This is a genomic window from Bradyrhizobium sp. HKCCYLRH2047 (assembly GCF_051168175.1).
Taxonomy (GTDB): domain Bacteria; phylum Pseudomonadota; class Alphaproteobacteria; order Rhizobiales; family Xanthobacteraceae; genus Bradyrhizobium.
The window spans coordinates 56,344-109,552 of sequence record NZ_JBNPUM010000017.1 but is presented as its reverse complement, the minus strand read 5'-3'; the positions used below and the strand labels follow the sequence as shown (position 1 = coordinate 109,552).

Here is a 53,209-nt window from a genome sequence, read left to right as displayed (position 1 = left end):
CGCGCCGAGGACGGCAAGCCGCCGATGGCGGTCGGCGTCGATCTGCGCGGCGAGTCCTATGGTCTCCTGATCGACCAGATCGGCGAGGTGCTGCGGCTGCCCGAGGAGGGCCGGGAGGAGAACCCCGTCAACCTCGACCCGCGCATGGCGAAGCTTGCCGGCGGCGTGCACCGCCTCGACGGCCAGCTGATGGTCATTCTCGACGTCGATCGCGTGCTCGAACTCCTGCCGAAGGCAGCAATCGCCGCCTAGCCCGTCAACCGTCCCATAGGGGAGACAACAATGAAGAGCTGTCTGGTCGTGGATGACTCCAGCGTCGTGCGCAAGATCGCACGCCGTATCCTGGAGGAGCTGGGCTTTTCCGTCGTCGAGGCGGAGGATGGCGAGCGGGCGCTCGAGATCTGCACCAAGAGCCTGCCGGACGCCATTCTGCTCGACTGGAACATGCCCGTCATGGACGGTTATGATTTCCTCGGGCGCCTGCGCCGGCTGCCGGGCGGCGAAGGCCCGAAGGTGGTGTTCTGCACCACCGAGAATGACATCGATCACATCTCGCGCGCGCTCAACGCCGGCGCCAACGAATACATCATGAAGCCGTTCGACAAGGAAATCGTCGCCGCCAAATTCCAGGAAGTCGGTCTCATCCAGGCGCTGTCAGCCGAATCCGCCTGATCCCTTCGTCTGCCCAGAAGAGGCCGCCCGTGAACCAGCCCGATTATGAGTTCCTGCGCAAACTGCTTCGAGACAAATCGGGTCTCGATCTGTCTGCCGACAAGCAATATCTGATCGAGAGCCGCCTGCTTCCGCTCGCGCGCAAGGCCGGCCTGGCCAGCATCAGCGATCTCGTCCAGAAGCTGAAGGACGGGTCGAGCGCCTTGATCAGCCAGGTCGTCGAAGCGATGACGACCAACGAGACGTTCTTCTTCCGCGACAAGGTCCCGTTCGATCACTTTCGCGACGTGATCATGCCGGAGCTCCTCAAGGCGCGCGCCAACCGCAAGTCGATCCGGATCTGGTGCGCCGCTTGCTCGACCGGCCAGGAGCCGTATTCGCTGGCGATGTCGCTCAAGGAGATGGGATCTGCGCTCAGTGGATGGCGCATCGAGATCATCGCCACCGATCTCTCCCAGGAGGTGCTCGAGAAGTCCAAGGCGGGTCTCTACAGCCAGTTCGAGGTGCAGCGCGGGCTGCCGATCCAGCTTCTGGTCAAATATTTCAAGCAGGCGGGCGAACTCTGGCAGATCAATTCCGACGTGCGCGGCATGGTCCAGCATCGCCAGCTCAATCTGCTGCACGACTTCTCCCAGCTCGGCACGTTCGACGTCGTGTTCTGCCGCAACGTGCTGATCTATTTCGACCAGGACACCAAGATCAACATTTTCGGCCGGCTCGCCAAGTTGATGGAGCCGGACGGCTTCCTCGTTCTCGGCGCCGCGGAGACCGTCGTCGGCCTCACCGACGTGTTCAAGCCCCTTACGGACCGGCGTGGCCTGTATCGCCCGAGCGGGATCGTTTCCGCGGCGAAGGCGCCGGCTCCGGGAATGCCCAGGATCGCGGCCGCGGGCAACTAGATGTTTCGGCAGCCCAATAGAGCAGGACGCGAAGATGTCTGACGACAACAAAGGTACGGAGCGCGTCACCTTCAGCCGCGGCTACGATGTCTGCATCATGGGCATCGACGGGACCTGGCGCAGGGACTGCCAGCTCAACGCCATCTCGGACAACGACGCGGTGCTGACGGTCGAAGGATCGATCCAGGGATTGAACCTGAAGGAGTTCTTTCTGCTGCTGTCCTCGACGGGGCTCGCCTACCGCCGCTGCGAGCTGGTCCGGGTCAACGGCTCCGAGATGGACATCCAGTTCATCAAGGGAAAGAACAAGAAGAAGCGCGGCAACGCCTCCGCCGGCCAGGAAGCGACCGTCAACTAGTTCGCCTTCCGGCGGCACGGCGCATTGCTCGCCCGCTGCTTGAGAAGCTTCCGCGCGCGGAGCGACGAAGAGACGCGCCAGCCCGGGTCCTGCGCAAGTCCTAAGACGGGTGGCGGCTTTTCGGAGAGCCGCTTTACGTCGCCGCAGGGTCGGACGTGTATGACAATGACGTCGGTCAAATTTCCAGGGACGGCCAATGCCGGTCATGAGTTCGGAACTTGCATCCAGCCGGTCGGAGCGCGCCGATGATGGCGAGCGGCGCGCGCTGCAGCTCTTGGTCGTCGACGACGACGCCGCGCAGCGGACGCTGATCGCGCTGGCGGCCAAGCAGGCCGGCCACGCCGTGACGGTCGCGGCCACGTGCAGCGATGCGATCCGCGAGGTGCGCAACAAGCGCTTTGACTGCGTCACGCTCGATCTCATGCTCGAGGACGGCGACGGGACCGAGGTCCTCAAGGTCATCGCAGATACCCGCTTCGCCGGTTCCGTGATCGTGATCAGCGGCATGGACGCGGCCAAGCGAATTGAGGCCCGGCTGTTCGCGCGCTCGCTCGGAATCGACCTGCAGAGCCTGCCGAAGCCAGTCGATCTGGCGGCGCTGCGCATCTGCCTGGCCAATCTCGGCAAGACTGCGCTCGGCCTGCCCGTGGTTCACACCTGGGGCGGCGTCGCAGCCGAAAGTGTTGCCGCGAAGCATCGGTCCTGAGAGAGCCGCATCGGCGCAAGCCGCCGTCCGGAGTGCACAATCCTGTGCAACGTCCAAATCCCGCCGATCTCTGATCAAAACGAGGGCAAGGCCGGCTGACGCCTGTACGTCTTGTGTCAAATGCCGTGCAGATTTTCGTGGACAGAGAGCCGTGCACGCGTCTGGCGCCGAGCATGTCTGTTCGGCGTGGTGCACGTCGGCAACGCTGATGCGATCAGAGTTTGATGTCGATCATGATGCTGTCGGCGTTGATGTGTTTTGCAAGGCAGCATGCTGCTCGAGACGACTGCCTTGAGATCGTGTCCAGATCGTGGTCTCGTGAAGGCGATCACCGATCTGCAGCTACTACTTGTGGGTTAGGATCATAAACCGTACAAATACGGGTGCCCAAAGCACCCGACGAGTATGGTATCATAAGACGCGCTTTCATTGTTTCTTCTCCTTTGCAAGAGCAATCGCCCATGGCCGAACAAACAACTTCCCGCGGTGAGATTTTTGTCGTCGATGACGACCCAGCCGTGCGCGACACCCTCTCGATGGTCTTGTCGGCAGGTGGGTATGAAGTGATCTGTTTTGCGGACGGCGCCGCGCTCCTGGCGGTGGCGCGGAGCAGGACACCGGCCTGCATCCTGCTCGATGTGCACATCCCCGGAAAGTCCGGTCTCGACATTCTCAGGGAATTGCACGGCGAGGACTATCCGGCTCCGATCTTCATGATCTCAGGCCAGGGCGACATCCCGATGGCCGTGAATGCGATCAAGAACGGGGCGCTCGACTTCATCGAGAAGCCGTTCCGCGGCAGTGAGATCGTGGCCCGTCTGAACGAGGCGATTGGCGCGTTCGCGCGGCGGCAGAAGGAGAATGCCTCGCCGAAGATCGGCTCGCTGCATTTCCCCGGCCGCGAGCCGCTGACGCGGCGCGAGCGCGAGGTCCTGGAACAGTTCACGGCGGGGGCCTCGAACAAGGAGGCGGGGCGCACGCTGGGCATCAGCCCGCGCACGATCGAGGATCACCGCGCCAACATCATGAAGAAGCTCGGCGCGCGCAACGCGGCCGATCTGATCCGCATCGTGATGACGGCGTCGCGCGCCAATTGAGCCGATGGCCGGGCCGCCCGCACGTGGCCGCGCTCTGGAGCAGCGGCAATCGCAGGCGCAGGCCGCGTCGGTCAGGCCGCATTGGTCAAGCCTCGCTTTTCAAGCCTCGGTCGCGGCGAGCGCCTTGCGGATCATCCTGGCCAGCTCGGATTTGCGGTACGGTTTCGGCAACAGAAGAATTCCTTCGTCGAGCCGGCCGTGATGCACCACGGCATTCTCGGTATAGCCGGAGGTGAACAGGACCCGCTGCGTGGGACGAAGCCGCTGGATCTCGGATGCGAGCTGGCGGCCGTTCATCGTCCCCGGCATGATGATGTCGGTGAAGAGTAGATCGAACGGCTCTCCGGCATTGGTGATAGCCAGCGCTTCGGCGGCATTGGCCGCCTCCAGCGTCGCGTAGCCCAGCGCATGGAGCTGGGCGAGAACGTAGCCGCGCACCAGCCGGTCGTCCTCCACCACCAGGATTGTCTCCTGGCCGCCCTGGATCGCCGGCGCGGCGCCCGATGGCTGCGTGATCGCTTCTTCGCTGCCCGGCGGCAGGTACATCCGGATCGTGGTGCCGTGGCCCTCTTCGCTGTAGATCCTGATGTGGCCGGCCGATTGCTTCACGAAGCCGTACACCATCGACAATCCGAGCCCCGTCCCCTTGCCCGGCCCCTTCGAGGTGAAGAACGGATTGAACACCTTGTCGATGATGGCGGCGGGAATGCCGCTGCCACTGTCGCTCACCGCGATCATCGCGTAGCGACCGGGCCGCACGTCGTCGTAGAGACTTGCGTAGTTCTCGTCGAGGTCGGCCCAGCCGGTCTCCAGGATGAGCTTGCCGCCATTCAGCATCGCGTCGCGGGCATTGAGCGCGAGGTTGATGACTGCCGTGGCGAGCTGGTTCGGATCGACATGCGCCACGCAGGTCTCATCCTGGAAGACGGACTCGATCTCGATCTGCTCTCCGAGCGTCGGCCGCAGCAGCTTGGCCGTGTCGATCATCAGCGTGTTGACGTCGACCTCGCGCGGCTGCAGCGGCTGCCGGCGCGCAAAGGCGAGCAGATGCTGGGTGAGATCGGCCCCGCGCGCGGCGGCCTCGTCGATCATCCTGGTGATCGCGGCGAGCTGCGGCTCCTTGGCCACGGCCGCGGCGAGAATCTCGATCGTGCCGGTGATCACGGTGAGGATGTTGTTGAAGTCGTGTGCGATGCCGCCGGTGAGCTGGCCGATCGCCTCCATCTTCTCGGACTGCCGGATCCGTTCCTCGGTCGCGATCTTGTCGGTGAGGTCGCGGAAGAAGCCGTTCAGCACGACACCGTTGCGGGTCCTCAGCGCGGTCACGCTGAGCTCGGCCTTGAACTCGCGGCCGTCGCGCCGCTTCACCATGACCTCGCGTCGGCGGCCGCCCCCGAGTGCGCTCGCTTGTCCGGTCATCAGGATACGGCCGAGCGCGGCGCGCAGCTCCTCGCCGACATCCCCGACCGTGATGACGTCGAAGACGTCCTTGCCGATGATCTCGGCGCGCGACCAGCCGAAGATCTTCTCGGCCTGGGAGTTCCAGTTGAGAATGGCGCCGTTGTCGTCGACCTGGACGAAGGCATCGAGCGCGGTCTCGATGATGTTGCGGGCGAGCTGTTCGCTTTCCCGCAGCGTCTCCTGCGCCAGCCGGCTCTCGGTCATGTCGCGGCCGATGAAGAAGTGGCGCTGCACCGGCTCCGACCAGTTCGAGGTCCAAGACAGCGTCACCACGCGGCCGTCCTTGTGGACGTAGCGGCAGTCGGAGGTGCGCGCCCGAAGGCCGAGGCGCGAGGCGCGCAGCTCCTCGCGTGCTTTGAGCAGATCGTCCGAGTGGATGAAATCCGCGCCGCTGCGGCCGATCATCTCGGCTGGCGTATAGCCGAGAATCGTCTCCACGCTCGGTGAGACCTGAATCAGGATGCCATTGCGGTCGGTGATGAGGATCAGGTCCTGCGACGTCTCGAAGATGCGCCGCCGCTCCTCGGTCTGCTGGCGCAGCGCCAGCTCGGTCCGGCGGCTCTCGGTGACGTCGCGTGCGATCTTGGAGGCGCCGATGATCTGGCCCGTCGGTGATTTGATCGGCGAGACGCTGAGCGAGACCTGGACCAGCTCACCGTCCTTGCGGATCCGCACCGTCTCGAAATGCTGGATCCGCTCGCCGCGCGCCACGCGCACGAGGAAGTCCTGGGCCTCGGGCATGCGCTCGGGCGGCACGAGGAAATCGGCAAGGCGGCCCACGGCCTCCTCGGCGGAGTAGCCCAGCATGGCCTCGGCTGCCGGATTCCAGGCGGTGATGGTGCCGTCCAGCGACAGCGTCACGATCGCGTCGTTCGACGATTCCACCGCGGCACTGTAGAGCCGTTCGCGGGCGGCGAAATGGTCGCGCGCCGCTTCGGTCAGGTAATGCTCCTGGACCTCGCGCTCGAGCTCGGCGGTCTTGGTGCGAACCTCGTCCAGCACGCGGGCGAAGGCCCGCGCCAGCACGCCGGTCTCGCCGACCGCCTCGAGCGGGATATTCACCGTCTCGCCGCGCCCCACGCCCTCGACGGCCTGGGTGAGCTGGTTGATCGGCCGCGTCAGCGAGCGCGCGACCACGAAGGCGAGCGCGGCCGCGCACAGCATTGCGATCAGGCCGACCTCGATCGCCGTCTTGCGGATGGCGAGGGCGGGCGCCATGAAGGCGGTGTTCGGGATCGTCTCGATCACCGCCACCCATTCCTGTCCCGCGAGCAGCGCCGGCGCGAAGGCGACGCCGCCGGGACGATCGGCCTCGTCGTGCAGGATCTGCGCGAAACCCTCGGCGCTGCCGGTTGCGCCTGCGAGCGTCGGAAAATCGTCCTGCCATCGCGTCGATCGGCCGCGTTTCGAGGCGAATTCCCGGTCTGATTCGGGATGGAAGAGATAGTCGCCGCGGGCGTTCACGACATAGAGCTGTGCGCCCGGGCGGGCCGCCGTGCGCAGATGCGCGAACACCGGGCGCATGTCGAGATCGACCATCAGGATCGCGAACGGCTTGCCGTCCGCCCCGAACACCGGCGTGCCGACGCACAGCATCGGCACGCTTGTCTTGGGGTCCGTCGTGTTGCCGTCGAGAATGATCGGCGACAGCCGGATGCCGCCGGGCGGCAGGCTCAGCGTCTCCTTGATGTAGTTGCGCTCGCCGCGCGTGATCAGCTCGTTCTCCGGAACGATCCGCACCGTGTTGCCCGGCCCGAGCCGGTCGACCCGGATCAGCTCGCGATAATCGTTCTCGATCCCGACCAGGCGGATCATCGCGTAGGTCTGCTTGGCCTGCAGCTCGGCGAAGTAGCGCGTTGCGACCCGCTCGCGCCACGACTGCGCCGGCAGCCCTTCGCGGGGATCGGGAGCCCCCGTCTTCAGTGTGCGTATCAATGTTGCCAGATTCGGCGAGGCGCGATAGCCGTTGATGTCGTTGCGGGCGCTGCCGACATAGTTTTCGAGCTCGGTCGCCATCAGGCGCGAATGCGACTCGATTCGATCGAGCGCGCGCGGCAACAGCGCCCGCTCGAGGCTGCGATAGCCGAGCCAGCCGACGGCGAACACCGCGATCGCGACCAGCAGGATCATCGCGATCGCCAGCCGCGTCGTCAGCGTGAGGCGCCCGCCGAACCGCGAAGCCTCGCTCGCGCGCTGCGCGCTGCTGAGCAGCAGCCCTTCGGTTCGGCCGTCAGGATTTCGGAACAGCATCTTGGCCTGGCCGGGGTCGAGTAGCCCGATCGCCTGCCGATGCCAGGCATTCGGAAACCATCGTCAGGAGGGCTGCCGGTTTGAACGGTTTGGGCAACGCGGAAACCGCTCCGAGCTTGGTGGCCATGGTAAGATAGTCGGGCTCAGACATCGAGGCCGGGGTGTGGGAACGTCCCGAGGTCATGATGATCGGAACACCCGGCGTGTGCCTGAGGATCATGCGCATCGCCTCCAGCCCGTCCATGCCCGGCATGAAGATGTCCAGGATCACCAGGTCAAAGCTCTCGCTCTTGAAGCGGACGAGCGCCTTCTGGCCGTCGCCGGCGATGCCGACGACGTGACCGGCCCGTTCGAGCACGCGCTGAATTGTCAGCTGCATGAGCGGATCGTCGTCCACGACCAGAATCTTCGCCACGCTCCGCATCTCCCGATTGGCTGGCAGCAAGACCAACGGTCAGTTGTAAGGTTTTGCCCAATTCGCGGCGCGCCGCAAGCGTTTCGCCGGACAAGTCACATGCAGGATGGGACGCGGGCAGACACCGCTGTTCCGGACGCGCCAATCGGGAGACAATCCGGGCGCCTTGCGTTGCGGGAGCGAGGCGTGTGCTCGAACGGCGTTCTTGCCTGCATTTGAGGCATTCGCGCCGTGGTTGTAAGGCTGGAACGCTTCACATTCGATTAATCTGGGTGATGGACGATTTGCCAGGGCTCCTGTTTTGCTCGTATCGGCGTGCCACTAGCCGCTGAGATAGTCCGGCCAGCGGCCCCGAATGGTCGCGAGGTCGCTCAGCGTGCCGGTCAGGTGCTCGCGCAGATGCGTCTGCGCGTCGTCCGGGCGGCCCGCGGCGATCGCGTCGACGATCTGCTTGTGGTGGCGCAGGATCGTCTGCGCCTTGCCGGGGGACGGCAGATGCAGCCGGCGCAGCCGGTCGATGTGACCGCTGCGGCTCCGCACCAGGGTCCACAGCTCGTGCTTGTCCGCGGCGGTGTAGAGCCGCTCGTGGAATGCGTTGTCGACCACCGTGAATGACGCGAAGTCGCCGTCCCTGGCGAAGCGCCGCTGCTGGGCGATCAGCGCGTTCAGCTCGTCGATCGGGGCCGTCGCAGGCCGCAGCGCGAGCAGGCGCACGATCTCGAGCTCCAGCGCCTGGCGCAGGAACTGCGCCTGCTGCGCCCGACCAACATCGATGCGGCTGACCAGGGTCGCGTGCTGCGGGAACACGTCGACGAGGCCTTCTTCGGCGAGGCGCATCAGCGCGTCGCGGATCGGCGTCGAGCTGAGGCCGAACTCGGCCTGCAGCGCCGGCCGCGACAATGGTGCTCCCGGTGGCAGCGCCAGGGCGATGATCTGGTCGCGCAACCGCTCGAAGACCTGCGGTGCCGCGCGCCGGCTCGGATCGAGCCGTTCGGGCGGTAGAACCGCAGCAGGCGTCGCAGGCAATGCCATGGGGTCGGACGTCCGGCTCGAATGTCGCAGGGGGAGAACAGCCCTTGTCAGAGATGCACTAATGCATTAGTGCATCTCCCCGCCGGCCGTCAAGAAGGAGCCGGCACGCGAGGAGGGATGTCCCATGTTCGAGAAGTTCGCGCGCTCGGCCGCACGAGCCGCCGGCCTGCTGGCCGCGCTGCTGGTCGCGCCGGCCTGGAATGACGCCGCGCAGGCCCAGCAGAAGACCGAAATCTCGCTGTCGCGCCAGCCCGGCATCTTCTACATGCCGAGCCACATCATCGAGAAGAACAAGCTGATCGAGAAGCATGCTGCCGCGCTCGGCGTGCCCGGCGTCACCACCAAATGGCTGACCTTCTCCGGCGGCGGCGCGCAGACCGATGCGCTGCTGTCGGGCAGCGTCGACATCCTCAACACCGGCACCGGCAATCTGCTGCTGCTGTGGGATCGCACCCGCGGTGGCGTGAAGGGCATCGTCGCGACCTCGGCGCAGCCGATGACCCTGATCAGCCGCGATCCCAACATCAAGTCGATCAAGGATTTTGGCCCCAGCGACAAGATCGCGGTGCCGACCGTGAAGGTCTCGACCCAAGCCATCGTGCTGCAGATCGCGGCCGCCGAGGCGTTCGGCGCCGATCAGTGGAACAAGCTCGACGCCAACACCGTGCAGCTCGGTCACCCCGACGCCTATACGGCGCTATCGAATCCGCAGCACGAGGTGCACAATCATTTCTCGATCCCGCCCTACACGTTCCTCGAATTGAAGAACGTGCCCGGCGCGCATGTCGTGCTGAATTCGCCCGACGTGATGGGCGGGCCGCTCAGCCAGGCGCAGTTCTTCACCACGACGAAGTTCGCCGACGCCAATCCGAAGATCATCCAGGCGGTGCGCGACGCCACCAAGGAAGCGCAGGACCTGATCCGCAGCGACACCCGGACCGCGGTCGAGATCTACAAGGAGATCACCGGCGACAAGACCTCGGTCGAGGACCTGCTTGCCTGGCTCAAGGAGCCCGGCATGATGGAATGGAATCTGGAGCCGCAGGGCACGATGAAGTTCGCCGCCCATCTCGCCAAGATCGGCACCATCAAGACCCAGCCCAAGGCCTGGACCGACTATTATCTGCCGGTCGCGCATGATCTGAAGGGCAACTGATGTCCGCGCTGCTCGACGTCGATGGCGTCACCCTGCGCTACAAGACCTCCAGCGCGGTGATCACCGCGACGGAGCGGGTCGGCTTCTCCGTCGACCGCTCCGACCGCTTCGTGCTGCTGGGGCCGTCGGGATGCGGCAAGTCGACCTTGCTGAAGGCGGTCGGCGGCTACATCAAGCCGAGCGAAGGCCGGATGCGCATCAACGGCCGCGAGATCACCGGGCCCGGCGCCGACCGCATGATGATCTTCCAGGAGTTCGACCAGCTGCTGCCCTGGAAGACCGTGCTCGCCAACGTCATGTTTCCACTGCTGACGGCGCGACGCATGCCGCGCAAGGAGGCCGAGAGCCGCGCCCGCGCCTACATCGAAAAGGTCGGGCTGACGCGCGTCGTCGATGCCTATCCGCACACGCTGTCGGGCGGCATGAAGCAGCGCGTCGCAATTGCCAGGGGCATGGCGATGGAGCCGGACATCCTGCTGATGGACGAGCCGTTCGCGGCGCTCGATGCGCTGACGCGGCGGACCTGCCAGGACGAGCTGCTGCAGCTCTGGAATGAGACCAAGTTCACGGTGCTGTTCGTGACGCATTCGATCGCGGAGGCGATCAAGATCGGCAACCGCATCCTGCTGCTGTCGCCGCATCCCGGCCGGGTCAAGGCCGAGGTCATCGATGTCGACAAGGTCTCGGCCGAGGACGGCAGCGCGGCGCGCCTGGAGAAGCAGATCCATGATCTCTTGTTCTCCGAACCCGCAACGACGCATTGAGGACGGCGCCCATGGCTGAAGCCAAGATCATCCTGCGTGATACGTCGGCCGCGAGCGCCGCGCCTGCAGATGTTGCGCGCAAGCTCGGCGTGCTCGAGCTGCTGTGGAACGACGGCTTCGTGCGCAAGACCCTGATCATTGTCCTGCTCGCCGCGATCTGGCAGGCCTATGGCAGCTATCTCGACAATCCCCTGCTGTTCCCGACCTTCTCCGACACCATCGCGGCGCTGTGGGAGAAGGTCCGCGACGGCACCATTCCGATGCGCGTCTGGACCTCGCTGAAGGTGCTGTTCATGGGCTATGCCGCCGGCATCGTTCTCGCGGCGATCCTGACTGTGCTCGCGATCTCGACCCGCATCGGCACCGATTTCCTCGAGACGATCACGGCGATGTTCAATCCCTTGCCGGCGATCGCGCTGTTGCCGCTGGCCCTGATCTGGTTCGGGCTCGGCAGCGGCAGTCTCGTGTTCGTGCTGATCCATTCGGTGCTGTGGCCGGTCGCGCTCAACACCCATTCGGGCTTCAAGAGCGTGTCGAACACGCTGCGCATGGTCGGCCGCAACTATGGCCTCACCGGCTTCTCCTACGTGATCCGCATCCTGATCCCGGCGGCGTTCGGGGCCATCCTCACCGGCCTGAAGATCGGCTGGGCCTTTGCCTGGCGCACCCTGATTGCCGCGGAGCTGGTCTTCGGTGTCTCCTCTGGCCAGGGCGGTCTCGGCTGGTTCATCTTCGAGAACCGCAACCTGCTCGAAATCCCGGCGGTGTTCGCCGGCCTCCTGACCGTGATCCTGATCGGTCTCGTGGTCGAGAACCTGATCTTCCGGACCATCGAGCGCAAGACCGTCCTGACCTGGGGCACCCAATCATGACCGACCGCAAGCAACCCGATCAGCTGCGCAGCGCGCGCTGGTTCGCGCCCGACGATCTCCGCTCCTTCGGCCATCGCTCGCGCGTGATGCAGATGGGCTACGCCCAGGAGGAATGGAAGGGCCGTCCGGTCATCGCCATCGTCAACACCTGGTCGGATGCGCAGCCCTGTCACATGCACTTCAAGCAGCGCGTCGACGACGTCAAGCGCGGCGTGCTGATGGTCGGCGGCTTCCCGATCGAGCTGCCGGCGCTGTCGCTGTCGGAGTCGCTGTTGAAGCCGACCACGATGCTCTATCGCAACATGCTGGCGATGGATGTCGAGGAGCTCTTGCGCAGCCATCCCGTCGATGGCGTGGTACTGATGGGCGGCTGCGACAAGACCACGCCGGCGTTGCTGCTCGGCGCCACCAGCATGAACCTGCCGGCGATCTATCTTCCCGCGGGGCCGATGCTGCGCGGCAATTGGAAAGGCAAGACGCTCGGCTCCGGCTCCGACGCCTGGAAATACTGGGACGAGCGCCGCGCCGGCAAGCTGTCGGACGCCGACTGGAATGCGATGGAGGCGGGTATCGCCCGCAGCCACGGCACCTGCATGACCATGGGCACGGCGTCGACCATGACTGCGATCGCGGAAGCGATCGGCATGACCCTCCCGGGCGCCTCGTCGATCCCCGCCGCCGATGCCGAGCACATCCGGATGAGCTCGGAATGCGGCCGCCGCATCGTCGAGATGGTGTGGGAGGACCTGACGCCGTCGAAGATCCAGACCAAGGCCGCGTTCGAGAACGCGATCGCGGTGGCGATGGCAATGGGTTGCTCGACCAACGCCATCATCCATGTGATCGCGCAGGCGCGCCGCGCGGGTGCAGACATTGGCCTCGATGATTTCGAGGCCGCGAGCCGCAAGGTGCCGGTGCTCGCCAATGTGCGGCCGAGCGGCGACACCTATCTGATGGAGGACTTCTACTACGCCGGCGGCTTGCCGGGACTGATGAACCGGATGACGGAGCACCTCCATCTCGACTGCCTCACCGTCAACGGCCGTACGCTCGGTGACAACATCGCGGATGCCGGCGTCTACAACGACGACGTCATCCGTCCGCAGTCCAACCCGATCTACCGCGAGGGCGCACTCGCCGTGCTCAAGGGCAATCTTGCGCCGGACGGCTGCGTCATCAAGCCTTCGGCTTGCGAGCCACGCTTCCTCAAGCATTCCGGCCCGGCGCTGGTGTTCGACGACTATCCGTCGATGAAGAAGGCGATCGACGATCCCGATCTCGATGTTACCGCTGATCATGTGCTGATCCTGCGCAATGCCGGGCCGCAGGGCGGCCCGGGCATGCCGGAATGGGGCATGCTGCCGATCCCGACCAAGCTGGTGAAGCAGGGCGTCCGCGACATGGTGCGCCTGTCGGACGCTCGCATGAGCGGCACCAGCTACGGCGCCTGCATCCTGCACGTATCGCCGGAGTCCTATATCGGCGGTCCCCTGGCGCTGGTGCGCAACGGCGATCTCATCACGCTCGACGTCGCCGCCCGCACCATCAATCTCGACGTTCCCGAGGACGAGCTGGCCCGCCGCCGTGCCGAATGGCAGCCGCCCACGCCGCGCTTCGAGCGCGGCTATGGCTGGATGTTCGCCCGCCACATCAGGCAGGCCAATGATGGCTGCGACTTCGACTTCCTGGAAACCGGCTTCGGCGCGCCGGTGGGCGAGCCGGCTATTTATTAGTTAGCGATTGTCGTTCCTAGGCAGGCGAAGCCTGAGTCTGGAACTTCGAGATTGGGATTCGAGCCATCACCGCAGCAAAGGTGCGCTCCCTCCGCCCTTGTGGGGGAGGGCTGGGGAGGGGGGTAGCCCCAAGCGACACCATTGATGTGGACCCCCACCCCCACCCCTCCCCGCAAGGGGGAGGGAGCGCAGCGAGCAAGACCAAGACATGACCAGACTCAGCACCGCCACCCGCAACAAGCTCAAGACCGTCTCGACCGCGACCGTCGCCACCGCGCTGTTCAAGCGCGGCCTGCGAATCCAGTGCATCCAGAACGTCCATCCGCTCAGTCCGGAGCAGCCGACCATGGTCGGCGAGGCCTTCACGCTGCGCTACATCCCGGCGCGCGAGGATCTCAACACGATCGAGGTGTTTCGCGACCGCGGCCATCCGCAGCGCAAGGCCGTCGAGGATTGTCCGCCCGGCGCCGTGCTGGTGATGGACAGCCGCAAGGACGCGCGCGCTGCTTCGGCCGGCGCGATCCTGGTCAGCCGGCTGCAGCAGCGCGGCGTCGCCGGCGTCGTCACCGACGGCGGCTTCCGTGACGCCGCCGACATCGCCAGACTCGGCATCCCCGCCTTCCACCAGCGCCCGAGCGCGCCGACCAACCTCACCCTGCATCATGCCATCGAGATCAACGGCCCGATCGCCTGCGGCGACGCCCCGGTGTTTCCCGGCGACGTCATCCTCGGCGATTCCGACGGCGTCATCGTCATCCCAGCCCATCTCGCCGACGAGATCGCGGACGAGACGTTCGAGATGACCGCGTTCGAGGATTTCGTTGCCGAGGAAGTTGCCAAGGGCCGCTCGATCCTCGGCCTCTATCCGGCAACCGACCCGCAGACGCCCGCCGACTTCGCGGCATGGCGCGCGAAGAACAACAGGTAGCCGCTCCAAATTCCGGTGTCGTCCCTGCGAACGCAGGGACGACACCGTTGTTGTGGCGCGAGCGTACCACAAAGCGCCGAAAATGCCCGCCCATCCAGCGAGAGCTGCAAGCCTGACATGCGGCTGAATCGCCACGTGCGCTGTTGACCGGGCGCTCCGCGCTGGTCACGGTGGCCGGCCCTCATAGCCGCTCCGTGCCCCATGCTCTCCATCGCCTCCCTCTGGATTCCCTTCACCCTGGTCGCCGCCGCGGGTCAGGTCGCGCGCAACGCGATGCAGCGGTCGCTGACGGCGAAGCTCGGCACCTGGGGTGCGACCAATATCCGCTTCCTGTTCGGCTTTCCGTTCTCGCTGGTGTTCCTGACCGTGGTGCTGCTGGCCACCGGCGACCATCTGCCATGGCCGCCTGCTGTGTTCTGGCCGTGGCTGCTGCTCGGCGCGCTCAGCCAGATCATCGCCACCGGGCTGATGCTGCTGGCGATGACCGATCGCTCGTTCGTCGTCACCACCGCCTATCTGAAGACCGAGGCGATCCAGACCGCGATCTTCGGCTTCATCTTCCTCGGTGATCCGCTCTCGCTGCCGAAGCTGGTCGCCATCCTGATCGCTACCATCGGCGTCGTTATCACCGCGCTGCGTCCCGGTGGCGAGAAGGGCTTCGCAGAGTTGAAGCCGACGGTGACCGGACTGGTCGCAGCCGCCGCGTTCGCCTTGTCGGCCGTCGGCTTCCGCGGTGCCATCATCACCGTCGACGGCGTCTCCTTCGTCACGGCGGCGTCCTACACGCTGGTCTGGGGCCTGTTCGTGCAGACGGCGCTCCTCACCGTCTATCTGCTGGCGCGCGCCCCCGGCATCCTGCGCGGGATCCTGTCGCTGTGGCGGCCGTCGATGATGGCCGGCTTCGTCGGCGCCTTCGCGTCGCAATTCTGGTTCCTGGCGTTTGCGCTGACCGCGGCCGCCAATGTCCGCACGCTGGCGCTGATCGAGGTGCTGTTCGCGCAAGGCGTGTCGTACTACTCGTTCAAGCAGCCGGTTTCGCTGCGCGAGATCGGCGGCATCGCGCTGATCGTCGCCGGGGTGGCGCTGCTGATCGCGGTGTAGTCAACCCTTGAGCGCGATCAGCACGGCACCGGCCGCGATCAGCGCGATGCCGATCCAGCCCTGGGGACTCGGTCGCTCGCCGAGAAACACGGCCCCGAACAAGGCGACCAGCACGACGCTGAGCTTGTCGATCGGCGCGACCAGCGTCGCCGGCCCGAGCTTCAGGGCGCGGAAATAGCACAGCCACGAGGCGCCGGTGCCGAGCGCCGACAGCGTCAGGAAGAGCCAGCTCTTCATCGAGATCGGGCCGGGGCTCGTCAGCTGGCCGGTCGCGAACAGGATCAGCGCCAGCGTCACCAGCACGATCGCGGTGCGGATCAGCGTGGCGAGATCGGAGTTGAGACCCTCGACGCCAACCTTGGCGAAGATGGCGGTGAGGGCCGCGAACAGAGCCGAGAGGAGGGCCCAGAGCTGCCAGGAGGAGGAGAGGGGGAACATCTCATCTCTCGGAGGAAGGTCGCAGTTGAGGTCGAGACATTTCAACCGTCATTGCTTCGCGGCGCTCGCAATGCTGGAAAGATTGCCGAGATCGTGCGCGCATCACTGCCGGCTGCCGCCGAGTGACGAGCCCCGCCGGTCAATTCCGGTCGTCGGGCAGCACCGGGATCGGCGCGACCTCGATGCCTTCCTCGATCAGTTCGCGGGCCTCGTCGAGCGAAGCCTCGCCATAGATCGGCCGGTGCTCGGTCTCGCCGTAATGCATCTTGCGCGCCTCCGTCGGGAAACGCTCGCCGACATCGTCGGCGTTCTTGACGATGTGGTCGCGCAGCTCCTTGAGCTTGGCGCGCAGCTCGCGCTCCTGCGCCATCATCAGCGACGTCGATCCGGGCGGAATGACCTCCTGGGCGGGCGTCGGTACCGGAGCAGGCGCGGCAGGCACGGGCGCCGCGTCGCGGCCCTTCTTGCTGACGATGCGCGGCGCCATGATCGCCTTCTCGATCTTGGTCGAGCCGCAGGCCGGGCATTCCACCAGCTTGCGCTTCACCTGCGAATCGTAGGCCGAGGAGCTCTGGAACCAGCTTTCGAACGTGTGGTCACGCTCGCAGCGCAGCGCGTAGCGAATCATGCCGAGCCCCGCACCAGGTGCAGATAGTCCGGACCCGCGTTGGGGTCGGCGATGCCGAACCGGCGGCCGTGCTGCAGCGAAGGAATGGTCTGGCGCACGCTCTCGACCCGCGCGGGATCGATCCGCGCCATGATGACGCCGGGCTCGACGCCGCCCTCCGCGAGGATCTCACCCCAGGGATCGATGATCAGCGAATGCCCGAAGGTCTCGCGCTTGTTCTCGTGCACGCCGCATTGGGCGGCGGCGAACACGAAGCAGCCGGTCTCGATGGCCCGGGCGCGCAGCAGCGTGTGCCAGTGCGCCTCGCCGGTCTTGCGGGTGAACGCTGAGGGCACGCTGATGAACGAGGCGCCGCTCTCGGCCAGCGCGCGATACAGCGCCGGGAAGCGCACGTCGTAGCAGATCGTCAGCCCCAGACGGCCCCAGGGCAGATCCGAGATCACGGCCGTCTCGCCCGGCTGATAATTGGCGGACTCGCGATAGCTCTCGCCGCCCGGCAGGTCGATGTCGAACATGTGGATCTTGTCGTAGCTCGCCAGCACGTTGCCGTCGGGCCCGATCAGGAACGAGCGGTTCACGGCCTTGTCTGCCGAGAAGCGCAGCGCCAGCGATCCGATGTGCAGATGGATGCCCAGCTCCTTCGCGAGTGCCTGATAGGCCTTGAGCGAGGGATCGTCCGCCTCGCTCTTGAGCTGCTCGAACAGCGCCGTCCGGTTGAGCTGCATCATGTTGCTCACCTCCGGCGTCTGGACGTACTCCGCGCCCTGCGCCACCGCTTCCCGGATCAGCCTTGTGCCCTGCTCGAGGCTCGGCTCGGGCAGGAGCGAGGTGCGCATCTGCACCATGGCGGCGGTAAAGCTGCGGTCGTTGCTCATGATGTCGCCTTGTCTCCCGCCAGCATGGCGTCGAGCCTGCCCTCGCGATCGAGCGCATAGAGATCGTCGCAGCCGCCGACATGGGTGTGGCCGATGAAGATCTGCGGAAAGGTCGAGCCCGGGCCGACACGATCATACATCTTCTGCCGAATCGTCGGATCCCTGCCCGCGTCATGCTCGGTAAAGGGAACGTTCTTGCGGGTCAGGAGCGATTTGGCGGCCGTGCAGTAGCCGCACCCCGGACGGGTATAGATTTCGATCGCAGCGGTCATGTCGCGCTCAGCTGTTTCAGAACGACAGATTATATGGGAGCGCGGGGGGCATCGACAACCCGGGCGAAGACCAGCACGCCGACCTCGGCCGCCTTGGCGCGCAGCAGAGCGCGGGCGCAGGCATCCACCGTCGCGCCGGTGGTCAGTACGTCGTCGACGATCACGATGCGGCGCCCCTGCACGTCATGCAGGCGGTCTGAAGATACCTGGAATGCGCCCTGCACATTGCTGGCGCGCTGGGCGCGCGACAAGCCGACCTGCTGCTCGGTGGCGCGGACACGGCGCAGCGTATCGCCGCTCATTCGGACGCGGCTACAGCGGGCGACCACCCGGGCAAGGGCGCCGGACTGGTTATAGCGGCGGGAAAAGCCGCGCCGCCAATGCAGGGGCACGGGGACCACGAGGTCGGCTTCGGCCAGCAGCTCACGGCCGGCGCGGGCCATCCAGCGTCCCATGATCGGCGCCAGATCGGTGCGATCCTGATATTTCAGCTGATGCACCAGGGTGCGGGCGACCTCGTCATAGCGCACCGCCGCGCGGGCGCGGGCATAGGCCGGCGGCGCCGCGATCGCCTCCATCGACAACAGCTCCGGACCGGGATCGTAGACGAAGGGGATGCCGAGCTTGGGGCAATAAGGCCGCTCGATGAACGACAGCTTGCCCCAGCAGGCGGCACAGACGCCCTCGCCGTCGACCGGCTCGCGACAGGCGATGCACAGCGTGGGGAGCGCGACGTCGAGTGCGAGCTTCGCGACATGCGCGAGACCGCCGTGCAGCGCGCCTACGGCTGTACGAAGTCGTCCGACGCTGATTGGAGCAAACGTCACGCCCATGTGTTGAGGCTAGCGTCGCAACCCGCGCCGCTCAAGCGGCGCATTGCCCGGCCACCAGGATCGGCGTAACCAGCCCCGATGACCCAGCCCGTGACAGCTCCCATTCTGTTCGACCGTCCCCTGCTTGCGCAGCGGCAGCGGCGGGCTGCGGGCGCGCCCGAGACGTTCCTGCTGGAGCGCGTCGCCGAGGACATCGCGGACCGCCTCGCCGCGGTGAACCGGTCGTTCGATGCGGCCGCCGATATCTGGACGCCCGGCGCCGGTTTGGCGCCACATCTCACAGGCGGTGTTGCGCAACTGGCCCATCTGGCGGCGCCCGCCACGGCGGATGAGACGCTGCCGCTGGCGCCGCAATCGCTCGATCTGGCGCTGTCGGCGCTGGCGTTCCAATTCGTCAATGACCTGCCCGGCCTGCTGGTGCAGGTTCGCCGGGCCTTGCGCCCAGATGGTCTGCTGCTTGCGGCGATGATCGGCGGCGATACGCTGACCGAGCTCCGGCAATCCTTCGCGGCCGCCGAGGCCGAATGCGAGGGCGGTGTGTCGCCGCGTGTCGTCCCGTTCGCCGATCTGCGCGATGTCGGCGGGCTGTTGCAGCGTGCCGGCTTCGCGCTGCCGGTCACCGACGTCGACCGGGTCGTGGTGCGCTATGCCAGTGCGTTCGGCCTGATGCAGGATCTCCGCCGCATGGGCGCGACCAACAGTCTGGTCGAGCGCCGCCGCACGCCGCTGCGTCGTGCGACCTTGCTGCGAATGGCCGAAATCTATGCCGAGCGCTTCGCCGATCCCGACGGCCGCATCCGCGCCACTTTCGACATCATCTGGATCTCCGGCTGGGCGCCGCACGAAAGCCAGCAGAAGCCGCTGAAGCCGGGCTCGGCGACAGCGAGCCTGGAGGCCGCGGTGAAGCGGAGCCAGGGAGCCGGTGATCGCGAGTAAGCAGACTCGTCATCGCCGGGCTTGACCCGGCGATCCATCCTCTTCGAGAGTCTTCGGAAGAGGATGGATGCGCGGATCAAGTCCGCGCATGACGAGTGAGGTTGGGCGCCGTCCCAGCTACATCAATAAATCAATCAGATGCGGCAGCAGCGGAATGTCCGCGGGCGGCATCGGATAGTCGCGCAGCTTGTTCGGCCGCACCCAGGCCAGTTGCTGGCCCTCGCGCGCGGTGACCACGCCTTCCCAGCGCCGGCAGATGTAGAGCGGCATCAGCAGATGGAACGTCTCATAGGCGTGGCTGGCAAAGGTCAGCGGTGCGAGGCAGGCCTCGCGCACGGTGATGCCGAGCTCCTCGTCGAGTTCGCGGATCAGGCTCGCTTCGGGGCGCTCACCCGGCTCGAGCTTGCCGCCGGGAAACTCCCAGAGTCCCGCGAGCGTCTTGCCGGGCGGCCGCTGCGCCAGCAGCACACGATTGTCGGCGTCGACGAGCGCGCAGGCGACGACGAGCGTGAGTTTCAGGTCGGGCATGATCCGATCGGTTGCGAGAGGGATGCGCCGGTCCGAGAACCAGGCACGCTGTTGAGGGAATTTTAACCTAGGCCGTTTCGCGCCCCGTTTCCACGGTTGAAATAAGCCAACCTTAATGGCCGGCCGCGTATTTTCACGGGTGAACGCCGTGGCCTCCTCATGGTTTGTTAGGCATCATTCATGCGAATTCTATCCAGCCTGCTCGGCCGCCTGCGCCGCGACGTCAGCGGCAACGTCGCAGTGACGTTCGCGATCGTCTGCGTTCCGCTGATCACCGCGGTCGGCTGCGGCGTCGACTACAGCCGCGCCAACCAGATGCGCGCCAAGCTGCAGGCGGCTGTCGACGCTGCCTCGGTCGGCGCAGTGTCCCGCACCGCGCCGGCCTTCATCGCCGCGGGCACGATGACCTCGGACGGCGTGATTGCCGCCGGCAACGACGACGCGGCAAAGATCTTCAACGGCAACATGTCCGGCACGTCAGGCTATACGCTGACCAGCCTCACGCCGGAGGTGAAGAAGGCCGGCTCGGTGCTGACCGCCACCGTGTCGTTCTCGGCCACCGTGCCGATGATGTTCATGAACATCGTCGGGTTCAAGACCATGACCCTGCAGGGCTCGTCGACGGCCAAGGCTTCGATGCCGCGATACATCGATTTCTACCTGCTGCTCGACAATTCGCCGTCGATGGGCGTGGCGGCGACGCCGGCGGACGTGACCAAGATGGTCAATGCGACCTCCGACAAATGCGCCTTCGCCTGCCACGACTACAACGACGCCAACAACTACTACAACCTCGCCAAGACGCTCAACGTCACCACCCGGATCGACGTGCTGCGCAACGCCACCCAGCAGCTGATGGATACGGCGCAGCAGACGCAGACCTATACGAACCAGTTCCGCATGGCGATCTACGATTTCGGCGCAGCGTCGAAGACGATCGGATTGCGGGCGCTGTTTTCGCTGTCGTCGAGCCTGTCCAGCGCCAAGAGCGCCGCGGGTAACATCGACCTGATGGGGGTCTACGGCAATAACGACGCCTACACGGCCGACAAGGATACGCCGTTCACCTCGATATTCCCGGCCATCAACAACGAAATCTCGACGCCCGGCGACGGCACCACCGGCTCGCCGTTGAAATACCTGTTCTTCGTCTCCGACGGGGTCGCGGACGAGAGCAACGCGTCCTGCCTGAAGCCCAAGGCCAGCGGCAATCGCTGCCAGTCGCCGATCAATCCGGCGCTCTGCACCACGCTCAAGAACCGCGGCATCAAGATCGCGGTGCTCTACACGACCTATCTGCAGCTGCCGACCAACAGCTGGTACATGAGCTGGATCGATCCTTTCAACAAAGGACCGTTCGGTCCGTCGCCGAACAGCGAGATCGCGCAGAAGATGCAGGCCTGCGCCTCGGACGGATTCTATTTCGAGGTGTCGCCGACCCAGGGCATCGCCGAGGCGATGAAGGCGCTGTTCCAGAAGGCGGTCGCCGACGCACGGATCGCGAGCTGATCAACACGCCCCCCCCGGAAGCGCGCCGGCATTTGCGCGCTGCCTTGCCGCGGTCGGTTGCGGAATCAGGACCGGTAGTCGCCGTTGATCGCGACATACTCCTTGGTCAGGTCGCAGGTCAGCACACGGTCGCGGCCCTTGCCGAGGCCGAGCGCGACCTTGATCTGCACCTTCTGCGCCTTCATCGCCTCGGAGACTTCCGCCTCGTCATAGGACGGATCGCGCGCGCCCTTCGATGCGACGCGGATGCCGTTGAACGAGATCGAGAGCTTGTCGCGGTCGGCCGGCTCGCCGGCCTTGCCGACCGCCATCACCACGCGGCCCCAGTTGGCGTCCTCGCCGGCGATCGCGGTCTTCACCAGCGGCGAGTTGGCGATCGACATCGCGATCTTGCGCGCCGACGGCTTGCTCTTGGCGCCCTCGACGATGATCTCGACCAGCTTGCGGGCGCCCTCGCCGTCGCGCGCGACCTGCTCGGCGAGGTCGGCCAGCACGGCGTTGAACGCCTTGACGAATGCTTTGGCGCGCGGATCGCTGGCGCGGCTGATCTTCGGCGCGCCCTTCGCCGCGGCGGCGCCGGTGGCGAAGGCGAGCAGGGTGTCGGAGGTCGAGGTATCGCCGTCGATCGTCACCGCGTTGAAGGTGTCCTCGACGCCGGCCTTGAGCAGCGCCTGCAGTGCGGGGGCCGTGATCGGCGCATCAGTGAAGATGAACGACAGCATTGTCGCCATGTCTGGCGCGATCATGCCGGCGCCCTTGGCCATGCCGTTGATCGTCACCCTGGCCTTGCCGAGCTTCACGGTGGCGGTCGCCACCTTCGGGAAGGTGTCGGTGGTCATGATGGCGCGCGCCGCGCCCATCCAGTCCTCAGGCGCCGCGGTGCCGGCCAACCCTTCGAGCACGCCGTCGAATTTGGTCGCATCCAGCGGCTCGCCGATCACGCCGGTCGAGGCCAGGAAGATCTCGTCCTGCTTGCAGCCGACCGCCTTGGCGGCGATGGCCGCCGTCAGCGCCGTCGACTGCTTGCCGGTCTTGCCGGTGAAGGCGTTGGCGTTGCCGGAGTTCACCACCAGCGCGCGCGCCTTGCCGCCCTTCAGCTTGGCCCGGCACCATTCGACCGGCGCCGACGGGCATTTCGACAGCGTGAACACGCCGGCCACCGTGGTGCCGGGATCGAGCAGCGCCAGCAGCACGTCGGTGCGGTTCTTGTAGCGGATGCCGGCCGCCGCAGTCGCGAGCTTGACGCCGGCGAGCGCCGGCATGTCGGGGACATCGGTGGGGGCGAGCGGGGAGACGGCTGAGGACATCGGAGAGGCTTCCGGCAGGGATGAGCGGGAAGCGCTCTGTATCATCTCAGTCGGCGTTGTGGGAGTAGATGCGCTCCCAATACTCCGCTGTCATCCCCGCGAACGCGGGGATCCATAACCACAGGGCGTTGTTGTAAGGCTCGGTACTGGCCACGTGCCTGTTCCACAGATCACGCGGTAGGGGTCCCGGCGTTCGCCGGGACGACACCTTTTGTGACGCGACGGTGACGGCTCTCTTTTGAGATGGCGCCGTCGCGTCTCAAGCCAAGCGACGATGCCGCTTACTTCTTCGCAGGCTCGGCCGGCTTTGCATCTGCCGGCTTCGCGTCCGCCGGCTTGGCGGCGTCGGCGGCCGGCTTGTCCAGACGCTCGATCTTGGCGGCCTCGCGCAGCTTGCCGACGTAGTCGGCCTGCGCCTTGCGGGTGACGTAGGTCTCGATCTGGCCCTTGACCTGGTCGAACTCCGGCGGCTTGCGGCTGCGCTTTTCCTCGACCTTGATGACGTGCCAGCCGAACTGGGTCTTCACCGGATCGGAGATCTTGCCCGGCTCCAGCGAGAAGGCGACGTTGGCGAATTCCGGCACCATCTGCTCCTTGGTGAAGAAGCCGAGGTCGCCGCCGTCCGAGGCGCCGGGATCCTTGGACTTCTTCTTGGCGAGCTCGGCGAAATCGGCACCCTTGGCGAGCTCGGCCTTGACGGCCTTGGCCTCGTCCTCGGTCTCCACCAGAATGTGGCGGGCGTGGACCTCCTGTTCGCCGCCGATCTGCTTGGCGGCTTCCTCATAGACCTTCTTCATCGCGTCCGGCGTGGTCGCGGCCTTGCCCTCGGTGGCGAGCAGGCTGTCCATCAGCAGCCGGTTGCGGGTGAAGGCGAGGCGCTTCTTGAACTCCTCGGTGTCGGCGACCTTCTTGTCCTCGGCCGCCTTGGCGACCAGCTTCATGTCGATCAGGAACGACAGCACGTTCTCGTCCTTGGTCGCCGGATCCATCTGCGCGAGGCTCTGTCCGAGCTCCTCCTCGGCGAGCGTCACGTCGCTCTTGCGGATCTCGGCGCCGTTCACCTTGGCCAGCACCGGGTTGGCATCGTCGGCGGCGCGTGCGGGCGCGGCAAGCAGGGACAACGCGAGACTTCCGGCGAGAGCGGTGGCAAGGCCGAGGCGCAGGCCGGTTTTCGTAACCGGGAACGACGTGGTCATGGAAAATCCTTGTTGAGAAGAGGGGGCTCGAGGGGGAGGCCTCAGGGCGGCCGGGACACTCGCCCAATCGCCGGGCCTTGGCAACGCGAAAAGTCTGTCAATTTCGTGAAATCGGCGACATGTTGGCGGCGACGGCCCGCCGTCGGGCGCCGTTGACAACGTTCCCCCCCAGCCATATCTCTCCCCGGTCGCTTCAAGGGCGATAGCGCTTATTTTGCTGCGTTTTTGGCCGTTGAACCCTGGTTTGCCTGTCTCCCACTCATCTGGCGGACGCCGCCCGGCGCCGAAGGTCGAGGCTGGCGCGGGTGCTGCGGTGCATCACGTCGGGAACAGCAAACCCAAACCACGAGTTACGGCTGCTACGCAGACCCCATAGAGGCAGGATTTCAGCAATGATCGGCGCGCTCGCCCGCAAGCTATTCGGCTCCGCCAACGACCGTCGCGTCAAGGGCTACCAGTCCCGTGTCAACGCCATCAACGCGCTGGAGCCGGAGCTCGCCAAGCTGACCGACGAGCAGCTCAAGGCGCGCACCGAGGAGTTCAAGACGCAGATCGCCGACGGCAAGACCCTCGACGATATCCTGGTCCCGGCCTTCGCCACCGTCCGCGAGGCCTCCAAGCGCACCCTCGGCCAGCGCCATTTCGACGTCCAGCTGATCGGCGGCATGGTGCTGCACGAGGGCGACATCGCCGAGATGAAGACCGGCGAAGGCAAGACGCTGGTGGCGACACTGGCCGTCTACCTCAACGCGCTGGCCGGCAAGGGCGTCCACGTCGTGACGGTGAACGACTACCTCGCCCGCCGCGACGCCGGCTGGATGAGCCAGATCTACGGCTTCCTCGGCCTGACCACCGGCGTCATCGTGCACGGCCTCGACGATGCCGAGCGCAAGGCGGCCTATGCCTGCGACATCACCTACGGCACCAACAACGAATACGGCTTCGACTACCTGCGCGACAACATGAAGTACCGGCTGGAGGACATGGTCCAGCGCGGGCACTATTTCGCGATCGTCGACGAGGTGGACTCGATCCTGATCGACGAGGCGCGCACGCCGCTGATCATCTCCGGCCCGCTCGACGATCGCTCGGAGTTCTACAACACCATCGACACCTTCGTGCCGAAGCTCGACAAGACCGACTACGAGGTCGACGAGAAGCAGCGCACGGTGACGCTCACCGAAGCCGGCATGGAGAAGATCGAGACCCTGCTGCGCGACGCCGGCCAGCTTAAGGGCGACTCGCTCTACGACGTCGAGAACGTCTCCGTCGTCCATCACATCAACCAGGCGCTGCGCGCACACACGCTGTTCACCCGCGACAAGGACTACATCGTCCGCGACGGCGAGGTCGTGATCATCGACGAATTCACCGGCCGCATGATGCCGGGCCGGCGCTATTCGGAGGGCCTGCACCAGGCGCTCGAGGCCAAGGAGCACCAGCCGGTACAGCCCGAGAACCAGACGCTGGCCTCGATCACCTTCCAGAACTACTTCCGCATGTACGCCAAGCTCGCCGGCATGACCGGCACGGCCGCCACCGAGGCCGACGAGCTGTTCGACATCTACAAGCTCGAGGTGCTGGAGATCCCGACCAACCTGCCGGTCGCGCGTCTCGACGAGGATGACGAGGTCTATCGCACCCAGCAGGAGAAATACGCCGCGATCCTCGCCGAGATCGAGCGCGCGAATTCGCGCCTGCAGCCGGTGCTGGTCGGCACCGCCTCGATCGAGAAGTCCGAGGTGCTGGCCGCCTATCTCAAGCAGCACGGCTACAAGCAGATCGATTTCGGCAGCGAGCGCGCGCTCGACAAGCTCTATGCGGCGGCCCGCGCCGGCAAGCCGGCCAAGCTGTTCGCAGTGCTGAACGCGCGCTTCCACGAGCAGGAAGCCTATATCGTGGCGGAAGCCGGCGTGCCCGGCGCGATCACGATCGCGACCAACATGGCCGGCCGCGGCACCGACATCAAGCTCGGTGGCTCCTTGGAGATGCGCATCCAGCAGGAGACCGGTGGCATTACTGATGAGGCCGAGAAGGCCGCCAAGATCGAGCAGATCAAGGCCGACATCGCCCGCTTCCGCGAGATCGTGTTGAAGGCCGAGGAGACGGTCGAGATCGAGCCGGCCAAGGGCTCGAAGCCTGCCAAGACCGTGACCAAGCCGGGCGGCCTCTACATCATCGGTTCCGAGCGGCACGAATCCCGCCGCATCGACAACCAGTTGCGCGGCCGTTCAGGCCGCCAGGGCGACCCCGGCCGCTCCAAGTTCTTCCTGTCGCTGGAAGACGATTTGATGCGGATCTTCGGGTCCGACCGGCTCGACAGCATGCTGACCCGGCTCGGCCTGAAGGAAGGCGAAGCCATCATCCATCCCTGGATCAACAAGGCGCTGGAGAAGGCGCAGCAGAAGGTCGAGGCGCGCAACTTCGACATCCGCAAGAACCTCCTGAAGTTCGACAACGTCCAGAACGACCAGCGCAAGGTGATCTTCGACCAGCGCGTCGAGCTGATGCAGGACGAGAGCGTCGTCGAAACGATCACCGACATGCGCCATGCCTTCATCGACGATCTCGTCAGCAAGCACGTGCCCGAGCATGCCTATGCAGAGCAGTGGGACGTGGCCGGCCTGAAGGAGGAGCTGACGCGCGTGCTCGACCTCGACCTGCCGGTCGACGAATGGGCGAAGGAAGAGGGCATCGCCGACGAGGAGCTGCTCAAGCGCATCGAGACCCACGCCGACGAGCGCATGGCCGCCAAGGTTGCGCAATGGGGCCCCGACGTGATGCGCTACGTCGAGAAGACGATCCTCTTGCAGACGCTGGACCATCTCTGGCGCGAGCACCTGGTGATGCTCGATCATCTGCGCCAGGTCATCGGCTTGCGCGGCTACGGCCAGCGCGATCCGTTGCAGGAGTACAAGTCGGAAGCCTTCACGCTGTTCGAGGCCATGATCGCGCATCTGCGCGAGGCCGTCACCGCGCAGCTGATGCGGGTCGAGATCGTGCCGCCGGAGGAGCAGCAGCAGGTGCTGCCGCCGATGCAGGCGCACCACGCGGATCCCAACACCGGCGAGGACGAGATGGCCTTCGCCAACGTGTCGCTCGTGCCGTCGTCAGGTGCAGCCCCGGTCCCGGCCGAAGCGCGCAACCCGAACGACCCCGCCACCTGGGGCAAGATCGGCCGCAACGAGGATTGCCCGTGCGGCTCGGGCAAGAAGTACAAGCACTGCCACGGAAAGTACGCGTAGGCGCGGGTCTGCGCGCGGCAGTCTCTCCATTGTCGTTGCGAGCGAAGCGAAGCAATCCAGAGTCCCGTCCGCGACTCTGGATTGCTTCGCAGCGCTCGCAATGACGCTGTCGATCGAGCTGTGCGCCGAACCCACCGCCGTCATCCCGGCGAACGCCGGGATCCATAACCGCAGGCCGGCGTGCTTGGGCACACTGCTTGCTCCAGCATGCCGCCTCACACCTGCTGGCAGCATGGGACTGAGATCAGCGCACGGCGACGCGCGCGTGATGCTGTGCTTACGAGCGGCCGTGCTGCGTCCAGCCCGACGTCCACTTTCGGATGCGCGCGGCGGAGCGTTGCAGGTTGCCGGCCTTGAGCTCGCCGGAGCAGACGGCGGCGGTCAGCGCGCGATTGATCTCGCGGCCGACGTCGGAGGTCTGATCCGCGTCGCTCAATTTGGTGAACATGATGATATCCGCGCCCGCCTTGACCGCGTCGATGGCGGCGGCGGCCGGCGGCTTGGCATCGAGGATGGCTTTCATGGCGAGATCGTCCGTCATCACCACGCCGTCGTAGCCGAGGTCGCGGCGCAGCAGGCGATCGATCGCATGTCCGTCGCTCTGGGTGGCAACGCCGCCCCATCGCCGGGAATTCGCCAGATGTCCGACCATGATCGCCCCGGCGAGCCCTCGCCTCATCAGCCGCCGGTACGGCTTCAACTCTGCCGGTGACCAGGTGGTTGTGACGTCGGCAATGCCGGCGTGGCTGTCGGCGGTCGATGATCCATGCCCGGGAAAATGCTTGAGCACCGTCAGGATGCCTTTTTTTCGGTGCGCCTGGATGAACGCCGCCGCATAGCGCACGACGGCGTCGGAGTCGGCGCCATAGCTGCGTTGCCGCTGCCCGATGACCGGGTTCGACGGGTTGGTGTTGAGGTCCACCACCGGCGCGAGATTTATGTTGATGTGCAGCGTCGCGAGCTTCTCGGCGAGCGCGGTGTAAGCGCTTCGCGCCGCCGTGATGGAGCCGCGAGCGACCTCTGCGGCCGACGGTGTTTCCGCAAGGCCGACATTCGATCCGAGCCGCTCGACCGTACCTCCTTCATCGTCGATGGCGATGAACGGAGGAGACGCGCATTTGCATGATCGGATCCGGTCGATCATCGCGGTGAGATCGTCCGATGTTCCGACGTTGCGGCCGAGGATGACGACGCCGCCGATCAGCCCCTCCTCGAGATCGGACAGGACTTGCTGAAATCCCGGATCCGATGTCTTGGTCCCGAAGAAACCGGCCATGATCATCGGGCCGACCAGTTGCGCGGTTGCCGGTCTCTTGCTGCAGTCGGCAGCAAGGCCGGTCTGACCCGTCAGCGTCAGGAATGCGGCCGCCAGGGACCGTCGACCAAATCGTCGGAGCATGGCGATCCCCGCTTGGCGGCTGTTTCGGCGACTCAGGTTCACCGGTTCAGATCACGTCGCTGACCGCAGGACTCAGATCGTCGCCAGACCGCCGACCCTTGCCCCTTCCGCAATCGTCCGCGGCGCCGCGTTCAGCTGCTCGATCGCAAAGCCGGCCGCCTTCTTGTAGCCGGCCATGAACGCGTCGCGTTCGGCCGGCGGGATCACGTCATCGATATCGGTGAACGTCCCGCCACAACGCTCGTCCACCAGATTGAGCAGGCCGAACGGTCCGGCGCCGCGGTTGCGCAGGATGACCTGCGAAATCGGGCCGCACAGTTTCTCGTCATAGGCCGCGAGCGCGGCGGGCGTCACGCCATGCAGCAGCAGGCAGGCGCCGAGCACGCGCGCGTCCACGATCGCCTGGCTCGCGCCATTGGAGCCGGTCGGATACATCGCATGCGCGGCGTCGCCCATCAGCGCCACGGGGCCGTCGACCCAGGTCGAGACCGGATCGCGGTCGATCATCGGGTTCTCATAGGCGCCATCGGCGCCGGCGATCAGCGCGGGCACGTCGAGCCAGTCATAGGTCCAGCCGGCGAAATGATGCGCGAACTCAGCTACCGGCACCTGCCGGAACCAGCCGGTCTGCTTCCAGCCCTCGGTGTTGTCCATCGTCACTTCCGCGATCCAGTTGATCAGCGCCAGTCCGGTCTTCGGATCGGGATGCGAGATCGGATAGACCACGACGCGATGGCGGTGAGTACCCAGCCCGACGAAGGACGAGCCGGTGCGCATCGGCTTCGCCCAGGTGACGCCACGCCACATTACCGCGCCGCCCCAATGGATCGGTGGCTGCGTGGGGTGCATCTGCGCGCGCACCGCCGAATGAATGCCGTCGGCGCCGATCAGGAGCCGCCCGTGCTGCTCTGAGCGCGACCCATCGGCATACTCGATGCGTGCGGTCACGGAGCCGTCCGCATGCTTCTCATAGCCGCTGACGCGGCTGCCGAGCCGTACGCAATCAGCGCCAGCCCGCTGCACCAGCCGGCTGTACAGCAACATGTGCAGCTTGCCGCGATGCACCGCATATTGCGGCCAGTTGTACCCGGCGAGCAGCCCGCGCGGCTCGGAGTAGATGTCGTTGCCGTTCAGCCCGACCAGCGCCCATTCTTGCGCGGGCACGCCGACCTGATCGAGATCGTCAGCGCCGATGCCCAGATCATACAGCTCGCGCACCGCGTTGGGCTGCAAATTGATGCCGACGCCGAGCGGCCGCATCTCGCGCACGCTCTCATAGACGATGCAGGGCACGCCGATCTGCTGCAGGGTCAGCGCCGTCGCCAGGCCGCCGATGCCGCCGCCGGCGATGATGACAGGAAGATCGGTCATGGGCATGGTCCTGGGCATGGTCCGTCGCGCGTGAACTCGGGAAACAAGGTTCGAAGAACGGCCAAGGGGACGCGGGCGCGGCACTGCAGCGCGCGCGGATCGCCTCCCCTCGATCCACGGCCGGCATTGTCTGCCGGTCTGAAGGGAAAAGGCCTAGTTCAGAAGGCCGGCGGAGACAAGGGGAATGGGCAATCCGCGCCGCCGTGGTAGGCTGGTGCCATGCGACACTCATTTTTTTTCTGCCTTTGGGCGGCTCTCCTGCTGGCCGGCGTCGCGAGCCCGGCGCTGGCCTTCGATATCGAGGCTCACCGCGGCGGGCGCGGCCTTTTTCCGGAGAACACGCTGCAGGCCTTTGCAGCATCACTGCTCTGGCGTGTCGATACGCTCGAGCTCGACGTCGGCGTCACCCGCGACGGCGTCCTCGTGGTGTCGCACGAGCGGCGGCTCCATCCCGACCTCGCGCGTGACGCGGCCGGCAACTACGTCGCGCCGCCCGGACCGCTCTTGATCGAGTTGCCGTTGGCCGATGTGCAGTCCTACGATGTCAGTCAGATCCGTCCCGGCAGCGACTACGCCAAGCAGTTTCCGGAGCAGCAGGCCCCGTCCGGCACGAATCCTTCGGTACGGCGAATTCCGACGTTGAAGGAGGTCATCGACCTCGTGCGGCGAGCAGGCAACGAGCATGTGCGTCTCAACATCGAGACCAAGCTCGATCCTGCTTTTCCTGCGGAGGCGCCGGACCCGCAGCGGTTCGTGACTTTGCTGCTCGATCTGATCGATGCAGAGCAGTTCTCGGGCCGGGTCATGATCCAGTCGTTCGACTGGCGCACCCTGCAGCTGGTGCAGCAGCGCGCGCCCGCCATTCCAACCGTGTATCTGACGATACAGCACGGCAAGGCGCCGAACGTGTCGCTGACCCAGGCGACGCGCTGGACCGCAGGCTTTGACCCCGCCGATCACGGCGGCTCGCTGCCGCGGACGATTCACGCGGCGGGTGGCAAGGTGTGGTCGCCCTACTTCGCCGACATCACGCCGGAGCTGATCGGCGAAGCGCATGCGCTTGGGCTGAGCGTCGTGGTGTGGACCGTTAACAAGCCCGAGGACATGGCGCGGCTCATCGATGGCGGTGTCGACGGCATCATTTCAGATCGTCCGGATCTGTTGCGTTCCGTCGCCATGCAAAAAGGTCTGGTGAAGCTGCGTGGTATGCTGCATCTGCACTCCTCCGAACCGAAGCCGCCAGCCAAGTGATCGTGGCCAACGACCTTGCAGGGGCATTCCGCGGCAAGTCCTCTTGGCAATCGCGGAGCGCTTTGCCGGGAGGACTCGAATCCGGAATCGTGAGCTGAGAACGCGAAGACCATCTCGTCATTCCGGATTCGGCGCGACTGCGGGCGGTCGGCGAGATTGAGCCGCTCAGCTCAACCCATCACCACCTCATGCCGGATCACGAACGGCGCCAGCAGCGTGTGCACCTCGTTCGCGATCGCCTCGCGGCTCTCCGCCGGCACGTTGCGCAAGGTCACCATCGCGATGCTGCCGTGGCTGCCATGCGGGCCGACCTTCACGCTGCAATCGACGCCGCGATCCGTGAGCTGCTTCAGTACGCCTGTGAACACCCGCGTCGCGGCGTCCCAGCGCAGCTGCGGCTTGAACACCTTGCCCACACCCGTGACCGGCATCGGATCGATCGGGATGATCTGCACCGGCACCGCGGCACGCTCCGGCGTGCGGGCGCGCACCCAGTCCTCCAGCTCGCCCGGCTGCACGCTCGCGCCCGGCTTGAGCTGGACATAGCCGATCGGCAGTTCACCCGCGTAAGCGTCGGGCTGGCCGACCACCGCGGCGAAGCCGACGGCGGGATGCTGGAACAGGATCTCCTCGATCGGCGCCGGATCGATGTTGTGGCCGCCGCGGATCACGAGATCCTTGGCGCGGCCGGTGATCCACAGGAAGCCGTCGGCATCGAGCCGGCCGAGATCGCCGGAGTTCACCCAATGTCCCTGGACGAAGGCGCCCTTGTTGTGGACGTCGTCGAGATAGCCGGAGAACACGCCGGGCCCGGCCATGATGACGACTCCGATCTCATCCGGTGCGCAATCGCGCTCGTAACGGCCATCGGCGTCGAGCTTGACGATCCGCACCTTGGCGTAAGGCAGGGGCAGGCCGACCGAGCCGAGCCGGATCGGCTGGTCCGGATAGGCCATGGTGTGCACGCTCGCGGTCTCGGTCATGCCGTAGACTTCGATCACCGGCAGCTTGAGCTTGTCCATGATCGCCTGTCCGACCGCGACCGGAATCGCCGAGCCGCCGCCTGCGGCGTAGCGCAGGCTGGAGATGTCGGCATCGCCCTGCGGCACCGCGAGCGTCGCCGCCAGCACGGTCGGCACGCTCGACAGCGTCTCCGGCTTGAAGCGCTCGACCAGGCCCCAGATGTTGCGCACCGCGTTCGGATTGCGCCAGCCGGCGCCAGAGAGCACGACGAGGCAGCCGCCCGCCGACAGCGTCTGCAGCGCCTGGGTCAGCGATCCCCCGACATGAAACAGCGGCATGCCGAACAGCAGCGTGCCGCCGGGCCTGGCCTTCAGGATCAGGTTGACGCCCCAGGCCTGATAGACCTGATTGCCATGGCTGTGGCGCACCAGCTTCGGCGTGCCGGTGGTGCCGCCGGTGTGGAAATAGGCGGCGGTGTCGCTCGCCTTGATCTGCCGGCCGCTGACCAGATGATCGCTCGGCTGCGGCCCGATCAAATCGTTGAAGGCATGAATGCCGTTGGCAGGATCACCGCCGCCGCCATGCACCTGCACGATCGCCTTGAGGTGCTTGAGGCCGCCGCGCACCTTCTCCACCTTCTGCCAGATGTCGGTGCCGGGCAGGGGACCGAGCGCCACCAGCACCTTGGTCTTGGCGGCATCGAGAATCTCGGCGATCTGGTGCGGCTCAAGCAGCGGATTGACGGGGTTGGCGATGCCGGCCGCCTCGGCGCCGAACAGCGTCACGAACGCGTCCGGCACCAGAGGCAGCATGAAGCTGACGACGTCGTCAGGGCCGACGCCGAGCGCATGAAACATGTTCGCGGCCTGCGTCACCCTCGCGACGAAGTCGCGATAGGAGATCACGACCGGCGTATCGGCGGGATCGGCATTCTGCAGAAACTGGATCGCCGGCGCGTCCGGATTGGCAGACGCGCCGCATTTCAGCGCCTCATAGGTGCTCCGCGCGGCGATGCGTTCATCATACGGCGTCTGCTCGAAGGCGCGGATGTCAGCGGTGCTGGCGAATGTCGGATAGTCGCTGCCGATGGCGCGATCGAGCAGATGAATGCCCATGGCCTGTCCTCCCGGTGTCGTGTCCTCGTCCGGCCGATGCGGCCGGTGATCGCGCGCGGGCTCTGTGGCCCGTTTGTCGCGATCGCGAGAGGACAGGATGAGCGAGGATTCGTCTTGCGTCTATCCCGGTATGATTGGGGACTCCGGGAGAATTGTCGCAGCAACGCTGCGCTGCAGCGTTAGTTGGGGAGAAGCGCGCGCTGTCGCTCACCCGGATCGAGCCCCGCCATGCGCTGTGCGATACAGCGCCCTCTCCCACAAGGGGAGGCGGCGCATTAACGCGCACCGCGAATCGATCGTTCAAGCAGCGCCTCCTCAGCTCGCCGCGTCGATCAAATTTTCGAGCAGCCGCTTCAGCTCGCCGGTGGCCTTGTCGCCATAGTTCTCCAGGATGTGCGCTTCCTGGCTGGCCGCCAGCGAGTTCAGCCGCTTGCACAGCGCCTTGCCATGGTCGCTGATGAACATCAGCACCTTGCGGCGGTCGTGGGCGTCCTGGCGACGGTAGACCAGCGAGTCCGACACCATGCGGTCGATCATCTTGGTCAGGGTCGGGTGGTTCAGCAGCACCGCGTCGGCGAGGTCGCCCATCGAGTGTCCCTCGCCGTCCGAGAGCACCTTGAGGATGCGCCACTGCTCGACGGGCACGCCTTCCGTGCTGAGGCGCGATTCCAGCTGCCGGTTGATCTCCCGGTTGGCCTGCGCGAGCAGATAGGCGAGATGTTCGGTGAGGGGGGTGTTGGGATGGGGCGGTTTGGCCACGATGAACTTCGCTTGCGGTCCCGGCTTGAATGAATGTCCGGCAGTTGCTGCCCGATCTATATGCATCCCAATTCTTGAACATTCAACATTTTCGAATAGGATATTTGCCGAACGCGTGCTGATTTTGACGGCGTATGACCGCCGGCCCACTCTGGGCCAGACACGGTTGCGGCCAAGGAGTGGGTGTGCTCTCGACAGGATCCGTCACGGCCGGGCGTCTCGGTCTGCCGCCATCCCTGCTGTTCAGGAGCCCGCCCCGGCGGGCCGGCCTTCCCGCACTCGCCCCCTTCGATCCCGACCGTCTCCAGCGGCGCGGCTCCCGGAGCCGGCTGCGCATCGGCAACTTCCTCACCTTCTCCGGCTCGCCCGGCATCTGGGGGCCGGCCGCGACCAACAGCGCGCTGCTGGCCGTGTCCGAGATCAACCGCCGCGGCGGCATCCTCGGCCGCGAGATCGAATTGTCGTTCTACGATTCCGGCGGCCCGGTGGCGGAGGTGGCCGAGCGCGCCAGGGATGCCCTCGAATTCGACGATATCGACGTCGTGACGGGCTCGCATATCAGCGCGGTCAGGCTGGCGCTGCGCCGGCTCACCCGCGGCCGCATCCCCTATGTGTATACGCCGGTCTATGAAGGCGGCGAGCGCACGCCCGGCGTGATGGCGATCGGCGAGACGCCGCACAGCCAGACGCGCCCTGCCATCCACTGGCTGGCGGAGAACAAGCGCGCCCGGCGCTGGTACCTGATCGGCAGCGACTATGTCTGGCCGTGGCAGTCGCATCTTCAGACCAAGACCTACATCACCGAGGCCGGCGGCCAGGTGGTCGGCGAGGAGTTCGTGCCGGTCGGCGAGGATGATCACCAGGCGCATCTGGCGCGCATCCGCGCCGCCCGGCCCGATGTCGTGCTGGTCTCGCTGATCGGCACCGACAGCATCACCTTCAACCGCGCCTTCGGAGAATCGGGCCTCGCCGCGACCACGCTGCGTCTCGCCGGCGCGGTGGACGAAACGGTGCTGCTCGGCATCGGCGCCGACAACACCGAGAACCTGTATACCTCTTCCGGCTATTTCAGCTGCATCGGCTCCAAGGCCAATGACGCGTTCATGAGCCGCTACACCGCCATGTTTGGCGCCCAAGCGCCGCCGGTCGGATCGGTCGGCCAGTCGAACTACGAGGGCCTGCGCTTCCTGAAGGCCGCCGCCGAGCGCGCCGGCTCGCTGTCCCTGCGACCGCTCGCTGCCGCCGGCCGCAACATCGTCTATTCCGGCGCGCGCGGCGAGGTGACGATCCGGCAGGGCCGCGCCGGCATGGCGATGCATCTCGCCGCGGCCGACGGGCTCGATTTCAAGATCATCCGAACGTTCTGAGACGTCCGCCTGCTCAGGCAGCCGCAGCGCTCTTGGCAGGCGCGCGCGCCGGCGCTGTCGGCACGTCGCGGATCATCCGGCTGATCGCCTCCTGCGGCATCGGCTTGCCGAACAGGAAGCCCTGCACGCTGCTGCAGCCCTCCTCGCGCAGGAAGGCGAGGTGCTGCTCGGTCTCGACGCCCTCGGCCAGCACGGGGATGTTGAGGCTGCGCCCGAGCAGCAGGGTCGCCTTGACGATCGCCGCGGCGTGCACGCTGGTCTCGACCGACTGGATGAAGCTCTTGTCGACCTTGATCTTGTCGAACGGAAACACCTGCAAGGTCGACAGCGACGAGTAGCCGGTGCCGAAATCGTCCATCGCCACCGTGACGCCGATAGCCTTCAGCGCCTGCATTACCTGTAGCGCGTGCTGGCGGTCGGCGATGATGCCCGTTTCTGTCAGCTCGATCTCCAGCCGCTCCGGCGCCAATCCGGTCTCGCGCAGCACCTCGGCGACGCGCTTCGGCAGGTCGTGGTTGAGCTGCATTGGCGCGACGTTGACGGCGACCTTGAACGGCTGGCTCCAGCTCGCGGCGGTGGCGCAGGCGGTGCGCAGCACCCAGTCGCCGATGTCGACGATCAGCCCGGTTTGTTCGGCCATCGGAATGAAATCGTTCGGCGGCACGCGGCCCTTCACCGGGTGATTCCAGCGCAGCAGCGCCTCGAAGCCGATGATGCCGCCGCTCTGCGTGTCGTTCTGCACCTGGTAGTGCAGCTCGAACTCGTTGCGCACCAGCGCGCGCTTGAGGTCGATGGCGAGCTCGGCGCGGCGCCGGCTGGCCTCGTCCATCGACGGCTCATAGGTGCAGATCTTGCCCTGGCCGAGACTCTTGGCGCGGTACATCGCGAGGTCGGCGCGGGTGAGAAGCTCGTCGGCGGTGAGGCCGTGGTCGGGATGCAGCGCGATGCCGATGCTGCAGCCGACCGAGAGGTTGCGTTCCTCCCACTCGACAGGCGCCAGCACCAGCGTGCGCATCCGCTCGGCGAACTTCGCCGCCTCGGTGCGCGCGAAGATCTCGCTCTTGACGGCGACGAACTCGTCGCCGCCGATCCGCGCCAGGAACTCGCCGGGCTGCAGCGTCGATGCAATACGCTGCGCGATCATCGTCAGCACCGCATCGCCCGCGGCATGGCCGTGGGCGTCGTTGATGTCCTTGAAGCGGTCGAGGTCGATCGCGAGCACCACCAGGTGCGCCGTCTCGTCGCCGTCGGTCAGCAGCGGCGCCAGCCGATGGCCGAGGCCGTTGCGGTTGGGCAGGCCGGTCAGCGGATCCTGCAACGCGAGCTGCCGATAGCCTTCGACAGCCTCCTGCGCCGCCTGCAGATCGATCATATAGGCCGAGGCGGCCATCGCCATGATCAGGCCGATGCCGGTGACGATGCTGATCAGCATCACGCTGTCGGACAGCGATTGCACGGGGGTATCGATGCCGGCCATCGGCGCCAAGGTCAGCGCGGCCATGCCGGTGAAATGCAGGCTCAGGATCGCGAGCACCATCGCCAGCGAGCTGCCATATTTGCAGAACCGTGTGACGGGACGGGCGATGCGGTTGGCGGCGACGGTGCCGAAGCCCGTCGCCAGCACGACCGAGAGCCAGATCGCCGGCGCGTGCCAGGTTCGGATGCCGTCGAGATTGAGCGCGCCCATGCCGGTGTAATGCATCGCGGCGATGCCCAGCCCGAACACGGCGCCGCCGGCCTCGATCAGCGGGCCGCGCTGCGTTCGCGTGGTGATGAAGAAGCCCAGCCAGGAAAACACCACGGCGAGGCCGAGCGAAGCGAACGTGAGTCCCGCCTCGAACGAACGGTTGCCGGATGCGTCATAGCCGAGGATGGCGGCAAAATGCGTCGTCCAGACCGTGCCGCCGGCGACCAGCCCGGCCAGGAACAGCAGATGGAAGCGTCGCAGGCCAATGTTGCGGCGGACGCGCGCCAGCAGCCGCATCGACAGCAGGGAGCCGAGCACGCAGACCAGCAGCGCGGCGGCGACGTAGCGCAGATCATGATCGGCGGGCAGGCAGGACAGAATCGTCAACATCGGCAATTTACCTCACGCAGCCAGCTACGCTCCGCGGCGGGACGGGTTTTGGCGCGCGCGGAATCGCGGTTAGCGAAGCGTCAACGCGGGCAGCACCTCTGCCCGCGTTGAGTCATGCACGAGGTTGGACAGCCGATGATTAAGCCGCCGGCCGCCGGCGCTGGGTTTCGCCATGGAACCTGGGACATCGTGACGAAACTGCCAACGCCATGCACGACTCTTTGCGGAGCTGGAACACGCAGGACTATTTGCTGGCGACGTTGCCGGGCAGCGCGTAGGCCCGCACATAGTCGCCGAGCTTGGTGCCGAACGAGCCGTGGCCGCCATCGACGGTGACGACATACTGTTTGCCGCCGGCCTCGTAGGTCATCGGCGTCGACTGGCCGCCGGCCGGCAGCCGGTCCTGCCACAGCAGGCGGCCGTCCTTGACGTCGAAGGCGCGGATGTAGTCGTCCATGGTGCCGGTCAGGAAGGCGACGCCGCCCGCAGTGACCATCGGGCCGCCGAGCATCGGTACGCCCAGCTTGAACGGCAGCGGCAGCGGCGCCTGGTCGCGGATGGTGCCGACGCGGTGCTGCCAGACGATCGCGTTGGTCTTGAGGTCGATGGCGGCGAGACTGCCCCAGGGCGGCGCCATGCAGGGGATGCCGAGCGGCGACAGGAAGATGCCAAGCGAGACGCCGTAGGGCGTGCCGTACATCGGCTGCACGCCGAGCTCGGTGCCCGGCGGATGCGCGGCGTTGGGTTCGGCCGGATTGTCCTTGCCGCGCGGCACCAGCCGCGACACGAACGGGATCGACTGCGGATTGGCGATCGCGATCTTCTTCACGGGATCGATCGCGATGCCGCCCCACTCGAACATGCCGAAATCGCCGGGATAGACCAGGGTGCCCTGCTCGGACGGCGGCGTGAACGGACCTTCGTAACGAAGCCGCTTGAACATGATGCGGCACGCCAACTGATCGAACATCGTCGCGCCCCACATCTGCGCGCCCGAGAGCTCCTTTCGCGGCCGGAAGCTCAGTTCGGAGAAGGGTTGTGTCGGCGACAGCCGGTCGCCGGGCGCAGCGCCCTGCGGCACCGGCTTCTCCGGCGCGGGGACCAGCAGATGCCCGTCGCGGCGATCGAGCACGAAGATGTTGCCGGTCTTGGCCGGCACGTAGATCGCCGGCACCACGCCGTCCTTGCCGGGCATGTCGACCAGGCTCGGCTGCGACGGCATGTCCATGTCCCACAGATCATGATGCACATTCTGGAACGACCAGCGCAATTTTCCCGTGGCGATGTCCAGCGCCACCAGCGCCGAATCATAGCGCTCGTTGTCGGCCGAGCGGTTGCCGCCCCAGATGTCCGGCGAGCTCGAGCCAAGCGGGATGTAGACCAGGCCGAGCGCCTCGTCGGCCGCGCCGACGCTCCAGCCGTTCGGCGAGCCCGGCGTGAAGTGATGCGTGGCCGACGGCATCTCGTTGGGATCGGGATTGCCGGGATCGAACGCCCACAGCAGCTTGCCCGTGTAGACGTCGAAGCCGCGGATCGCGCCCGACGGCACCTTGTTGGAGTAGTTGTCGATCACGGCGCCGGCCATGATCACGACCTTGTCGGTGACGACCGGCGGCGAGGTGCCTTCGTAGAAGCCGAGCGTGGTGATCTCGTTGCCGGCCTTGAGATCGATCTGGCCGTGCTCGCCAAAGCCCTCGCATGGCTTGCCGCTGTCGGCGTCGAGCGCAAACAGCCTTCCGTCATTGGTCGGCAGGAAGATGCGCCTGGCGCATTCCGTCGGGGCCGCCGCGCCTGACACGTCGACCGCGCCCGGCTTGGTCTCGTGATAGGCCACGCCGCGGCAGGTCATGTGCTGGAAATTCTTGTGATGCTCGATCTTCGGATCGAACGTCCAGCGCTGCTTGCCGGTGGCGGCATCGAGCGCGAACACGATCTGATGCGGCGAGCAGGTGTAGAGCAGATCGCCGATCTTCAGCGGCGTGACCTCGTTGGTGAACTCGTCGGGATCGTCGGGCCCTTTGCGGTCGCCGGTGCGGAATTCCCAGGCGAGCTTGAGAGTCTTCACATTGTCGGGTGTGATCTGCTTCAGGCTCGAGAAGCGCGTGCCGAAATTGGTCGCGCCATAGGCGGTCCAGTCCGCCTGCGCCTCGGCTGGCGCGGTATCGGTGCCGGCCGTCGCCGCCGCGGTCCGCGGCAGCGCGCCATCGGCGCCGAAACGATCGCCGCGCAAGGAGGCGCCGAGCACGACCACGGCTACCGCAAGCACGGCCACGAGCCCCCAGCGCGCCGCGCGCATGTCGCCCACCAGATGCGCCGTGATGAATGGCAGCAGCAGCCAGACGCCGAGCGGCACCAGCACGTCGCCGCGCGGCGCCAGCGACCAGAAATCCAGCCCGACCTCCCAGATCGCCCAGATCATCGTGCCCAGCAGCAGCGCCGCATAGATCCACAGCGCCGCCGCATGCCGCCGCCACAGCAGCACCGCGACGACCAGCAGCGCGAGGCCTGCGACCAGGTAATACGGTGAGCCGCCGATCGCGGCGAGCCACGCCCCGCCGGCGAGCAGCGCGAGGCCCATCAGGCCGACAACGATCGCGGTGAAGGTGAGCAGCGGCGCGCGCTGCAGATGGCGGGCTGCGGCCATTGCGCGGCTCCAGGCTGATGATGACAGGCCGCGGCGCGACGCCGCAGCCGCGTCATGAACGGCGAGGAAGGGCGGAAGTTCCTGGCCGTGCAGGGCACGGGATGGGGCCGCCGCGCGGTCGCCGATCTCCCTCCCGGCACACGGCCTTTTGCGCGCCTTCCGTGGCCGGACCGGGTTGCCGCTCCGTGACGGAATTAATACGATCCCATGTCAGTCACATGAAAATTGGAGTGCCCGGATGCGTGCGCAGTCGCGAGCCCTGTCGAACCCGGTCGCCCTGTGGTGGGCGATGCTGACGCTCGTCAGCCTCGCCAACATCGTGTTCTGGTTCATCCTGTACCGCCAGCTCAACGGCGGCAGCAGTTCGGCGGGTCAGGCGTCCCAGACCGGTTCGATGCTGGCGCTGTCGGCGGCCTATGTGTTCGGCTGCGCCTTCCGCTCGGTGCTGCCGCGCGCCGACGTGCAGCGCATCTGCCTGGTCGACAGTTGGCTGTCGAGCGTGTTCGTCGGCCGCACCGTGGCGACCATCGCCGAGATCGCCTTCGCGGCACAGTGGGCCATCATCCTGGCGCAGCTCGGCGCCATCGCCGATGCCGAGACCGCGGTGAACATGGCTCGCATCATCGTGCCGCTGATCGTCGTCGCCGAGATCTGCTCCTGGTACGCCGTCGTCACCCGGAATTTCCTGTACAACGCGATCGAGAACTCGCTGTGGGCGGTGGCCTTCCTGTTCGTCGGCATCGGCCTCGGCCGGCTGCTGCCGGAGTTCGACGGCCTGGTGCGCGGCCTGCTGATCGCGGGCCTCGTCGGCATCGCCTGCTATCTCGCCTTCCTCGTCGTGATCGATGTCCCGATGTATGTGAAGCGCTGGCGCATCGAGCGCGCCGCCGGCACGCCGCTGCTGCATCCGCTCGCCGGCCTGCGCGACTCCGCCACGCGCTGGACCGTCACCCACGAGTTCGAGCACTGGAGGGAAGAGATCGCCTGGATGTCGCTGTATTTCAGCGCTGCCGTCTGGGGGTCGCTGGCGCTGTGCGCGCTCTCGGCGATGAATGATCACCTGCCGCGGGATCGCGCGCAGGCGACCGGCGCGCCACCGGCCATCGTCCAGCAGAGCGCCGATCGGTCCTGACGCGACACCCCGCCGTGAAGTCACGGCGGGATGTCCTGCTTGCCTCAGCCATGCATCGCGAAGTGATGCGAATCGTCCATCTGGACGATGTGGCTGTAGTCGGCGTGCGGCGCGTCGTGCACGGCCACCGGCGCGTGGTCGAAATTCGGCGGCACGATGCCGGTGTTGCCGGCGTGGCCATGGTCGCCGAAATTGTCGACGATGATCGGGTTGTGCGACGAGCCTTCGCCGTGCAGCGGACCGGAGCCGAATCCGGAGCCCAACCCCGAGCCTTGGCCGCCCTGGGCGTTGTCGCCCGCGTGCTGGATCGCCGAGGCGATCGAGTCCCAGAACCCGCCGTGGCTGCCGCCCTCGGACCCGCCATGGGCGACCGCGATGCCGTCACCGCGCAAGCCGTCCTGCGCCAGCTTGAAGATATCGCCGATCGCGGCGCCGAGATCGCCATGGCTGAGGTCGTTGACCAGCGAGCCCAGATCGTGGCCAATCGCGTCGAGCTGCTGCCCCAGCGAGTGGCTCAAATCGCCCGCGGTCTGCGCCAGCCCGTTGAGGCCTTCGCCGACGAAGTGGCCGACGCCATCGACGATTCCGGTGCCGACCGCATCGGCGCCGTGCGCGATGCCGGAGATCGCCTCGCCGATCGGTCCGCCGATCAGGTGGCCGGCCGCCGACGCCGTGTCGGTGACCACGCCGATGGCCCCGTCAGCCACCGCCACGCCGGCGTCGAAGCCGCCCTTCACCACCGCGCCTGCGGCGTCGAGCGCGTCCATGCCGACCTCGCCGGCCGTTCCGACGATGGTGCCGGCCATGTCGAGCGCGCCGTGGCCGACTGCGCCCGCTGCCTCCAGCCCGGCCTCGCCGAGGCCGACCGCGGTGTGCGCGAGGTCGCCGGCGACGTCGAGGGCGCCATGCGCCACGTCGCCACCGACCTTGAGCCCGCCGTCGACGATGTCGCCGCCGATATGCTTGACGTCGTTGATGACGCCGTCGAGGTCGCCATGCACCAGGTGGCCGACGCCGGACGCCACGTCGCTCACGACGTTGATCCCGGTGTGGAGGACGTCGCCGCCGACATGGACCACGGTCGACGCGACGTCGCCGACGGTGTGAAGCAGGCCGCCGCCGATCGCCTCGGCGCCATGCCCGATCGCGCCGAGCACGCCGCCGACGGTATGGATGGCCTCGCCGCCGAGCGCGCCGATCCCGTGCACCACGCTGCCCACGGCATGCGCGGCATCGCCGGCGACGTGCTCGACCGTGTTGACCACGGCACCCGCCGCGCCGCCGACTGCGCCCGCCACATCCTTCGCGACGTCCTTCACGTCATCGACTGCGGAACTGACGGCATCTCCGATATCATCCCAAAAGCTCATGACCTGCTCCTCTCGGTTGCGTCACCTCGCCTCGGGTGACGCGCCGTTTGTCGCAGATCGCGTCCGCGCGCTCCGTGCGCGACATCACGCAGGCTGAGAGGTGGCAGGGCTCCGGCGCGAAGCCTGTCGACAAGACCAGGCCATCCACGTCCTCGGGGGCCGCGGGGAGGGACATGCGTGGATGCCGGCGCAGGTCGCGCAACTCATTAGCAGGCGCTGATCGCGGTCATTCAGGGGAGCGTCGGTGTGATGCTCAGCGGCGGTTCAGGCGTGGCCGATCCAGCCATGCCAGGTCAGCGCGGTGAAGAACGGACGGGCATCGCGAAAGCCGCCGCCGCGCAGGATCGCCTCATCGTCCTCCGGACTGAGCATGTTGACGCTGGCATCGACGGTCGCGCGCATCGTCCTTGCCTGCTCGGGGTCCGTGCCCGACGCAACGGCATAGGCCGCGTAGCGATCCAGCCACAGAGCCCGCTCAGTCGGCTCCTTCGGCAGGCAGCTATGGGCGACCACGAACGGCGCGCCAGGGCGGAGCCGGTCGTGCACGGCGCGGACTGTCTGCAAACGCTCCGGCGTTGCCAGAAAATGCAGCGTCAGCAGGCATGTCGCCGCGTCGAACGGGCCGGCCGGCGCAGCGTCGATGGTGCCCTCGATCAGTTCGACCCGGCTGATCCGCGCGCCGAGCGTGCGTTCGGCGAGTCGCAGCATCTGCGGCGCCGGATCGACCCCGACGAAGGTCCAGGATGGGTGCGCTTCGGCCAACGCATTGAGCTCGAGCCCGCCGCCCGCGCCCAGCACGAGCACCCGCGCATGGTCGGGCGCCCGCTCGGCCAGCAGAACCGCCGTCATGCGGTGCAGCCCGTCGAGACCGGGCACGAAGCGCCGTGGACCATCGGTGTAGCGCGCGACGAATTCGGGATCGGAAAACGCGCGGATGAACTGCTGAGCGCCGTCGGCAATGTCAGCCGGCATGACAAATGTCTCCCTTGCGAGGTCGCTTGCGTCGTTCGAGGCGGTCGTGGAAATCAGCGCTCAGCGCCGCCAGCGTGATGGCACCGAGACGGGACAGCAGCAACGTCTCGGCGGCCCGGATGGAGGTGTCGAGCGCGGCATTGACCGCCTGCTCGACGAGACAGTTGGGATTGTCGCTCCGATGGCCGATCGCGAACAGCGACGGACGTCCGAGCGAATCGTAGACGTCACGCAGGGTGACGGCCGCCAGATCGCAGGCGAGCGTCCAGCCGCCGCCATGGCCTTTCTCGGAGCGCACATAGCCGCTGTCCCGGAGCCCCGCCATGATTCTGCGGATCACGACCGGGTTGGTCTGCATCATCGCTGCGAGCGCCTCGGAGGTGACCGGACCGTCGTGCTCCGCCATGTGGAGCAGGACATGGAGGATGCCGGACAACTGGCTGTTGGGTCTCATGTAACTTTTAATATGACATGATGCCCGGAACGTCAACCGGCCTGCCTTCGTGCGGCCTTGGGCGATGCTGTCGTGTCCGCCCGTCGGGCGACTCGGTCCTGCTGCTCGTCGCGAATGCGGGCGCCTTCATTCCCCCGATCCGCCGCAAAGTCTCTGGCGCGGAAAACCGGATTTCGCCTGCGCGTTCAGGCTGATTTGGGCTGTCCAGTCCCGTGAGCAAAAATATTCCGCTTCGCAATTTCGGAAATTCGTGATCTATTCATTCCATCCCGCCTCATCGACGAGGGGCGCTGCGCGGTCGTCACGAAGCGTGGAGTGCGGGATGTGATGGGCGGGCCGGTTTGCAGCGTGACTTGATCGCGCCGACGAACAACACCGGTCCGTACGGTCAAGTCGCGTGGTCCTGGCCTCCCGACGCTGAGGTCAAGCCGGCTGATGATGCCTCGTGCATCTCGCCGGTGATGGGGGCAAGACAGCCCGGTCCCCAGGGAGAGCGCGAAGCAGCCGTTCAAACCGTCGCGCAGGGAGGGCCGGATCGTCCGGCTGGACCTGTGGTTCCTGCCGCCTGCATTTTTTTCGCAGGCGGGCCACGGGCCTCAGTCGAGGTCCGGCCTTCCCTGCACCCTCGGTCTTGAAGAGGGTGAGATCGATGCATCACTCGGACGCCGAATGCGCCGCGAGAACAGAGACGCGCATCCCCAGATGCAGTTTGAGATCGTTGACCACGATGGCACCACGAACGCGGTGCTTCCCCTCCAGGGGAGGGTGGCGTCATGCGTTCGGATCGGCTCTTCCGAGCCGGCGGCGCCGACGTCCTACCTACTTGAATCCCGAAAACCGGCTGTCGAACGAGTTCGACTGCAGCACCGGGACGGCGCCGGAGACCAGCGCGGTCTGGGTCTGGGCGGGAGCCGAGGCGGTGGTGGCCGGCGCCTCGCTGGTCGCGGGCTTGAACGGCGGCCGCGCGGCAGCCTGCCGGGTCTCGGCGGGCTTGGCCGCGACCGGCTTCGGCGCTGGCTTGGTCTCGGCGGGCTTCGCCTCTGCGGTCTTGCTCGGCGCGGGCTTGGCTGTCGCTGTGCTCTCTGCCGCCGCATTGCCGCCGATCCCGACCTTGCGGGCGAGGCTCGACATGAAGCTCGGCTTCTCGGGCGCGCTGACGGCCGCCACGCGGGTCGACGGCGCGCTCACCGGCGCCTCCGCGGCACTGGCCGGCATCGCGACCTCGTCGGCGCCGGGCGCGCGCGGCGGGTTGACGTGACCGGGGATCGTGCCTGGCGCGGCCTGGAAGTTGGCGAGCGACAGGCCCGGCGCCTCGCCGGCGTCGGACAGGCCGGTGGAGGCTCCGGGCACGCGGCTGGCGAAGATCGGATTCATGCCGCCGTCGATGCCGGTGTTGAGCTTGGCGACCGGCGTGCCCTTGGCGACGAGCTTGGCATATTCCGCCTCGTCGGCCTGCTGCTTGTCGCGCACGGCGGCGGTGATCTCGTCGGGCACGACATAGGCCGGGCACTTGGCAGAGGCGTCGAACACCGGATCATGCGTCGCGCCCGGCGGCTTCTGGGCGTTGAAGACGTATTTCTTCTCGCAGAAGTCGACCTTCGGCTCCTGCCGCGTGACCTCGAAGGCGTCGTAGCCTTCCTTGATCATGCGCCAGAACGGCATGTTCGGATTGTTGCGGTGCCTCGCCATGTTCACCGGCGTCATCCGGAACGGATAGGCCTGGAACTGGAAGGCGCGCTGGCCGCCGAAGAACGACTCGCGCCCGAGCGCATAGATCTCGGCGATCTGCTCGTCGGTCATCGCGAAGCAGCCGCGCGAGGAGCAGTCGCCATGCACCATCAGCTGCGAGCCGGTGCGGCCGAGCGCCTTGTCGAACGCGTTCGGATAGCCGGTGTTGAACGACAGATAGTAGGCCGATTGCGGGTTCATCTGGCTCGGATTGATCGAGTAGAAGCCCTCCGGCGCCTGGCGGTCGCCCTCGCGCACTTTGGGTCCAAGATCGCCCGACCAGCGGCAGATCGGATAGGTCTTGAGCAGCGCGAACTTGCCCGAGCGGTCCTGCTTCCAGACCTCCAGCTCGGCCTCCTGCTTGAAGACGCGGACGAGGATCGGCGACTGCAGGTCCATGTCCTTCTCGCCCATCGCGGCGACGAGCTTCGGCGGCACCGGCTGGTTGGCCTTGGCGTTGGTGGCGAGTCCAACCTGATCGCTGTTGCAACCGGTCAGCAGCGCACCGGCGGCCAACGCCGCCGAGGTCAGGAGAACCCGGACGAAAGCGCGGTTGATCAAAGCAAAGCTCCCCGCAAACCCGGCATGCCGCAACACCCCAGTCTCATCTCACGCGATCGGCCCGAAAGCTGGATAAATCACGGGTCGACCCTGCGTCATGCCGCCAAACCATTGATTAAAATTGTAGCCTTTGACCCCAGGCCTCGCAACCCGCGCTCCGGCGATGCCACCTGGCCCCGGCCGCCTTGGTCAACAACTTCTAAACAGCAGACCCCGTCGGCGGGGCCGAAATGCGGCCAAACGGCTGGAAAGACTCACAAAACCGCGAGCGCCGAGGCCCGAGCGCAAGCCCGGTCAGCCGAGCTTGCGGCCGATCTCGATGAACTTCTGCCGGCGCTGCTTGCGGATGGCGTCGGCGTCGAGGCCCTTCAGCTCGTCGAGCGCCTGGGCGATCGCCTCGCCGGTCGCCGCGATCATGGCCGCGGGATCGCGGTGGGCGCCGCCGACCGGTTCTTTGAGGATGGTGTCGACCACGCCGAAGCGGAGCATGTCCTGGGCGGTGATCTTCATGCTGTTGGCGGCTTCCTGCGCCTTGGTGCCGTCGCGCCACAGGATCGAGGACGCGGCTTCCGGCGAGATCACGCTGTAGATCGCGTGCTCCAGCATCAGCACCCGGTTGGCGGTGGTCAGCGCGATCGCGCCGCCCGACATGCCTTCGCCGGTGATGATCGCGATGTTGGGGACGCCGAGCGCAAGGCAGGCGTCGGTCGAGCGCGCGATCGCTTCGGCCTGGCCGCGCTCCTCGGCGCCGATGCCGGGATAGGCGCCGGCGGAATCGACCAGCGACAAAACGGGGATGCCGAAGCGCTCGGCCATCTCCATCAGCCGGACCGCCTTGCGGTAGCCTTCGGGACGGGCCATGCCGAAATTGTGTTTGAGCCGGGACTCGGTAGTGGCGCCCTTTTCCTGGCCCATCACGCAGATCGGCTCGCCGCGGAAGCGGCCGAAGCCGCCGAGCAGAGCGGCGTCCTCGCCGAACTTGCGGTCGCCGGCGAGCGGGGTGAACTCGGTGATCAGCCCGCCCACGAAGTCGGTGAAGTGCGGCCGCTGCGGATGGCGGGCCACCATGGTCTTCTGCCACGGCGTGAGCGTGGCGTAGAGCTCGGCCAGCGCCTGGCCGGCCTTCTCCTCGATCCGGCTGACCTCCTCGCCGATATCGGTGCCGGAGGCGGCCATCGCCCGGAGTTCGTCGACCTTGGAATCGAGCTCGGCAACAGGCTTTTCGAAATCGAGGTAGCTGCGCATGGGATCCGGCATGGAAGAGCTGAAGGAAGAGCGCTGGGAGACGAAATCGGTTCGGCCTTCGGACCTGAAGCCGAACGACTTCAGGAGCTTAGGGTACGATCGGTGCCCAGCCTCCAGGCATCGCGCCGGGATCGCGGGCAGGATGGCGCTCTTTCGGGGCAGACGGGCGCGAAGTCAAGCCGGCCGGGCGTCACGCCGGCGGATTTGGTTTCGGGAAGGTGTGAAGCGAGGTCAGGTCTCGGCCAGCGGGTGCAGGTCGCGGACCAGGCTCTTGAGCCGCTCCTCGACCACGTGGGTGTAGATCTGGGTGGTCGAGATGTCGGTGTGGCCGAGCAGGGTCTGCACGATGCGCAGGTCGGCACCGTTGTGCAGCAGATGGCTGGCGAAGGCGTGGCGCAGCACGTGCGGCGACACCAGCCGGGCGGGCAGGCCGCTGGCCACCGCGAGTTCCTTGAGGTCGCGGGCGAAGTGCTGGCGGGTGAGGTGGCCGCTCTCGCCGAACGAGGGAAACAGCCATTTGCCGAATGTCGCACTGGCCTTCTTCTCAGGCTTCAGCGCATCCAGGGCGGCGAGATAGTCGGCCATCGCCTGGCGCGAGGCCTGGTTCAGCGGCACCAGCCGCTCCTTGTTGCCCTTGCCGCGCACCACGATCATGCGGGCGTCGTTGCGGGCCGCGGTGCGCGGCAGCGCCACCAGCTCGGAGACGCGCAGGCCGGTCGCGTACAGCACCTCGAGCAGGCAATACAGCCGCAGCGCGCGCAGCCGCTGCGCCGGCGAGGCCTCGCCGACCTCGGAGAGCTCCTTGGCCCTGGTCAGCATCCGGTCGACATCGCCGATCGACAGCACCTTGGGCAAGGAACGGCCGCGTTTCGGGCCGGACAGGATGGCGGCGGGATCGTCGCTGCGGATGCGCTCGCTCAGCAGGAAGCGGAACAGGTGCCGCATCGCCGACAGCCGCCGCGCCACGCTGGAGGACTTGAAGCCCCTGGTATCGAGGTCGGCGAGATAGTCGCGCAACGCCTGGGTGTCGGCCGTGGCGAAGCTGTTGGCCTTGCCGCCGAGAAATTCGGAGAGATCGGTGAGGTCGCGGCGATAGGCGTCCAGCGTGTTCTGACCGGCGCCCTGCTCGGCGGCCATCATGTCGAGGAACAGGCTCATCAGCCTGGCGTCGGAGGCCTTGACCTTCATGTCGTGAAATCCGCTGCGTCCGAGGCGATCGAATCACTACGAGGTATTCGCCGGGGCACATCGAGCGGTGACTGCAAATCTGGCCGATATCGCGGCGCCCGGCCACCTCAGAGAAGCGCAAAATGCTTAATCAATGCCGTGTGGCTTTTGAGTTCGCGCTCGCGTGCCGGATCATTTCTTCTGGAACTTGTCCGGCGGGATTGTCACCGTCATCTCCCGCGATTTGGGACTGACGAAATTCGCCAGCGCGTAGATCGCGCCATAGACCACGCCGACGATGACGGCGATCACGGTCAGGAAGCGGAACAGGCTGGGCATCGGGGTCGCGCGGGCCACCAGGGAAGGAATAGTTTCATCCAACATGTTCGCACCCGGCTGGCAAGTCCGGCGCTCTCCACCGTTCGTCCGGAGGTCGGTTCTGCTTGCTCCCTCATTCCGGGGCGGCGCGCGCAGCGCGGCGAGCCCGGAATCCATCACCGCGGGACGACGTCGTCGGCGAGATGCCAACAGCCAGCCTGCCTCACACAGCATCCTGTGGGTATGGGTTCCGGGCTCGCGCTGCGCGCGCCCCGGAACGACGTCCGCGGGGAGAACCGGTTGCGTGTCGCGGAACAGGATGCCTTTGAAAGCAGCAGGGGCTGGGTTAGAAGCCTTCATATGACCGACACGTCCCAACCCGCTGCAAGCCCAGCCGCTCCGGAGACCGCTATTCTCGCAGGCCTCGGCAAGCGGCTGATCGTGCTGGTCGGCATGATGGGTGTCGGCAAGTCGACCGTGGGCCGGCGGCTCGCGGCGCGGTTGCGGCTGCCCTTCGTCGATGCGGACACCGAGATCGAGACCGCGGCCGGCATGACCATACCGGAAATCTTCGAATCGCGTGGCGAGGACTATTTCCGCAACGGCGAGGCCCGGGTGATCGCCCGGCTGCTCGAAAACGGGCCCGGTGTGCTGGCAACCGGTGGCGGCGCCTTCATGCGCGAGGAGACGCGGCGGCGCATCCATGAGAAGGCGGTCTCTGTTTGGCTGAAGGCCGATGCCGACGTGATCATGCGCCGCGTCCGGCGGCGGGCCGACCGGCCGCTGCTGCAGACCGCCGATCCCGAAGGCACGGTCGCTCGCCTGCTCGTCGAGCGCGAGCCGGTCTACCAGCTTGCCGATCTCACGATCTGCTCGCGCGATGTGCCGCATGATCGCGTTGTCGAGGACTGCATTGAGGCGCTGCAGGCGTTCTTCTCGCCACCGGAGACCGAGGCGGGGCCGGCCGGACCGCAACCCGATCCAGTTCAACCCGATCCTCCGCACGCGATGGGCGCGCTCCGATGACAGCACCTCTGAAGCATTCCGATCCGATCATCGTCGACGTCGCGCTCGGCGAGCGCGCCTATGACATCGTCATCGGCCGCGGCGTGCTGGCTTCGCTCGGCCAGCGCATCGCGGCGCTGCGGCCGGGCGTGCGCACGGCCATCGTCACCGACCGTACCGTGGCCGCGCATTGGCTGAAGCCGACCGAGGCGATCCTGGCGGAGGCGGGCATCCCGGCGTCCACGATCGTGGTCGATGAGGGCGAGGGCTCCAAGACCTATGCCGGCCTGGAGAAGGTCAGCGAGGCGCTGATCGCTGCCAGGATCGAACGCAACGATCTGGTCGTCGCGCTCGGTGGCGGCGTGGTCGGCGATCTCGCCGGCTTCGCGGCCGCCATCCTGCGCCGCGGCGTCGATTTCGTGCAGGTGCCGACCTCGCTGCTGGCGCAGGTCGACAGCTCCGTCGGCGGCAAGACCGGCATCAATTCGCCGCAAGGCAAGAACCTGCTCGGCGCCTTCCATCAGCCGGTGCTGGTGATCGCCGACACCGCCGTGCTCGATACCCTGTCGCCGCGCCAGTTCCGCGCCGGCTATGCCGAGGTCGCCAAATACGGCCTGCTCGGCGATGCCAGCTTCTTCGCCTGGCTCGAGGCCAATCACGCCGACATCGTCAGAGGCGGCGCCGCGCGCGAGCACGCGGTCGCGACCTCGTGCCGCGCCAAGGCGGCGATCGTGGCCCGCGACGAGCGCGAGACTGGCGACCGCGCGCTGCTCAATCTCGGCCACACCTTCGGCCATGCGCTGGAGGCCGTCACCGGCTTCTCCGACCGCCTGTTCCACGGCGAGGGCGTTTCCGTCGGCATGGTGCTGGCGGCGCAGTTCTCGGCCGAGCTCGGCATGCTGCCGCCGGACGACGTCGTGCGCATCGAGCGTCACCTTGCTGCGGTCGGCCTGCCGACCCATCTGCAGGACATCGCCGGCTTTGCCCAGGAGGGGATCGGCGACGCCGACCGGCTCTTGGCCTTGATGGCGCAGGACAAGAAGGTCAAGCGCGGCAAGTTGACCTTCATCCTGATGGAAGCCATCGGCCGCGCCGTCATCGCGAACGACGTCGATCCGGCGCGGGTCCGCGACTTTCTCCAGGCCAAATTGCGCAGCAGAAGCTGATCCCGGGCTTTACGCCGTATTGAGCAGTGCCAACGGATCATCGGCTGCCTCCCTCCAGAGCGACATCGGCGTCATGGACTGGTTCACACTCTCCGTCGTCATTCTCCTCCTCGCCGCCTCCGCCTTCTTTGCGCTGAGCGAGACCGCGCTGACCGGCGCCTCTCGCGCCTCGATGCTGCGGCTGTCGAAGCAGGGCAATCGCGATGCCGACGTGGTGTCGAGCCTGTTCGACACGCGCGAACGGCTGATCGGCGCGCTGCTGCTCGGCAACAACATCGCCAATATCGGCGCCTCCGCGCTGGCGACCGGTATTTTCACCGCCTGGTTCGGTGAGGTCGGCGTGCTCTACGCGACCGGCGTGATGACCGCGCTGGTCGTGATCTTTGCCGAGGTGCTGCCGAAGACGATCGCGATCAACGCGCCGGATCGCGTCTCGCTCGCGGTCGCCAGGCCGATGCGGGCGGCGGTGATCGTGCTCGGTCCGGTGCTCGCCGTGATCGAAGCGATCGTGCGCGGGCTGATGCGGCTGATCGGCTTCAAGGTCGGGGCCAATCAGCCGATCCTGTCGCCGACCGAACGCCTGCGCGGCGCCGTCGATCTGTTGCATCATGAAGGCAAGGTCGAGAAGCAGGATCGCGACATGCTCGGCGGCCTGCTCGATCTGCGCGAATTGCAGGTGTCCGACGTCATGGTCCACCGCACCGAGATGGTGATGGTGAATGCGGACCTGCCGCAGGAAGAACTGGTGCGCGAGGTGCTCGCCACCGAATACACACGCATCCCGCTGTGGCGCGGCACGCCGGAGAACATCATCGGCGTGCTGCATGCGAAGGACCTGCTGCGTGCGATCCGCGCCGCCGAGGGCGACGTGTCGCACATCGACGTTGCTTCACTGGCGCTGCCGCCGTGGTTCGTACCCGAGATGCGGTCCGTGTCGGAACAGCTGAAGGCGTTCCGCCGGCGCAAGACGCATTTCGCGCTCGTGGTCGACGAGTATGGCGAGGTCGAAGGCATCGTCACGCTGGAGGATATTCTGGAGGAGATCGTCGGCGACATCTCCGACGAGCAGGATGTGCAGGTCGCGGGTGTGCGCGTGCAGCCGGACGGATCCGTCGTCGTCGATGGCTCAGTGCCGATCCGCGATCTCAATCGTGCGATGGACTGGACGCTGCCCGATGAGGAAGCAACGACAGTTGCCGGTCTCGTCATTCACGAGGCGCGTTCGATCCCCGAGCGCGGCCAGAGCTTCACGTTCCACGGCTTCCGGTTTCGCGTGCTGCGCCGGGAGCGCAATCGCATCACTGCGCTGCGCATCGTACCGGTGCCGCGCGGCGAAACCGAGGAGACGCGGCCGCGCCGTGCAGGCACGGCGTTCTAGCTAGAGCATGATCCGGAAAAGTGGAAGCCGGTTTTCCGAAGAGATCATGCTCAAACAAAGCGATGGGATCAAGCCTCGCCCGGCGCCTTCGCATGCAGCGCGAGCGCGTGCACCGAGCCGGCAAGTTCCGCTGCCAATGCGGCGTTGATCAGGCGGTGGCGATCGACACGGCTCTTGCCCGCGAAGGCCTGCGACACAATATACACGCGGAAATGGGTCTCACCGCTCGGCTGATGGCCCATATGGCCTTCATGCAGATGTGATTCGTCCTGAACATCGAGGCTTTCAGGCGTGAAAGCTTCGCGCAACTTTTTGATGATAGCATCTCGGGTCCGCATGGTCTCTGGAAATACGCATCAAATTATTTTTCGTCAATCGGCGGTCCCCGCCCGAGGTATTCGCAATGTCAAGACTTGAAGCTTTTCGCGTTGCGTAGTCAAAGTCCGCCATGCCGATCGATTCAAACAAATTCTTCGACTCCATCCGCATCAAGCCCAAGAAGGCGGCTGCGCGGCAGCCGGTGGTGCGCGAGGAGGCCCAGCCCTGTCAGTGGCCG

The 53,209-nt window shown here is 66.5% G+C and carries 47 protein-coding genes (1 of these 47 cut by a window edge); 22 read left to right on the top strand and 25 right to left on the bottom strand.

The genetic code is table 11. From position 1 onward, the window contains the following. The 6 genes from ACQR1D_RS29325 to ACQR1D_RS29300 form a co-directional block, all read left to right on the top strand. The coding region (locus tag ACQR1D_RS29325; protein WP_434840274.1) for a chemotaxis protein CheW at nucleotides 1-252 on the top strand (252 nt) is incomplete at its 5' end. Nucleotides 253-282: 30 nt separating this feature from the next. After that, nucleotides 283-672, top strand: coding sequence for a response regulator (locus ACQR1D_RS29320; RefSeq protein ID WP_315716971.1), 390 nt, complete (start codon nucleotides 283-285; stop codon nucleotides 670-672). Nucleotides 673-701: 29 nt separating this feature from the next. Further along, a complete protein-coding gene (locus tag ACQR1D_RS29315) occupies nucleotides 702-1,571 on the top strand; it encodes a CheR family methyltransferase (protein ID WP_315800633.1) in 870 nt (289 codons plus the stop codon). Between the two features lie 34 nt (nucleotides 1,572-1,605). Continuing rightward, complete coding sequence (locus tag ACQR1D_RS29310) at nucleotides 1,606-1,929, top strand: PilZ domain-containing protein (protein ID WP_315800632.1); 324 nt, start codon at nucleotides 1,606-1,608, stop codon at nucleotides 1,927-1,929. A gap of 196 nt (nucleotides 1,930-2,125) precedes the next feature. Next, nucleotides 2,126-2,635: a response regulator gene (locus ACQR1D_RS29305; protein ID WP_315800631.1), complete on the top strand. Its 510-nt coding sequence runs from the start codon at nucleotides 2,126-2,128 to the stop codon at nucleotides 2,633-2,635. 461 nt (nucleotides 2,636-3,096) lie between these two features. Next, nucleotides 3,097-3,732 carry a response regulator transcription factor gene (locus tag ACQR1D_RS29300; RefSeq protein WP_315717165.1) on the top strand — a complete coding sequence of 212 codons (636 nt, stop codon included), beginning with the start codon at nucleotides 3,097-3,099 and terminating at the stop codon, nucleotides 3,730-3,732. A gap of 99 nt (nucleotides 3,733-3,831) precedes the next feature. On the opposite strand, the gene ACQR1D_RS29295 is transcribed toward ACQR1D_RS29300, so the two are convergent. The 3 genes from ACQR1D_RS29295 to ACQR1D_RS29285 all read right to left on the bottom strand — a co-directional run bounded on the left by ACQR1D_RS29295 (nucleotide 3,832) and on the right by ACQR1D_RS29285 (nucleotide 8,890). Then, nucleotides 3,832-7,443, bottom strand: a complete 3,612-nt coding sequence (locus ACQR1D_RS29295) for a PAS domain S-box protein (RefSeq protein ID WP_434840275.1) — start codon at nucleotides 7,441-7,443, stop codon at nucleotides 3,832-3,834. Next, nucleotides 7,424-7,858 (bottom strand): response regulator, encoded by a 435-nt coding sequence (locus tag ACQR1D_RS29290; RefSeq protein ID WP_315800629.1) that lies wholly within the window; start codon nucleotides 7,856-7,858, stop codon nucleotides 7,424-7,426. Before ACQR1D_RS29290 ends, ACQR1D_RS29295 begins: the two co-directional genes overlap by 20 nt. 321 nt (nucleotides 7,859-8,179) lie before the next feature. Next, entirely contained in the window at nucleotides 8,180-8,890 is a 711-nt protein-coding gene (locus ACQR1D_RS29285; RefSeq protein ID WP_315800628.1) for a GntR family transcriptional regulator, read from the bottom strand. Nucleotides 8,891-9,014: 124 nt separating this feature from the next. On the opposite strand from ACQR1D_RS29285, the gene ACQR1D_RS29280 reads away from it, so the two are divergent. The 6 genes from ACQR1D_RS29280 to ACQR1D_RS29255 all read left to right on the top strand — a co-directional run bounded on the left by ACQR1D_RS29280 (nucleotide 9,015) and on the right by ACQR1D_RS29255 (nucleotide 15,444). Continuing rightward, the gene (locus ACQR1D_RS29280; RefSeq protein WP_316182883.1) at nucleotides 9,015-10,046 is read left to right on the top strand and encodes an ABC transporter substrate-binding protein; all 1,032 of its coding nucleotides are present in this window, start codon (nucleotides 9,015-9,017) and stop codon (nucleotides 10,044-10,046) included. Beyond that, nucleotides 10,046-10,810 (top strand): ABC transporter ATP-binding protein, encoded by a 765-nt coding sequence (locus tag ACQR1D_RS29275; protein ID WP_315800626.1) that lies wholly within the window; start codon nucleotides 10,046-10,048, stop codon nucleotides 10,808-10,810. Before ACQR1D_RS29280 ends, ACQR1D_RS29275 begins: the two co-directional genes overlap by 1 nt. An 11-nt stretch (nucleotides 10,811-10,821) precedes the next feature. Then, nucleotides 10,822-11,682 carry an ABC transporter permease gene (locus ACQR1D_RS29270; RefSeq protein WP_315800625.1) on the top strand — a complete coding sequence of 287 codons (861 nt, stop codon included), beginning with the start codon at nucleotides 10,822-10,824 and terminating at the stop codon, nucleotides 11,680-11,682. After that, entirely contained in the window at nucleotides 11,679-13,415 is a 1,737-nt protein-coding gene (araD, locus tag ACQR1D_RS29265; RefSeq protein WP_434840276.1) for an L-arabinonate dehydratase, read from the top strand. The genes ACQR1D_RS29270 and araD overlap by 4 nt, the downstream gene beginning before the upstream one ends. A 208-nt stretch (nucleotides 13,416-13,623) precedes the next feature. Then, nucleotides 13,624-14,343, top strand: a complete 720-nt coding sequence (locus tag ACQR1D_RS29260; protein WP_434840277.1) for a ribonuclease activity regulator RraA — start codon at nucleotides 13,624-13,626, stop codon at nucleotides 14,341-14,343. A gap of 201 nt (nucleotides 14,344-14,544) precedes the next feature. Further along, nucleotides 14,545-15,444 (top strand): EamA family transporter, encoded by a 900-nt coding sequence (locus ACQR1D_RS29255; RefSeq protein WP_315800622.1) that lies wholly within the window; start codon nucleotides 14,545-14,547, stop codon nucleotides 15,442-15,444. On the opposite strand, the gene ACQR1D_RS29250 is transcribed toward ACQR1D_RS29255, so the two are convergent. From ACQR1D_RS29250 to ACQR1D_RS29230, 5 genes are all read right to left on the bottom strand, one after another. Continuing rightward, nucleotides 15,445-15,882 carry an EamA family transporter gene (locus tag ACQR1D_RS29250; protein ID WP_316216851.1) on the bottom strand — a complete coding sequence of 146 codons (438 nt, stop codon included), beginning with the start codon at nucleotides 15,880-15,882 and terminating at the stop codon, nucleotides 15,445-15,447. A gap of 139 nt (nucleotides 15,883-16,021) precedes the next feature. Beyond that, complete coding sequence (locus tag ACQR1D_RS29245; RefSeq protein ID WP_316182887.1) at nucleotides 16,022-16,510, bottom strand: DUF1178 family protein; 489 nt, start codon at nucleotides 16,508-16,510, stop codon at nucleotides 16,022-16,024. Beyond that, on the bottom strand, nucleotides 16,507-17,385 hold the full coding sequence (locus tag ACQR1D_RS29240; RefSeq protein WP_316182888.1) for a carbon-nitrogen hydrolase family protein: 879 nt from the start codon (nucleotides 17,383-17,385) through the stop codon (nucleotides 16,507-16,509). The genes ACQR1D_RS29245 and ACQR1D_RS29240 overlap by 4 nt, the downstream gene beginning before the upstream one ends. Next, complete coding sequence (gene grxC / locus ACQR1D_RS29235; protein ID WP_434840278.1) at nucleotides 17,382-17,657, bottom strand: glutaredoxin 3; 276 nt, start codon at nucleotides 17,655-17,657, stop codon at nucleotides 17,382-17,384. Before grxC ends, ACQR1D_RS29240 begins: the two co-directional genes overlap by 4 nt. 29 nt (nucleotides 17,658-17,686) lie before the next feature. Then, nucleotides 17,687-18,490, bottom strand: a complete 804-nt coding sequence (locus ACQR1D_RS29230; protein WP_434840279.1) for a ComF family protein — start codon at nucleotides 18,488-18,490, stop codon at nucleotides 17,687-17,689. A gap of 78 nt (nucleotides 18,491-18,568) precedes the next feature. Between ACQR1D_RS29230 and ACQR1D_RS29225 the strand changes: the two genes are divergently transcribed. Then, complete coding sequence (locus ACQR1D_RS29225; protein ID WP_434840280.1) at nucleotides 18,569-19,426, top strand: methyltransferase domain-containing protein; 858 nt, start codon at nucleotides 18,569-18,571, stop codon at nucleotides 19,424-19,426. A gap of 117 nt (nucleotides 19,427-19,543) precedes the next feature. Here the strand turns inward: ACQR1D_RS29225 and ACQR1D_RS29220 are convergent, their stop codons facing one another. After that, nucleotides 19,544-19,954 carry a (deoxy)nucleoside triphosphate pyrophosphohydrolase gene (locus ACQR1D_RS29220; RefSeq protein WP_172184528.1) on the bottom strand — a complete coding sequence of 137 codons (411 nt, stop codon included), beginning with the start codon at nucleotides 19,952-19,954 and terminating at the stop codon, nucleotides 19,544-19,546. A gap of 180 nt (nucleotides 19,955-20,134) precedes the next feature. Between ACQR1D_RS29220 and ACQR1D_RS29215 the strand changes: the two genes are divergently transcribed. Beyond that, nucleotides 20,135-21,463, top strand: a complete 1,329-nt coding sequence (locus ACQR1D_RS29215) for a TadE/TadG family type IV pilus assembly protein (RefSeq protein ID WP_434840281.1) — start codon at nucleotides 20,135-20,137, stop codon at nucleotides 21,461-21,463. Between the two features lie 65 nt (nucleotides 21,464-21,528). Here ACQR1D_RS29215 and argJ read toward each other — a convergent pair whose 3' ends face one another. Then, a complete protein-coding gene (gene argJ / locus ACQR1D_RS29210) occupies nucleotides 21,529-22,770 on the bottom strand; it encodes a bifunctional glutamate N-acetyltransferase/amino-acid acetyltransferase ArgJ (RefSeq protein ID WP_434840282.1) in 1,242 nt (413 codons plus the stop codon). Nucleotides 22,771-23,051: 281 nt separating this feature from the next. Next, nucleotides 23,052-23,966 (bottom strand): peptidylprolyl isomerase, encoded by a 915-nt coding sequence (locus ACQR1D_RS29205; protein ID WP_316182895.1) that lies wholly within the window; start codon nucleotides 23,964-23,966, stop codon nucleotides 23,052-23,054. A gap of 392 nt (nucleotides 23,967-24,358) precedes the next feature. Between ACQR1D_RS29205 and secA the strand changes: the two genes are divergently transcribed. Next, complete coding sequence (secA, locus tag ACQR1D_RS29200) at nucleotides 24,359-27,211, top strand: preprotein translocase subunit SecA (RefSeq protein ID WP_434840283.1); 2,853 nt, start codon at nucleotides 24,359-24,361, stop codon at nucleotides 27,209-27,211. Between the two features lie 277 nt (nucleotides 27,212-27,488). Here the strand turns inward: secA and ACQR1D_RS29195 are convergent, their stop codons facing one another. Both ACQR1D_RS29195 and ACQR1D_RS29190 read right to left on the bottom strand, forming a co-directional pair. Continuing rightward, a complete protein-coding gene (locus ACQR1D_RS29195; protein ID WP_316182897.1) occupies nucleotides 27,489-28,610 on the bottom strand; it encodes a glycoside hydrolase family 3 N-terminal domain-containing protein in 1,122 nt (373 codons plus the stop codon). A gap of 72 nt (nucleotides 28,611-28,682) precedes the next feature. Next, the gene (locus ACQR1D_RS29190; RefSeq protein ID WP_316182898.1) at nucleotides 28,683-29,981 is read right to left on the bottom strand and encodes a flavin-dependent oxidoreductase; all 1,299 of its coding nucleotides are present in this window, start codon (nucleotides 29,979-29,981) and stop codon (nucleotides 28,683-28,685) included. Between the two features lie 219 nt (nucleotides 29,982-30,200). Here ACQR1D_RS29190 and ACQR1D_RS29185 point away from each other — a divergent pair, with 219 nt between their 5' ends. After that, the gene (locus ACQR1D_RS29185) at nucleotides 30,201-31,232 is read left to right on the top strand and encodes a glycerophosphodiester phosphodiesterase (protein WP_316182899.1); all 1,032 of its coding nucleotides are present in this window, start codon (nucleotides 30,201-30,203) and stop codon (nucleotides 31,230-31,232) included. A 170-nt stretch (nucleotides 31,233-31,402) separates the two neighbouring features. On the opposite strand, the gene ACQR1D_RS29180 is transcribed toward ACQR1D_RS29185, so the two are convergent. Together ACQR1D_RS29180 and ACQR1D_RS29175 are read right to left on the bottom strand one after the other, a co-directional pair. Beyond that, nucleotides 31,403-33,310: an acyl-CoA synthetase gene (locus tag ACQR1D_RS29180; protein ID WP_434894222.1), complete on the bottom strand. Its 1,908-nt coding sequence runs from the start codon at nucleotides 33,308-33,310 to the stop codon at nucleotides 31,403-31,405. Nucleotides 33,311-33,625: 315 nt separating this feature from the next. Continuing rightward, entirely contained in the window at nucleotides 33,626-34,069 is a 444-nt protein-coding gene (locus tag ACQR1D_RS29175) for a MarR family winged helix-turn-helix transcriptional regulator (protein ID WP_315735215.1), read from the bottom strand. A gap of 185 nt (nucleotides 34,070-34,254) precedes the next feature. Between ACQR1D_RS29175 and ACQR1D_RS29170 the strand changes: the two genes are divergently transcribed. Beyond that, the gene (locus tag ACQR1D_RS29170) at nucleotides 34,255-35,436 is read left to right on the top strand and encodes a substrate-binding domain-containing protein (protein WP_434885362.1); all 1,182 of its coding nucleotides are present in this window, start codon (nucleotides 34,255-34,257) and stop codon (nucleotides 35,434-35,436) included. A gap of 13 nt (nucleotides 35,437-35,449) precedes the next feature. Here the strand turns inward: ACQR1D_RS29170 and ACQR1D_RS29165 are convergent, their stop codons facing one another. Together ACQR1D_RS29165 and ACQR1D_RS29160 are read right to left on the bottom strand one after the other, a co-directional pair. After that, nucleotides 35,450-37,513 (bottom strand): putative bifunctional diguanylate cyclase/phosphodiesterase, encoded by a 2,064-nt coding sequence (locus ACQR1D_RS29165; RefSeq protein ID WP_434894223.1) that lies wholly within the window; start codon nucleotides 37,511-37,513, stop codon nucleotides 35,450-35,452. 244 nt (nucleotides 37,514-37,757) lie between these two features. After that, on the bottom strand, nucleotides 37,758-40,157 hold the full coding sequence (locus ACQR1D_RS29160; RefSeq protein ID WP_434894224.1) for a membrane-bound PQQ-dependent dehydrogenase, glucose/quinate/shikimate family: 2,400 nt from the start codon (nucleotides 40,155-40,157) through the stop codon (nucleotides 37,758-37,760). A 238-nt stretch (nucleotides 40,158-40,395) separates the two neighbouring features. On the opposite strand from ACQR1D_RS29160, the gene ACQR1D_RS29155 reads away from it, so the two are divergent. Then, entirely contained in the window at nucleotides 40,396-41,289 is an 894-nt protein-coding gene (locus ACQR1D_RS29155) for a hypothetical protein (protein ID WP_434894225.1), read from the top strand. A 44-nt stretch (nucleotides 41,290-41,333) separates the two neighbouring features. On the opposite strand, the gene ACQR1D_RS29150 is transcribed toward ACQR1D_RS29155, so the two are convergent. The 7 genes from ACQR1D_RS29150 to ACQR1D_RS29120 form a co-directional block, all read right to left on the bottom strand. After that, a complete protein-coding gene (locus ACQR1D_RS29150; RefSeq protein WP_434894226.1) occupies nucleotides 41,334-42,659 on the bottom strand; it encodes a hypothetical protein in 1,326 nt (441 codons plus the stop codon). 264 nt (nucleotides 42,660-42,923) lie between these two features. Next, entirely contained in the window at nucleotides 42,924-43,631 is a 708-nt protein-coding gene (locus ACQR1D_RS29145; RefSeq protein ID WP_434894227.1) for a class I SAM-dependent methyltransferase, read from the bottom strand. After that, nucleotides 43,621-44,085, bottom strand: coding sequence for an Rrf2 family transcriptional regulator (locus ACQR1D_RS29140; protein WP_316182906.1), 465 nt, complete (start codon nucleotides 44,083-44,085; stop codon nucleotides 43,621-43,623). The genes ACQR1D_RS29145 and ACQR1D_RS29140 overlap by 11 nt, the downstream gene beginning before the upstream one ends. Before the next feature lie 819 nt (nucleotides 44,086-44,904). Then, on the bottom strand, nucleotides 44,905-46,374 hold the full coding sequence (locus ACQR1D_RS29135; RefSeq protein WP_434846538.1) for a L,D-transpeptidase family protein: 1,470 nt from the start codon (nucleotides 46,372-46,374) through the stop codon (nucleotides 44,905-44,907). 294 nt (nucleotides 46,375-46,668) lie between these two features. Next, nucleotides 46,669-47,631 (bottom strand): acetyl-CoA carboxylase carboxyltransferase subunit alpha, encoded by a 963-nt coding sequence (locus ACQR1D_RS29130; RefSeq protein ID WP_315800597.1) that lies wholly within the window; start codon nucleotides 47,629-47,631, stop codon nucleotides 46,669-46,671. A gap of 219 nt (nucleotides 47,632-47,850) precedes the next feature. Next, nucleotides 47,851-48,807: a site-specific tyrosine recombinase XerD gene (gene xerD / locus ACQR1D_RS29125; RefSeq protein ID WP_315800596.1), complete on the bottom strand. Its 957-nt coding sequence runs from the start codon at nucleotides 48,805-48,807 to the stop codon at nucleotides 47,851-47,853. A 171-nt stretch (nucleotides 48,808-48,978) separates the two neighbouring features. Continuing rightward, nucleotides 48,979-49,125 carry a histidine kinase gene (locus tag ACQR1D_RS29120; protein WP_315800919.1) on the bottom strand — a complete coding sequence of 49 codons (147 nt, stop codon included), beginning with the start codon at nucleotides 49,123-49,125 and terminating at the stop codon, nucleotides 48,979-48,981. A 339-nt stretch (nucleotides 49,126-49,464) separates the two neighbouring features. On the opposite strand from ACQR1D_RS29120, the gene ACQR1D_RS29115 reads away from it, so the two are divergent. From ACQR1D_RS29115 to ACQR1D_RS29105, 3 genes are all read left to right on the top strand, one after another. Continuing rightward, entirely contained in the window at nucleotides 49,465-50,130 is a 666-nt protein-coding gene (locus ACQR1D_RS29115) for a shikimate kinase (RefSeq protein WP_315800595.1), read from the top strand. Beyond that, nucleotides 50,127-51,275, top strand: a complete 1,149-nt coding sequence (gene aroB, locus ACQR1D_RS29110; RefSeq protein WP_316216835.1) for a 3-dehydroquinate synthase — start codon at nucleotides 50,127-50,129, stop codon at nucleotides 51,273-51,275. The genes ACQR1D_RS29115 and aroB overlap by 4 nt, the downstream gene beginning before the upstream one ends. A gap of 73 nt (nucleotides 51,276-51,348) precedes the next feature. Continuing rightward, nucleotides 51,349-52,653: an HlyC/CorC family transporter gene (locus tag ACQR1D_RS29105; RefSeq protein WP_315800593.1), complete on the top strand. Its 1,305-nt coding sequence runs from the start codon at nucleotides 51,349-51,351 to the stop codon at nucleotides 52,651-52,653. 68 nt (nucleotides 52,654-52,721) lie between these two features. Here the strand turns inward: ACQR1D_RS29105 and ACQR1D_RS29100 are convergent, their stop codons facing one another. Next, nucleotides 52,722-52,991, bottom strand: a complete 270-nt coding sequence (locus ACQR1D_RS29100; RefSeq protein ID WP_315800592.1) for a BolA family protein — start codon at nucleotides 52,989-52,991, stop codon at nucleotides 52,722-52,724. 110 nt (nucleotides 52,992-53,101) lie between these two features. Here ACQR1D_RS29100 and ACQR1D_RS29095 point away from each other — a divergent pair, with 110 nt between their 5' ends. After that, nucleotides 53,102-53,209, top strand: partial view of a J domain-containing protein gene (locus tag ACQR1D_RS29095; protein ID WP_315800591.1) — the start only. 537 nt of this gene lie beyond the right edge of the window; the window shows 108 of its 645 coding nt (coding positions 1-108); the start codon lies at nucleotides 53,102-53,104; its stop codon lies off the right edge, out of view.

Coding starts and splice junctions, on each gene's coding strand:
- ACQR1D_RS29165 (WP_434894223.1), bottom strand. CDS start 37,513: ATGTTGACGATTCTGTCCTGCCTGCCCGCCGATCATGATCTGCGCTAC.
- ACQR1D_RS29305 (WP_315800631.1), top strand. CDS start 2,126: ATGCCGGTCATGAGTTCGGAACTTGCATCCAGCCGGTCGGAGCGCGCC.
- ACQR1D_RS29105 (WP_315800593.1), top strand. CDS start 51,349: ATGGACTGGTTCACACTCTCCGTCGTCATTCTCCTCCTCGCCGCCTCC.
- ACQR1D_RS29270 (WP_315800625.1), top strand. CDS start 10,822: ATGGCTGAAGCCAAGATCATCCTGCGTGATACGTCGGCCGCGAGCGCC.
- grxC (WP_434840278.1), bottom strand. CDS start 17,657: ATGACCGCTGCGATCGAAATCTATACCCGTCCGGGGTGCGGCTACTGC.
- ACQR1D_RS29215 (WP_434840281.1), top strand. CDS start 20,135: ATGCGAATTCTATCCAGCCTGCTCGGCCGCCTGCGCCGCGACGTCAGC.
- ACQR1D_RS29145 (WP_434894227.1), bottom strand. CDS start 43,631: ATGCCGGCTGACATTGCCGACGGCGCTCAGCAGTTCATCCGCGCGTTT.
- ACQR1D_RS29155 (WP_434894225.1), top strand. CDS start 40,396: ATGCGTGCGCAGTCGCGAGCCCTGTCGAACCCGGTCGCCCTGTGGTGG.
- ACQR1D_RS29300 (WP_315717165.1), top strand. CDS start 3,097: ATGGCCGAACAAACAACTTCCCGCGGTGAGATTTTTGTCGTCGATGAC.
- ACQR1D_RS29100 (WP_315800592.1), bottom strand. CDS start 52,991: ATGCGGACCCGAGATGCTATCATCAAAAAGTTGCGCGAAGCTTTCACG.
- ACQR1D_RS29255 (WP_315800622.1), top strand. CDS start 14,545: ATGCTCTCCATCGCCTCCCTCTGGATTCCCTTCACCCTGGTCGCCGCC.
- ACQR1D_RS29295 (WP_434840275.1), bottom strand. CDS start 7,443: ATGCTGTTCCGAAATCCTGACGGCCGAACCGAAGGGCTGCTGCTCAGC.
- ACQR1D_RS29260 (WP_434840277.1), top strand. CDS start 13,624: ATGACCAGACTCAGCACCGCCACCCGCAACAAGCTCAAGACCGTCTCG.
- ACQR1D_RS29250 (WP_316216851.1), bottom strand. CDS start 15,882: ATGTTCCCCCTCTCCTCCTCCTGGCAGCTCTGGGCCCTCCTCTCGGCT.
- argJ (WP_434840282.1), bottom strand. CDS start 22,770: ATGTCCTCAGCCGTCTCCCCGCTCGCCCCCACCGATGTCCCCGACATG.
- ACQR1D_RS29320 (WP_315716971.1), top strand. CDS start 283: ATGAAGAGCTGTCTGGTCGTGGATGACTCCAGCGTCGTGCGCAAGATC.
- ACQR1D_RS29180 (WP_434894222.1), bottom strand. CDS start 33,310: ATGGGCATTCATCTGCTCGATCGCGCCATCGGCAGCGACTATCCGACA.
- ACQR1D_RS29115 (WP_315800595.1), top strand. CDS start 49,465: ATGACCGACACGTCCCAACCCGCTGCAAGCCCAGCCGCTCCGGAGACC.
- ACQR1D_RS29280 (WP_316182883.1), top strand. CDS start 9,015: ATGTTCGAGAAGTTCGCGCGCTCGGCCGCACGAGCCGCCGGCCTGCTG.
- ACQR1D_RS29130 (WP_315800597.1), bottom strand. CDS start 47,631: ATGCCGGATCCCATGCGCAGCTACCTCGATTTCGAAAAGCCTGTTGCC.
- secA (WP_434840283.1), top strand. CDS start 24,359: ATGATCGGCGCGCTCGCCCGCAAGCTATTCGGCTCCGCCAACGACCGT.
- ACQR1D_RS29140 (WP_316182906.1), bottom strand. CDS start 44,085: ATGAGACCCAACAGCCAGTTGTCCGGCATCCTCCATGTCCTGCTCCAC.
- xerD (WP_315800596.1), bottom strand. CDS start 48,807: ATGAAGGTCAAGGCCTCCGACGCCAGGCTGATGAGCCTGTTCCTCGAC.
- ACQR1D_RS29240 (WP_316182888.1), bottom strand. CDS start 17,385: ATGAGCAACGACCGCAGCTTTACCGCCGCCATGGTGCAGATGCGCACC.
- ACQR1D_RS29190 (WP_316182898.1), bottom strand. CDS start 29,981: ATGACCGATCTTCCTGTCATCATCGCCGGCGGCGGCATCGGCGGCCTG.
- ACQR1D_RS29160 (WP_434894224.1), bottom strand. CDS start 40,157: ATGGCCGCAGCCCGCCATCTGCAGCGCGCGCCGCTGCTCACCTTCACC.
- araD (WP_434840276.1), top strand. CDS start 11,679: ATGACCGACCGCAAGCAACCCGATCAGCTGCGCAGCGCGCGCTGGTTC.
- ACQR1D_RS29150 (WP_434894226.1), bottom strand. CDS start 42,659: ATGAGCTTTTGGGATGATATCGGAGATGCCGTCAGTTCCGCAGTCGAT.
- ACQR1D_RS29275 (WP_315800626.1), top strand. CDS start 10,046: ATGTCCGCGCTGCTCGACGTCGATGGCGTCACCCTGCGCTACAAGACC.
- ACQR1D_RS29245 (WP_316182887.1), bottom strand. CDS start 16,510: ATGATTCGCTACGCGCTGCGCTGCGAGCGTGACCACACGTTCGAAAGC.
- aroB (WP_316216835.1), top strand. CDS start 50,127: ATGACAGCACCTCTGAAGCATTCCGATCCGATCATCGTCGACGTCGCG.
- ACQR1D_RS29195 (WP_316182897.1), bottom strand. CDS start 28,610: ATGCTCCGACGATTTGGTCGACGGTCCCTGGCGGCCGCATTCCTGACG.
- ACQR1D_RS29230 (WP_434840279.1), bottom strand. CDS start 18,490: ATGGGCGTGACGTTTGCTCCAATCAGCGTCGGACGACTTCGTACAGCC.
- ACQR1D_RS29310 (WP_315800632.1), top strand. CDS start 1,606: ATGTCTGACGACAACAAAGGTACGGAGCGCGTCACCTTCAGCCGCGGC.
- ACQR1D_RS29205 (WP_316182895.1), bottom strand. CDS start 23,966: ATGACCACGTCGTTCCCGGTTACGAAAACCGGCCTGCGCCTCGGCCTT.
- ACQR1D_RS29185 (WP_316182899.1), top strand. CDS start 30,201: ATGCGACACTCATTTTTTTTCTGCCTTTGGGCGGCTCTCCTGCTGGCC.
- ACQR1D_RS29120 (WP_315800919.1), bottom strand. CDS start 49,125: ATGCCCAGCCTGTTCCGCTTCCTGACCGTGATCGCCGTCATCGTCGGC.
- ACQR1D_RS29225 (WP_434840280.1), top strand. CDS start 18,569: ATGACCCAGCCCGTGACAGCTCCCATTCTGTTCGACCGTCCCCTGCTT.
- ACQR1D_RS29285 (WP_315800628.1), bottom strand. CDS start 8,890: ATGGCATTGCCTGCGACGCCTGCTGCGGTTCTACCGCCCGAACGGCTC.
- ACQR1D_RS29220 (WP_172184528.1), bottom strand. CDS start 19,954: ATGCCCGACCTGAAACTCACGCTCGTCGTCGCCTGCGCGCTCGTCGAC.